Here is a 40,862-nt window from a genome sequence, read left to right on the forward strand (position 1 = left end):
CGGTGTCACTTATCATTTGAATAAGAATACTGGCAATTATTCAAAGAGCGTGTTGACCGGAGGGAATTTAGTAGCCTATTATTACAATCAGGCACAGGCCACTGCACCCGATATCGCTTTGGTACTTATTGATGGACGCCAGCTACTTAATCGAAAAATTGGGAAACTAGGATATGATCTTGATAAATTCAACTGGGGCACGAGTGAATACTATTCCATAAGCTATCCGCATAATTATCCGCAGCGACTACAGGACGAATATGAAATAACGGTGAATGGGACGGATTTAGCCTGGGTGCTCACATCATTGCCTTTTGCAGCCGCTCCTGGAAGTTCGGGTGCTCCGTTAATCAAACGACCAGGTTCCCCTTCCGAACCATGGTACATGCGCGGCGTAATGAGTACAGCAAATTATGTTGCTGGCGAAGTCGTATATGATCGTTTTCTTAATGATAATTTTGAATTTAGTTATGAGCAGGGCTTTACCAAAATCGGTGTAATCGCAGAAGAGATAAAACGCCATTGCTGGAAAAACAGGGATTCGTCGTACATCATTGCAAATGGCCTCAACAAAAAGCCGACATTGGTTGATAACAGTATTAATCTGGCACAATTCACAACGAAGCGGTCCATAACGAGCGCATCCGGAATCCCTGGAGTTGCGTCCTTCTCTGGCCCGCTTAAGAAGCGCATAATGGCGTCTTACATTCCCGGAGGAGAGGTAGAATTAAGTGGATTTACTATGCCTTCCATTTATCCTGGCGACGCTGCTGATTGGTTGCTGGTTTTAGCGGGTAAGGAAATTAACGTACTGCCGGAATTTAGTTATACCGCAACCGGTTTATCTGAGTTGACATTAGGAACCGTGGTCGGTGGCGTCGGATCGTTAGCAGGTTCCGCACGAATATCTGATAGTATTGAGACTCCACAACCGGCAGCCTTTAACGGTAAAGAAATAAATCGCCAATTCAGTATATATCCAAATCCAAGTCCAGAAGGAGCATTTCATATTTCACTTCCTTTGGAAGGGCACTATCGGGTTGAAGTGATTGGCATGGACGGGAAGACAGTCTTCCATTCCGGATGCGATACAAATCCGTTTGTGGTCAAAATGCCAGCTATATCTAAAGGAACTTTTCTATTAAATGTTTACGCCACAGGTGAACATACCCCCGTTTACAGCCAGTTAGTGATTTACTAAAAGATAACAGTTTCCCGCAAAGACACATAAGGAACAAAGACGCAACCCTCGCGACGGTGCTAAGTCCAAATTTAAAAACAAGCATTATAAATTATACCCTTGCGTCGCCGTGAGCGTTGCGAGAAAAACTTACGCGTCTTTGCGTGAAACTCTCGCGCGCGAAAAGAACCTGTCCGGCTGAGACAGATCAAAATAACGATTGTACATCCTGCCGGTGATAATACCGATACATGTTCCCAGAATGGCACCTACTGTGACATCCAGCGGAAAATGCACACCGACGTATACCTGCGAATAAGAAACAACAAACGCCCATAACAATGCTATCCACCAAACCCATTTGCGCAGCTTTCCTAATGTAATAGCGCCAAAAACACCCAATGAAAAGTGATTGGATGCGTGCGACGAAGGAAAACTATACCCGCTGCCGCAAGGCACAATGATATGCACCACTTGCTGCAAATATGGATTGTTACAAGGTCGTAAACGATGAAAATATGGCTTGATCATTCCAGCGCTGATATGATCGGCGAGACCAAATGTGAGCAGAAAACCAAGGCACCAGATCACGCCTCTCCAGCCAAAATTGCGGATGGTAAAAATCAGCAGGAACAGATACAAAGGCGCCCATGTATATTGATTCCGGAAATAGGGTACAATCGCATCCAGCACATTATTGTGCCATACGGTATTGACATAATACCATATTTCATAATCGAGGTACACAATATTATCACGGAGTTCCTGCAGCATGGTTATTTTTTGAAAATCATGATCATTCTTGGCGATTCTTTGGCATCGTAAGCGTTAAGCTTGTAGTCGCCGAATGTCTGTTCCAGCGTCATCCCGGCTGTCTCAAACATTCGTACAAAATCCTCTAATGAAAATGCAGCAACGCTTTCCGAAAAATGCTTCGGCACATTGTCTGCGTCTGTAAAGTAAATATCTTTAATAATATGGTTGTTTTCTAGTCTTTTCCGGAGATCAAACTGATAACTGCCGCGATTTACAGTTTCCGCCGGCTTCAGTCGATCCAGCACATAACCTTTATTCAGGTAATCAATTACCAGCGTGCCTCCTTTTTTCAGGCCAGCGGCAAATGATTTCGCGGCAAGCAAATGATCGCGGTTATGCGCAAAATATCCGAAGCTTGTAAAAAAGTTAAAGGCGTAATCGAAATAGTTGATATAAAATGGCATACGCATATCCTGCACATAAAATTGCAGATGATCATTCTCAAAAGCTTTTGCTTTTTCGATGCTGTGGTGCGACAGATCAACACCAATTACATTATATCCATGCTCCGCCAGCTGCACTGCAAAGCGACCTTCCCCACAAGCAATGTCTACCATTCGGCTGCCGCCGGGAGGATTCAGGTGAGCTATGAGATTTTCCACAAATTCCTGTGCCTCCATATGATCTCTGTTTTGATACAAAATTTGATAATATGGAGACCCGAACCAACTTTCAAACCAATCTGTCTGTTGCATAATGCCTTATTGTGCGCAACAAAAGTAAACTGAAATGTCTGATTTCTAAGAAAGTCAGAATTCAAAAGTCAAAATTCAAAAAAGCTTAAAGCGTTGGAGTACGATTATATGTTTTGATAAATTAAATACCAGCACTTAAATACAAGCGTTATCAACTGTCGATTATCTATTGTCAACTGAATAAGAATCAATCTTCAATCACAAATTGAAAATCACAAATCTTAAATCTATCTTTGCAGCCAATTTTTAAAAGCATGAATTTTCGCCGCATACTCGTTTTCTACCGTATTCCCATTGCAGTAGCATTGATGGCCCTCGGATTTTGGCTCGGTTTCTCTGTTACCTGGTGGGTCGCCTGGATTCCGATGCTTATTTCGCTGCTGATGATTTTCGCCCATTTCTTTATTGGTCCGATGTCCCTTATCCAGGGCTATATTGAATCTGGCGATATGGAAGGCGCTCAAAAACTGCTGGATAAAGTAAAATATCCGAACCTGCTCTACAAGCCGATCCGTTCTTCTTACTATATGCTCCGTGCCAACATGTCTACGATGACTGATGACCTTGACAAAGCAGAAGCTGATCTGCGCAAAGGCCTGGAAGCTGGCTTGCCGGAAAAAGAATACGAAGGAACTGCTTATCTGCAGCTGGGTTCAATTGCTTATAAAAAAGGCAACACTAAAGAAGCTTACGAACATCTGCGCAAAGCCATTAAAATTGGTCTGCCGGACAGAGACAACGAAGCAACTGCTTACCTTCAGCTTTCAGCTATTGCAATGAACCGTCGCGATTTCCGTGGTGCAAAAATGTATTTTGCGAAAGCAAAATCCTGCAAACCTACCAACAAACAAGTGGTAGATCAGATCAACGAAATGAGTAAATACATTTCCCGCATTCCAGGTTAATGCATTTTGACGAATAATAAATAAAGAAGCCTTCCAACATTCATGTCGGAAGGCTTTTGTTATTTCAGCCAGTTGAGGATATTAAATATGACAATTACAATCCCACAAACCTTGGTCGTAAGCGATCGTCGCGATTTGATATCTTGAAGGTAAATACCCAATACTATCAGCAAATCCAGTTGGTCATCTGAAGGTTCGTTTATTTCAATTGTATTGCTCCTTTTGAACAAGCCTTCCGGCTTGCCTGAGTTCATCATGATCCGCTCAGTCAGTTGCCATTGCCATTCATGAGCTAAGATTCCGCCCGCACTCCATCGATAACAAGTGCCATTGCTTAGCGCCAGCGTACACATTGGCGTTATATTAAACACGTTTCCTGTTTCAATCGTGGCAATTTGGTTGGCATTTTCATCGAAAATCAGAATACGATTCCTAAAAAAAACTTTGTTGACGAAGGTGAATTGGTGATTGTTTAAACTGGCGGTAATTGTGTTTCCAAACCATGTTTCTTTCCCAAGTTTCCCAATTTTCAGATTATCACAAAAGATCGAATAGGAGTCTTCCAGCGGACCGGTTTTGTAGCATATAGTCGGATACATAAAACTAGATGTTGAGATAGTTCTATGATATCAATTATTATGCCGTTTCTAACAAAACGCGAATCGGGTAGGTATGACTGCATCGGCCATCGATTATAGGGGAAATGTACAATAGCAGCACTACAGATGAACGAAATGCGACGCAACACAGTTTAACCGGAGTGGAATGGCTCGTATCAAAACAAGATACAGCCGAGATATTTGGGTCTTCTTCGCATGGATGTTTATGGATTTGTGCTGTATATAATATTCATAATGCTGTCGCCGACCATTGGCCTGTAGTGGCTGTTTTCATAATAGTGGCGGATATCGGCCGTAAAATAATTCGCACCGGAGAAATCATATAACCGGTTTCCGAAGACCGATTGTAGAAATTCGATATCCTTTGGATTAAATTTTACCTGTTCATACAAAGGACTTAAAACGACCTTATACTCAGTATGATTCTTCTCAAATATTCTGGCGATTTCACGAAGCATAAAAGCATTCTGTCCCTCGATTTGTACTTCAGGCGATGTTGTTTCGCCGTTTCGCTTATAAAATATCGCCTCGTGCTTTTTATAATAAGCATCGGGATTGTCGCGCAATTCCTTTTCCTGGGCAAGACTGTATTGATCGTTCGTAATCGTATCGTAAGTTGTTGGTCGCGGCATAAGGATACTGCCCATCCATGACTGATAGCCGTTTAATTGGGCGCTGTAAAATGCAGTGATGAAACGGAAATTTGCGTAAGCTTTGAAAAACGTTAACTGATAATCCCAATTGCTTCCTCCGGAAATAACAGGATCTTTTTTATGAATAAACTGATCAAAGTCTCTTGCCGGACCGAACGACGCATTGCGGCACAATATAACCAGTGCATATTTTAACGGCGCCTGAATTGAATCCAGATATCGAACTTTCCGATAGATTCCATAGGTTGTTTCACAAGAAGCATCAAATAAAAACGGCTTAGCGTCAGATGGCAGATGTTTCTTCCATGATGCTGCTCTATAAGCCTTTGTCCGGGAACTCCCGAAAATAAAAGCATTATATCCATAGCGGTCTTTATTGCGCAAATAAGTTTGAGTGGAAACACGTTCGCGATTGAGGCCAACAATAGATCCGGAATAATCAGAATAATGAAATACTACCTTAAACGGATCAAAATAGAGATAACTGCCCACCAGCAACACTACAATTACCAGTGGAAAAGCTAAAAACAAAAATGTCCGTTTAAGAAACCTCTTCATTTCAAAATTGAAAATAGATGAACTGTTGTGGTTTGCCAGAATAGAGGTACATCAGAAACAAGAGCAGATAATAGAAGCTCCATCGCCCGGTTGTTCGCCAGTTTTGCCCCAGTTTAGCGATGGCATAAGGTTCTTCACGCCCCAGCCATTCAATCGCCATAAACACTGTCAATAACAGAAATTCTGTTTTGAAAAGTGGTTGCGGAATTGTGAAAAATGATCTGGAAAAAATGATACCTATATAGTGAAACGCATCAGGAAGACTCGGTGCACGGAAAACGGTAAGCGCCAGAGTAGTCAACAAAAAAGTAAAAATGATGCTGAAAAATTCGCGCAGCGACGGAAGCAGCTTGCCTTTAGCGGCAATATCAAGATATTGGCGGTTTGTATTAAGCAATACAGACGGCATAATGAACACTGCATGCATAAATCCCCAGGTGACACGCGTCCAGCTGGCGCCATGCCAAAAACCGCTTACAATAAAAATGATAAACACATTACGCGCTCTTTTCCATTTACTGCCTTTGCTGCCACCGAGCGGGATGTATAGATAATCTCTAAACCACGAGGAAAGTGAAATATGCCATCGACGCCAAAATTCGGCGACGTTTCTCGAAAAGAAAGGGTAGGAGAAATTGCGCAACAACTCTACGCCTAAAAGGCGCGCCAGGCCTAAAGCGATATCTGAATAACCGGAAAAATCACCATAGACCTGAAATGAAAACATGATAGCGCCCAGCAGCAACGTACTCCCTGAATAATGCGTATAGTTACCCCAAAGCTGATCTACAAATCCTGCACAAGTGTCGGCGATCACTATTTTTTTAAATAAACCCCAGAGTATTTGCCGGAGGCCGTCTATCGCTTTTGCCTTATCAAAATGTCTCGGTTTTTCAATCTGTGGCAGTAAATGTGTAGCCCGCTCAATAGGGCCTGCAACTAATAAAGGAAAGAAACTAACGAATACTGAATAATCTACCCAGTTGGTAGTTGGTTCTATCTTCCGGTTATAAATATCAAATACATAAGACAGTCCATGAAAGGTATAAAACGATATGCCAACCGGAAGTATGATGCTCAGCGAGTAGGGATTAGCCTTTAGCCCGAATAGAAGCAAAAAGTCGGCGGCCGAATGAGCAAAGAAATTGTAGTACTTGAAAAATCCAAGGAACCCGAGATTTACCAAAACGCTGATCAGCAACCACGATTTCCGTTTCCCTTGCGTCTCCGATCTGAAAATCATCAGGCCGGAAAAATAATCGAGGAAAGTAGAAAACACCAACAGGAAAAGAAATCGCCAGTCCCAACAACTGTAAAAGAAATAACTGGAAATCAGTAACAGTAGGTTTTGTTTCCTCAGTGACTTATTGAGAACAAACCAATACAGAAAAAAAACTATGACGAAAAAAAGTAAAAATTGTAGGGAATTAAACAGCATCTCTGCTGCAATATTGCAATTTTTTCAGTGTATAATCTAGGATTTTGCATGAAATTATTTCCTTCTAAAGCTTGCATACCAGAGCGAATTGAAGAAATTAGGCATTTCCGATTATGCAATTAATGTGTATATCCCGAAGTATCATTCGCGTCTGCAAAATCTATTCCGATTGCACCGGAACGTTGCGAAAGTTTTTATTTTCCCACACATTCCAGCGAATACCGCACCAATGCGCCCATGGTTTTACATTGCAGAAACTGATCGTCTTTATAAAATTCAGCTAGTTCTGATTTTAGCTGCAATACTTTTTCTGGTTTCGAAATGGTGTCGGCCTCCATCGATTCCAACAAAGCGTTCAACTGTTTTCCTGCAGCTTTCATACGCCTTACAATCAGGGAGCGTTCTTCCTGCTGATATTGTTCGATATTTTCAGCGGAAAGCAATTCCTGAACCAACAGCACCAATGCATAGTTTTCTTTAAAGAACTGCGGTAAATAAAGATTTTTCCGGCCTTCATAACTTTGCTGATCAAAATCAATTGCACGAATACGAAACTGCACCTCTTCAAAATCAGGTGTGATGTCAAAAACATAGTTGTAAGAACGCATATCGCCCAAAAGCCTTACAAAACAACGCTCATTAAACTTCACCAGTTCTTTGGCAATACGTACTTTATTAAACTCTGGATTGTTCAGGTAAAACTGAATAAACTGGTCGCCGGGAATGCCTGCAATATGTTCTTCCACCAGCGTAGCCTCGTTTACAAAATAGTTGATTCGCGAAGGCGAAAGAATATGTTCCAGCTCTAGTCCATAAATGCGGCTGGCATCGGCCCGTTTGATATAGAAATAGTCATAGTTATCATTAAAATTGTTCACGATTTTGATGCGGAATGGGTGCGAATTACCAAACGTACAATAGTCCACACGCTCCACATGCAGATGTTTGTGCACGCTGCTGTCACCCTCTGTTTTCAAAATGGAATAGATTTGCTTCAGACCTTCATGCAGCAGATGTTGGTCGTTGGTATTATACAAAGCCATCTCCCAAAGCGTATCCTTGCCATTTTTATCGTAGATCGGAATAGCGCTATCAAAACGAAGCAGATCGTCGTATTGAACCGGCAGCATAATTTCACGACCATAATAAATAAGGTATTCCCGCAAAATATCATTCACCGGAAAACTGGGCTTCTTCTTCGAGATAGACTGCGTCATCGGGTGTTTATGTTGATACGTCGACATGTTTGTACGTTGATATGTTGACACGTTGATGCGTCACAACATTTCTAAAGTTACAGGTTTCATACAAGGTAAAGTCAATGGCAGCTTTAATCCATTAACGAACCACCGTTTTAACCTTTTCACCTATCAACGTACCAACATATCAACGTATAACGTATCTTGACGTCCTCAAAAGCATTTGCACATGAACGACGTGGCGCAGCCAAAGTCTTATACATCCGCACTCGTTGCCATTATTTCGGTATTCTTCTTCTGGGGATTCGTAGCCGCTTCCAACGGTGTACTGATTCCAATGTTCCGAAAACATTTTGATCTCACGCAATTCCAGTCGCAGCTAGTAGATTTCGCCTTTTACATTGCCTATTTCGTAGGCTCGCTGATTTATTTCCTATGGTCGCTATTTCTTGGTGATCCGTTAAATAAGATCGGTTATAAAAAAGGTCTGATCATCGGTCTGCTGGTTTCTGCCTGTGGCGCTTTATTATTTATACCTGCGGTAAATGCGGTTTCGTATGGCATTTTCCTTACCGGTCTCTTTGTAATTGGAATTGGTTTTGCATTGCTGCAAATTGTGGCCAATCCATTTGTGATTAATCTTGGCGACCCGGCAAAAGGCGCATCCAGATTGAATCTTGCGGGTGGCATCAACTCACTGGGTACTACCATCGGACCAATTATTCTGGCCTTTGCGCTTTATGGAAAAATCATTCCCGGCAAAGAAGCTTCCATTGGTTTAGATAACCTGAAAATACCTTACGTAACGCTTGCGGTGGTTTTGACAGCACTGGCGTTGCTGATTGCGGCCGTAAAAATGCCCGTGATCAAAAACGAAAGTGTTATCGAACGTAAAGTGGAAGCGTTTCAATATCCGCAGCTCACACTCGGCATGATCGCCATCTTTGTGTATGTGGGCGTGGAGGTAACCATTCAAAGTAATCTTGGCGCGTTACTGAAACTGCCGGACATCAAAGGCATCGATCATACAATGGTCGATAAATATATCGCACTTTATTGGGGAAGTCTGATGATCGGCCGTATGAGCAGTGCTTTGAAAACATTTAATCTAAGTAAAGGTGTTTACAATGTACTTTCTATTGTTGTTCCGTTTGTCGTGTTCGGCATTGTGATGTACTTCAGTTCGCTGCGTGGCTTTGAGGTAAATGACCTCTGGAATTATGCCGCCTGGATTGTAGTATTTATCCTGGTGAAATATGCAGGACAGGAAAAGCCTTCCAAAACCCTCATGTTATTCGGCATTTCGGCCATCGTGATGATGCTTATCGGTTTGTTTACTACCGGAGACGTTGCGCTGTTTTCATTTATCAGCGGCGGACTTTTCTGCAGTGTAATGTGGCCTTGTATCTTCAATCTGGCAATTGCCGGTCTGGGAAAATATACCAATCAGGGTTCTTCACTCCTTATTATGATGATTCTCGGTGGGGCAATAATTCCACCGCTGCAGGGCGCCATTTCTGATAATCCGTCTATCGGAATACATAATTCATACTGGGTACCGGTTCTGGGATTTGCCTACCTCGCGTGGTACGGTTTTGCTTCCCGTCGTATTTTGCAAAAACAAGGAATAGACTATGACACAAACACTGGCGCTGGGCATTGATATCGGCGGCACCAATACATCTTTCGGCATCGTAAACCGCCGTGGTGAAATTGTAGCAAAAGGCGGCATGCGTACCAAAGATTATCCGGTACTGTCCACGTTTTTGCAGGCTTTAAAAAAAGAAATCAGTCCATTATTAGAACAAGTAGGCCATGAAAATATCGCAGGGTGTGGGGTAGGAGCGCCCAATGGCAATTTTTACACCGGCGAAATTGCATTTGCACCAAACCTCCCGTGGGAAGGCGTTATTCCGTTAGCTAAACTGATCGGTGATACCTTTCAGATGAAGGTGACGCTTACCAACGATGCTAATGCGGCGGCGCTGGGAGAAATGATGTACGGTGCAGCGAAAGGGATGAAAGATTTCATCCTCGTAACATTAGGCACGGGTGTTGGCAGCGGTTTTGTATCTAACGGGCAAATGATCTATGGTGCGGACGGTTTTGCCGGTGAACTCGGTCACGTGATCTCGGTTCGCGACGGTCGCTTGTGTGGCTGCGGACGTCATGGTTGTCTGGAACAGTACACATCTGCTTCCGGGATTATTAAAACTGCCGAATTATGGCTCGAAGAACGCGATGATGAAACAGTGCTGCGCCCACTAAAAGGAAAAGTCGGAGGCCGCGATATTCATCATGCAGCAGAAAATGGCGATGCGTTTGCCTTGGAGATCTTCAACTATACAGCAAAAATTTTGGGTCAGACATTAGCTGACGCCGTGGCAATTACTTCGCCTGAAGCTATTATTTTTTTTGGTGGATTAGCAAAAAGCGGAGACCTGCTTTTGGCCCCCGCTCATTTGTATATGGAGATGAATTTACTCCGCGTTTATAAAAATAAAGTTCAGTTTATTCAGTCAGCGTTACCAGATTCTGACGCAGCGATATTAGGCGCCAGTGCGCTGGTTTGGTAGGATAATATTTCAAGGTTGAACGATTCTGCAGCAGGCATTTCTTCTTTAGTAAGTGCCTGCTTATTTCTTTTATGGGCGATGCGCTGATGTACTGTCGATTTGTAAAACAGATGATTGCAAACTACTGCAGCAACTACTGCCGAAAGTATGTAGAATACACCGGTATCATGCAGAAAGAAGACGCTGCCGTCATGGCGCGCAGTTTCTGTCGGAGCGATAACTACATGGAATACATACATGCAAAGACCTTGGATCACAATGCCCGGAGTAATGCTTTTGCTCAATATTCTGAAATACGTAATCACAAAGCTTAGCGAAACCATTAAAATCGTAAACATGGGTAAGCTAAACCATAGTGGTGTATCGGAATACATAAACCGGGTATGAATAATCAACGGGTATTGGCATACCGCAGAGATCAAACCAATGTACAAGCTCGTTTTGCGGAAGCCATATAACTTTAGAAAATTGCTGAGGAGAAAACCACGCCACATCATTTCCTGCAATGCAGCAAATGTCAATGTCAGGGGCAAACCAATCACAACCAATGCCGGATTGATTGCTATGTTTCCACTGATAATCGTTGTTTCGGCGAGCAGATTCAACCCATAAGGTACCCAGCAAATCAAGACGGCAACCATCAATGCTTGGCTGAGGTATCTGTTTTTCGCCCGCTTAAACGCAAAGCTTTTAAAATCTTTCCCATAAATAAATGCTGAGACAAATGCACTTAAACCAATAATCCCAGCATAAATGCCATTTGCTCTGAGACTGTCGTGTGCAGGCCCAACGTGCAGATAGCTACTGGCCAGGAGCATCCCAGCCATTACAAGCACCAAACTTAGTAACACGGCGAAGCCAATTTTTTTCGTAGGTAGATTTGTAAACATCTTTCGGGGAATTTGGGTAATCAATGTGCTTTATTTCAATCTGGGAGCTAAATAAATAAATAAATCACTAATAGGTTGTAACTCGATTGTTAATGTCATCTAATTCACGTTCGAATAACAAAATAACCCCGCTCAAAAATCGCGCCAGATGAGCCACTGATTTCAAAAAAAATCTGCATTTCCCCTTTGGCATTCGGTAAAAATCTTATTTAGACTGAACTCTAACGAACAAATAAATATCCCTGAAAATACATTAAAAATTATTCACATCCCACCACATAATATAATGAACAATACAAAAAAAGGTTGTCCCGTAAAGCAGGGACAACCTTTAAATTATCTATCAGTTCAACTGAGGACTATCGTCTTGGTTCAGACCTTGGTGCTGACGGTTGCATTGGCTGAGATCTTGGCTGCTCCATATGCGGTTGTTGCTGTGGCATTGGTTGCGGTGCTCTCTGCGGCTGTTGTACCGGTTGTGCCTGAGGACGATTCCATTCCTGGCGCTGTGGTTGTTGCGCCGGTTGAGCTGGCTGTCTGCTCCAGTCCTGACGCTGCGGCTGTTGAACTGGCTGTGGTTGATTCCACTGCTGACGTTGAGGTTGCTGCTGCGCAGGCTGTGGTTGATTCCATTGTTGCTGTCTTACCGGCTGCTGCGTCGGTTGTTGCTGATTCCATTGCTGTTGTCTTACCGGTTCTTGTGTCGGTTGCTGACGGGCCGGTTGTGTTTGCAAACTCTGGTTTGGCTGTACCTGTACTGGTCTTGCTGCCTGCGTTGCCTGTGAACCCGGATTCTGCTGTTGCGTATACTGCGGACGTGTATTGGTCACCGGACGCGCGTTCAGTACCGTTTCCCGACCTTGAGGACGATTATTACTTATTGCCGCAGGTGAACCAATTGCCTGTTGCGGACGTACGATCTGCCTCGGTGCACTGCTATTATTCTGTCCTCTGTTGATAGTAGGACGATAAATATTCACAGTATTATTATTCACAGTTGTTGTGCCCGGACGGCCTGAATTTGAAATATTGTAGACATTCACCCTTTGATGTGTTACATTTTGAATGTCCGTTGGACGTGGACCTGTAACATACGTAGTGTGGTGGCTATTGTTGATATACGTGTTATTGATGATCGTGGTATTATTAATAATGGTCGTGTTATAACGTGGACCACGGTAATAACTCTGGAAGCGCGGATAGTAGATATAGCGGTTAGGAATAAATACCCACCAGTCCATCGGGTAGCTCCATCCAAAAGAAACAGAGATACTCACGCCAGGCCCCATTGGCGCCCAGCCGTAATAGTCGTTGTTAGAACGCCAGCAAACCCATGCCGGTCCCCATTCATTTCCTGGAATCCAGATCCAGCCATAGTAGCCGTCGAAAGTCCAGCGACCGTAGTGAAACGGTGCCCAGCCCCACGGATAATCAGAAACCCAGGTATTCCCATATTGGGTCATTACCCAGTGACCACTGCTATAGTAGGGACGGAAATCCGGTCCCACATTCGGCAACCATACATAACCATACTTCGGATCCTGTATCCATTGTCCGTAAGGTGATAATGCGTCGTAGAAATTCTGGTAAGAAGCGGCATAACCGTTATTGTCATTATAATTTACATAATCCCCATTGCCATTGTCATTATAATTCTCATCATTATAAATCTGTGCAACTGATTTTGTGGCGGGCGTCATAAAAAATAAAGATAATGCCAGTGCGAGTCCTGTTTTTTTCAATAAAGTGCTCATAAAATGGTTTGGTTAAAAAGTCAAAATGAAACTTGCTCTTACCTAATTAAACACAAATTACTGGCCAAAATCTCACAAGACAATGTTAAAGAGTTTAAATCATTTTATAAATTCACGGATGCATATTCTATTACTTCATGGTGCCATTGGCGCTGCGGATCAATTGAAGCCGCTGGCTGACAAGCTCAGCAAGGATTTTACAGTACATATACTAAATTTCTCAGGACATGGTGGTGAGCCATTTTCGGAGCAGCCATTTTCCATTCCGCTTTTTGCAGAAGAGGTATTGGCATATCTCGACCAGAACGGTATTGAGCAGGTAAACATCTTTGGCTTCAGCATGGGCGGTTTCGTTGGCATGTATCTCGCCAAACATTATCCAAAACATGTTTTGAAATTAATGACACTGGCAACCAAATTTGACTGGAACAAAGAAATTGCAGAAAAAGAAAAGCAAATGATTAATCCGGAAAAGATTACCGCAAAGGTTCCGGCATTCGCAGAAAGTCTTGAAAAACGCCACACGCCAAACAACTGGAAAGAAGTACTAGCGCGAATGGCTGATATGATTACCGCTTTGGGCGAGAAAAACGCAATGACAACAGAAGATTACGCAGCCATTGAAATTCCCGTATTAATGTTGCTTGGAGATCGTGATAAGATGGTGACTTTAGACGAAACACTTCGGGTTTATAAAACCCTGCCAAATGCACAAATGGGTATGCTGCCGGCTACCGGTCATCCGATTGAACAGGCAGACCTGGACCTGGTTGGCTTCTATATCAACCGTTTCTTTAATCACGAGGGTGCTTAAAGCATGAAAAATTTCTGATAATATTCACAAAAACAGGCAGATCTTTCCTGATTCCATTTTAGTGCCTGTTTATTTTCTATTACCTTTGGCAACAACATTTTGGTTAAAATCTATGAAGAAAAATATAGCATTGCTGGCAGGGGGATATTCCGGTGAATATGTAATTTCTATCAAGTCTGCACAGACCATAGAAAACAATCTCGACAGCAGCAAATACAGCACGTACAAAATCGTTGTGACTCGCGATGGCTGGTGGCATGAGGCAGCAGACGGTGCTAAATATTCTGTAGATAAAAATGATTTTTCACTGCAGATCGGCGGCGAACACATCCGCTTCGACGCAGTTTTTATAGCCATTCACGGCACACCAGGCGAAGATGGCCGCATCCAGGGTTATCTTGATATGTTGCAGATTCCGTACACAACCTGTAATGCAATCGTTTCCGCGCTTACGTTCAATAAAAGCTATTGCAACAAAGTGGTAAAAGCATTTAACATTGTAGGTATTGCGAATTCAGTGCATCTGATCAAAGGCGAACCTTATTCAATGGGCAATATTCTAGAACATTTGCGTCTGCCGGTTTTCGTAAAACCAAATGAAAGCGGTTCCAGCCTCGGCGTAAGCAAAGTGAAATTGGTAGAAGAATTGCTGCCGGCGATCGAAAAAGCTTTTAAAGAAGACGATCAGGTACTGATCGAGGAATTTATCGAAGGTCGTGAATTGACAATTGGTGTATATAAAGTAAACGGACAGCTACATGTATTGCCGCCTACTGAAATCATGAGTCAGAACGAGTTTTTTGACTATGAAGCAAAATATACGCCAGGCGTCACCAATGAGATAACGCCTGCTGTTATTTCAAATGACGTATTGGAACAGCTTCAAAATAAAGCTGCTTACATTTATCGCCATTTGAATTGCCGTGGCGTTGTACGGATGGATTTTATTCTCCAAAATGGTACTAATAAATTGTATTTCCTGGAAGTAAATACCATGCCGGGACAAAGCGAAAACAGTCTGATTCCGCAACAAGTCCGTGCAGCAGGCCTCAACCTGACCGATTTTTACGGCGCATTGCTGGAAGAATCGCTAAGCGCGCCTAAAAATGTAGTGGCGACCGAGATCTAATTGCAGACAGATTTTCGTATTTTTTGATTTCCATTAAAACACAATATGGAAGGCGGATTAAAAAAGTCTTTTTTATTTAACCTCATTATTGTCCTCGTGCTTTGCGCGGGGCTTTATGCTTTATTCTTCCTGAGCCTTGGCTTATTAACTCACCACGGCGAAGAGGTAAAGGTCCCAAAGATTATTGGACAGGACCTCAAAGTGGCATTGGCACAACTCACCAAAGAAGGATTTGATGTACAGATCGATTCCGCATACGAACCGGATCAAAAACCGTTTGTGGTTTTGGGTCAGCAACCGGAAGTAGGCGCTGTAGTCAAACATGGCCGTACGCTGTTTCTTACTGTCAACAAAGCTGAGCCGCTGAAAACGGCCATGCCAAACCTGATTGGCCTTTCTTACCGTAGTGCCGTCCTGATTCTGAAAAGCAACCGTCTGGTGCTGGGTGATACTTCTTACAAACCAGATATTGCCAAAGGTGCGATTTTAGAACAGTCGATGAATGGACAGGTCATCCGCCCCGGACAAATTATTTCGCAGGGCAGCGTTATCAGTCTGGTAATCGGTGATGGTCTGGGCGAGACAGAAATGAATGTGCCCGACCTGATCGGCATTTCTTATGATGAAGCGATGGCAACGCTGAGCGCTTCCGGATTAAAAGGAGAAGCCGTTTGGCAAGGCGAAATCACAGACTCAGGCAGCGCGGTGATTTACGATCAGCAACCACACGCGACTAATGATATGATGGCGCCAAACCGTATTCGCGAAGGCGATGCAATTGGTATTTATATCAAACAATCGCCAACGGATGACGAGATCCAGAACAATAGAAGAGGCGGTTCCGCAGTTAGTAATAGTACAAACAGTACCGATACTGCTAAAAAAACTCCATAGCACGTGATTTGGAAAAAAATATCAATACTGGCGCAGATAGTCGCTTTGCTGACTTTCGGCTTTTCGCTGAAAGCACAAGAGCACGTTGCGCCCGTTAATTATAATCCATTCGTGAAAACAGCGAAGAAGGAACTGAAACCGTTGCAGCGAACCACTGCCGCAAGTCTGCCTTTCTTCGATGATTTCACCACTTACAGCGCTCTTCCGGACAAAAATAACTGGATGGAAAATGAGGTGTACATCAATAATACAATGGGTGTGGCACCGATCACCAGAGGTGTGGCCACGTTTGATGCGCTCAACGCAAATGGTGTACCGTATGATTCGCTTAACCGAAACGCGGTTGGCTATGCAGATAGTCTTACTTCTGTTCCGATAGATCTCAGCGGACACACGCCAGGTGATAGTCTTTATCTCAGTTTTTTTTATCAGCCGGCGGGAATGGGTTTCGCACCAGATGCCGGAGATTCTCTGGAACTGTACATGTTACAGCGGAATGGCGAATGGCGCCAGGTTTGGTCTGTAGACGGAGATACCTCAGTCCCGTTTGCTCAAGTTATGATTCCGGTGACTGATACAGAATTTTTCTACAGTCAATTCCAGTTTCGCTTCGTAAATATCGCATCAATAAATATTAACGATGACATCTGGAACCTGGATTATGTGCGTTTCGACGCTAATCGAAATATCAATGATACTGCGGTAAATGATGTGGCATTTTCCGAGAATCCCGGTTTTATGCTGAATGACCTTACGTACATGCCGTATCGTCATTTCCTCGTTAATCCAAATTCTTTCCGGGCAAACACGCAAAATGTTTATGTGCGGAACAATTATTCGACGCCGAAATCACTTGTATTTTCACTGGATGCCAATGAAACCACAACAGGCGCCCATCTGTCTTCCTCTTCCAACAATCCGCTGGCAATAGGAAACTACACAGATCTGCAGACTTCGGTAAATGTATATACCAATACAATTGCGTCACCGGGTACCTACAACAAAGTAATTTTTGAAAATAAATTCGCGCTAAGTGGCACTGCCGCGACGGAGCCCAAAGCAAACGACACAATTATCCAGCAGCAGATTTTTGATAATTATCTGGCCTATGATGATGGAACAGCCGAAAAAAGCTATTTCCTGAATTTATTCTCGACGCTGCCGGGTAAAATTGCAATCGAATATAATCTTGCACAACCCGATACAATCTGGGGGATTTCTATCTATTTCGGACGTCAGGTTCCAATGGGTACGAACAAATTTTTCTCGGCAATTGTATACGCCAGCATCACGCCAAACAGTCCGGCAGAAAGCGTCGTTTATGAGGAGGATTTGCTGCAGCCAAGCTATGATTCGGTCAATCATTTCTGGAATTACCGCTTTACCACACCAGTACTTATGCCTGCAGGGCAGTTTTATATTGGCACCTTACAACCGGCACTGAGCGGTTCCGACAGTTTATATATCGGTTTGGACTTGAATAGAGTAGGGGGCAACCATGCCTATTATAACGTTCTGGACAATTGGGTTTCTTCAAGTGTCAGTGGTGCGTTGATGATTCGTCCGATATTGGGCGAAAACTTTACACCTACTGCAGTAGCTGACGTACATACGCCAAAAGCGACGGTCGTTTACCCAAATCCGGCAAACGATGTTATTTATCTGTCACAGCTGAATAGCACAAAACCATTTAACTTTGAGATTGCTGATATACAGGGCAGGATAGTGCTGAAGGGGCAGACATCCAATGATAAACCGATTGGAATCAGTAATTTTTCACCGGGCGTTTATACTGTGAGATCAATGCAAAACGATCAATGGACGCAGCCGGAAAAAATCGTGAAATTATAATTTACCAACACATGCAAGAAATAACAGTAGACGAATTGAAAAGCCGTCTGGACGCAGGCGAGCACTTAAACGTAATTGATGTTCGCGAGCCGAATGAATATGCGGAATACAATATTGATGCAAAACTCATTCCGCTTGGAAACATTATGAGTATGCAAATCGATGATCTGGAACCGCTGAAAAATGAAGAACTGATCATTCATTGCCGTTCCGGAAAACGAAGCATGCAGGCTTGCATGATGCTCGAAACAATGGGTTTCACAAATGTGAAAAACGTGGTAGGCGGCATCCTAGCGTGGCAGGAAAAATTCGGAAAATAAGATAACTTTAAAGAAATAGTCCGGTCGTAACGCCGGGCTATTTTTACAATAAAAACAGGGAGCGCATTGCACGATATAGAACCATATTTCAACTGGAGACATCTGTACGCAGCGGAAGAAGATGAAAATTCACCTTTCTTCGGCCGCGAGTACAGCGAATTTGAATTCAGCAACACTGTTTATAATTACTATATACATCCGCAGTGGGACGATTTCGGATCCCGCACTTTATATCTGAAAATCCTTTACGCTGATTACGATTTCAACTTTGTTATCATAGAAATGATAGGAGAGTGGAACGACGCTGTAGAAAATGATATCATGCAACTGAAACGTTCTATTATAGATCCATTGGTGGCAAAAGGCATTTACAAGTTTGTTCTCGTTACTGAAAACGTAATGAATTTCCACAGCAGTGACCGTGATTATTACGAAGAATGGAGTGATGATATAAAAGACGATGGCGGGTGGATTGTGGCTATTAATATGCCGGAACAAACCAAATACGACGTACAGCGATCACATATTGACTGGTATGTAAAACTGATGGACGTACCGGCCTGGCGAACTTTCCAGCCATTACATTTCTTCCAGCTGGTAGATAATAATATCATGAAAATGCTCGACTAGGCATTTTTGTTTTTCTTTGCGCTCTTATTGCTTCTAGAATGTTTTCAATTTCCGACATCCGACTCGATATGCTGGCTACCCATTACGTGGGTAATAAAGCCAACGGAGAAGATATTTATATTTCAAAAGAGCTCGTGGAGCTGGAATCGCACGAACTCAAAAGTGTTTTGCTGCAGTATTTCCTGACGCCGTTCCAGGAAGCGGCATCTTTTCATTTCTGGCATGCTTCCGATTTGAAATTGCACGAAATCATGCATTTTGCCTCTGCGATCTTCGATAATCCGGATGAATTTGCGTTACAATCGGCAAATATTGCGCGTCATCTACATGAAGCCACCAATTTGCCCAACATCAAAAGCGGCGAAGTTCACATCGCATATTTCAAAGGTTGCCCGGTAGATGGTAAGATGGTAGACGCGATCGGGATATATAAAACCGAATCGAAGGAAAAATTTCTAAAAATCAACCAAACCCGCGGCGGTTATTTGTTTGAACCAGATGAAGGTGTTAATCCGAACAAGATGGACAAAGGCTGCCTGATTTTCAATATTGAGCGAGAAGAAGGTTACCGCGTACATGTAGTAGACAAAACCAACAAAGGCAACGAAGCTCAGTTCTGGAAAGACATTTTTCTAAAAGTGCGCGCTTCAGCCGATGAATATCATACGACGCACGATTACCTGAAGCTCTGCAAGGAATTTATCGTTGATCAGATTCCAGGCGAATATGAAGTTACCAAAGTAGAGCAGATTGATTATTTGAACAAATCCGTTGATTATTTCAAGAAAAAAGAAGAATTCAATAAAGAAGAGTTTGAGCAGGAAGTGTTTAAAATACCAGAACTAATCGATTCCTTCCGCAAGTATGAAAAGCAATTTGAGGAAAACTATGAGGTGGAATTTGCTAATAATTTCGACATTTCCAGTCAGGCGGTAAAAAAACAATCGCGTGTTTTCAAAAGCGTTCTTAAACTCGATAAGAACTTTCACGTGTATATCCACGGCAATAGCGACATGATCGAGAAAGGTTACGACCCGCAAGTGGGTATGAACTACTATAAAATTTATTTCGAAGAAGAAAATTAAACGCCTTCGTGCATTGAAATAACAAAGCCTCCGCAAAAATGCGGAGGCTTTTATCTGGAGTATTGTCGGTTATTTTATTTGTCATTCACACCGGTCCAAACCCTCAATTTTTTTCATGGCTTTAAAGCTTATCTGTTATGGTCGGTATAAAGTTACGGAAAAGCAGATCTTGCTTAACATAATACAGAACATTTAAGACAATTTTATGGATTTGAAGATTTACAGCATTGTCGGCTTATTGAAGCTGAGCAAGTGTTGGCACGATAATTGTTTATAAACAAACAATAGGGTTTATAGGGGCTGGTGTATTCTTACACTGGCTTTTTTTTGTAAAAATTTGGCATGCAATTTGATATACAGTCAACAAAAAACGTTTTTAAATGAAAAAACTACTCGTGTTGCCATTAGCCCTGGTTTTATCTACAACCTTCGGACAGACTAAAAATGAACAGAGTAATAAGCCTACAGCTAATAAAGAGGCAAAGCCATTTGTAAAACATGCTGCTGCAAGTGCTTATCGCGATGGTGGCCTTTATATTTTTACTGACTGCAAACCACAAGTTTCATATACGGTGATGGGTTCGATAAATGGTGATCCATCAACAAATTATGAAACAACGAAGAAAAATTTTGTTACGCAGGCGAAGCAAAAGTATTACAAAGCTGATGGTCTTATTTTGTTTTTCTCCAACGATGGCTCAAGCAGAGCTGACGTGATAAAATTCAAGTAACATGATGGCTGTTTATTGCTTTGAAAAAGAGCATCAAACAGCCAATTCTTTTCATATTCTCAGTAAAAACTCTTACATACTTAACATAATGTAAATTATAGAACAAAATTGTACGGTGAAAAAGGAGCGTACTGGCTTAATTTATTGCCTTCTGGGACAAAGAAATAATTGGTTAAATGGCTAGTTCGCCGCTTTTTTATAACCGTAACTTATTTAACCTGTTGCTCGTTTTAAGCATTTGACGTCAACTGACTTATTTCAGCAATTAACGAATTGCCTCAATTAACTGACGTAATTTTACAGCATGATAAACACAGCAGTTCATCGAACGGTGATTAAAAAAATCAATGCTGCCAGTGTGGTCGAAATGGAAGATCTGCTGGCGGCGGAAGAGCCAATGGAATTACGATTGCTGATGGGACCTCCGGATGACCGAACACAGAAAAGTCTGTCGGTAACGATGAGAACACCCGGCAACGACGCCGAGCTGGCCATGGGCTTCCTTTTTACAGAAGGCATTATCCAATCCGCAGACGATGTGGTAGATATCCGGCATATTTCCGACGACGAAAATATAATCGTTGCAACACTGAGCGAAGGCGTAACACCTGATACACAGCAAATGGAACGTCATTTCTATACAACATCCAGCTGCGGCGTTTGTGGTAAATCTTCCATTGATGCCGTTAAAGTGGTTCGAAACAAACTTTTCCAATCTCATCATTTTACAGTTCCGGCGGCTACGCTCTACAGTCTCCCCGATCAATTAGCCCAAATTCAGGAGGTATTCGAAAGTACGGGCGGTTTACATGCATCCGCACTTTTTGATCTTTCCGGGAACAACCTGATTGTGCGCGAAGATGTGGGTCGCCATAATGCTTTGGATAAAGTGATTGGTGCGATGCTCAATGAAGCCAGGGTGCCACTACAGGATCATATCTTGCTGCTGAGCGGCCGGGCGAGCTTTGAATTAATACAAAAAGCAGCAATGGCTGGCATTCGTCTGGTGGCTGCGGTTGGCGCACCATCCAGTCTCGCTGTACAGTTGGCCAAGGACCAGGAAATCACGCTTGTTGGTTTTCTGCGCGGCGAACGTTTCAATATATATTCCGGCGAACAAAGAATTGTATTTTAGCGAAGCAATTTCCAAAACATATTTAGATGGCAACCAATATCCCACTGATTCCGAATCCCGAGAATCCGGAACATTTTACGGGCATCAGGATTTCGAAACCAAAAACCGTTGCTGCCGGTATTCCTGCCGTTATCTCCAGTTTTAAGCATATCAAGGCCGAAATGAGCATCTTTCGCGGCATGAAAGCTTTACTGGCGCTGAATCAGAAAGGAGGTTTTGATTGTCCGAGTTGCGCCTGGCCTGATCCGGATGACGAACGCTCGGGTATTGCGGAATATTGCGAAAATGGCGCCAAAGCGGTAGCAGAGGAAGCTACAGAGAAAAGATTAAGAGCTGATTTCTTCCGGGACAATTCCGTGTATGATCTGGCACAGCTCACGGATTACGAAATCGGGAAGAAAGGCCGGATTGCAGAACCTATGTATCTGCCGGAAGGCGCTACGCATTATCAGCCGATCAGCTGGAACAACGCATTTCAGAAAATCGCCGCTCATCTCAACCATTTAAGTCATCCCAACGAAGCTATATTTTATACTTCTGGCCGTGCCAGCAACGAAGCCGCTTTTTTATATCAGCTTTTCGTTCGCGAATATGGTACTAATAATCTGCCTGATTGCTCCAATATGTGCCATGAAAGCAGCGGTGTTGCGTTGAATGAATCGGTGGGCATTGGTAAAGGTTCGGTTACGCTGGAGGATTTTTACGAGGCAGAAGTAATTATGATTCTCGGACAAAATCCGGGGACGAATCACCCGCGGATGCTGTCGGCCTTGCAAAAAGCAAAACGGAACGGCGCAATGATTATCTCGGTCAATCCCCTGCCGGAAACTGGTCTCATGGGTTTTGACAATCCACAGCAAGTAAAAGGAATCCTCGGCATTGAAAGTGTGCTCACGGATATTTTCTTGCATGTAAGAATCAACGGCGATATGGCGTTGCTAAAGGCTGTTGAACTGCTATTGCTGGAAGAAGAACAGAAAAATCCGGGGAGTATTTTTGATCATGAATTTATTGAAAATCAAACTGCTGGATATTCGGAATTCATCAATCACCTAAAGCAGTATAATGTGCAGGAATTAGCGGATCAATGCGGCATTCACATTGATCAGATCCGCGAAACTGCAGCGGCTTTAAAAGATAAAAAGAAAATCATCGCCTGCTGGGCGATGGGTTTGACCCAACATAAAAACGCAGTAGCGACCATCCGTGAACTGGTAAATCTGCTGCTACTGAAAGGAAGTATCGGTAAACCAGGCGCCGGTACTTGTCCGGTTCGCGGGCATAGTAATGTACAGGGCGACCGGACAATGGGCATTTACGAAAAACCTTCCAAGGCGTTTCTCAACAGCATTGAGCAAAACTTCGGTTTTCATCCGCCGCAGGAACATGGTTTCGATACGGTTGAAGCCATTCATGCCATGCATGATGAAAAAGGAAAAGTATTTTTTGCCCTGGGCGGGAACTTTCTTTCGGCTACGCCGGATACGCTTTACACCGCGGAAGCGCTGCGGAATTGCGCATTGACAGTGCATGTTTCTACAAAACTGAACCGCTCTCACCTCGTTCACGGAAAAGAAGCGATCATACTACCCTGCTATGGCCGCAGCGATATGGATATGACCGGCGGAAGGGAGCCGCAGTTCGTAAGTTGCGAAAACTCAATGGGTGTGGTGCAGATGTCGAAAGGAATACTTAAACCGGTTTCGGATGACTTAATGAGCGAACCTGCGATTATCTGTCATCTGGCAAAGGCGACACTTAACGGCAGATCTGTCGTTAACTGGGATCAGTACCTCAATCATTATGACCATATCCGCACCGATATTGAACGGACAATTCCCGGATTTGATGACTATAATAAAAGAGTGCGCGAACCAGGCGGTTTTTATCTGCCTAATAACTCACGCGTTGGCAAATTTGATACGACAACTCAAAAGGCAAATTTCCACGTAGCAGATGTAACGGTACAAAAACTAGAAAAGGATGAACTGATGATGATGACAATCCGTAGTCATGATCAGTTTAATACAACGATTTATGGCCTGGATGATCGCTATCGGGGTATTCATAACGAACGGCGCATTATTTTCATGAACCAGGCTGATATCTATGATTTCGGGTTCAAAAACGGCGATGTCGTAGATCTCCATAATTACGATGACGGTGTGGAACGCATTGCCCGGAAGTTTATTATCGTGCCTTTTGCCATCCCCCGCCAGTGTACTGCTACGTATTTTCCTGAAACAAATGTGTTGGTTCCTATCAAAAGTACAGCCGAAAAAAGCAATACTCCGGTGAGTAAGCTGATTGTAATAAAACTAAAAAAATGTACATCTTAAAGTAAAATAGACGTCCTTTGCAATGATTTTTGATTAAAACTGAACACCTTAATGCTATGAAACCAACCACCAGTTTTAAACAACAAGCATGACAAAACATTACACCAAACACCTTTTACCTTTATTATTACTATTGATCGCCTACCCATTCAGCCGCACCAACGCACAAAACTGCGTCGGGCAGCCGCTATTTCCGGCAGGTACTTACACGATCAACAACACACAGCCGACTGCAGGCACCAATTTTCATTCTTTCGGAGACGCCGTTAATGCCATTTCCTGTGGTATTGCAGGTCCGGTGGTTTTTAATTGTGCGCCGGGTACCGGACCGTATAATGAACAGGTGATCATTCCGGCGATTGCGAATACTTCTCAGACGAATTATGTGCTTTTTAACGGAAACAACGACACTGTTTCTTTTAATGCTACTGTCTCCACACAACCAGCGACTATTAAACTGCTGGGAGCACATAATATCATTCTTAATAACCTGGTAGTAGTAGCAGGATCTCAAAACCTCGCTTATGGGATTCACCTTATGAGTGATGCCGATTCCAATAAAATTATTAACTGTACTGTCATTTCAGATCGCGTAGGTGTCAGTTCTTCTGGCTCTGCCGGCATTTTGATAAATGGTATAACCAATAACACTTATTCGGCTTCGACATCAAATTGTGATTATAACATAATCTCAAACAATACAGTCATTGGTGGATATGTTGGCATTTGTTATGCTTCAAATACTGCAGGTAAAACAAAAGGTACGCGTATTACCAATAACGTTATTCAGGATTTTGCATCTTATGGTATCTATACTAATTATGCGGACAGTGTACTTATAGAAAGTAATAGTATTAGCCGTCCAATGCGAACTAATTCCACGGCTGCTACTTACGGCATCTATTTGTCGAATGCATCAACACGTATTAAAATTTCAAAGAACAGAATATTTAACCTTTACGGTAACATTGATTCCAGTAACGGAACTCAATTTATTAGTTTAAATAATCCGGGAGCTACTTTGGGTAATGAAAACGAGATATCCAATAACCTGATTTATTCAACAAAGGGTAAGTCTAGTTTTTGGGGAATTTATTGCGCTCAGGTTACCTATACTAAGATTTTTCAAAACACAATAGCGTTAGACGATACCGCCGCACTTTATTATAGCGGCAGTCTCGCTGGTGTTCGAGGTTTTATGTATGCACCCAGTGGAACTCCGACGAATGTATTTTTTGAAAACAACATTATTTCTATTGGATATGGTGGTACCTCAACTAAATATTGTGTTTATGCACAAGGTACTACAGGACTTACGCTCAACAACAATGTCTACTTCATGCATGCCACTTCAGGCAGTACTGTAGCGACGGGTTATTGGACTGCCAACAGAACGACACTCTCCGACTGGCAAAATGCTTCCGGTCAGGATAACTACTCCGTTGCCGTAGACCCGATGTATCAAAACCCGGCGAACGGAATTTTTAAACCGACGAACCTTGCCATCAATAATATTGGTGCAGTGCTGGGTGTCGGTACGGATATTGTTGGTGCGGCGAGAGATCCGCAAACGCCAGATCCGGGCGCTTACGAATTCGGAAATCTCTGCGATACTTCTTTTCATATTTATCCGGGTACGGCAACAACAACTTCTGTTACTTTCAGCTGGGATCATGTTGCTGTTTCTACCGGTTATGAATATCTGATAGATCAGAATGCTAATGGTCCGCTTACGGGAGGTGGCATTGCTACAACTGATACTTTTGCTACTGTCTCCTCCGGATTAATTACCGGTGGTAGCTATTATTTCCACGTAAGAACGAACTGCGGTGCCGGCAATTTCTCCGACTGGAAAACGTTTGCATTCACTATGCCTTGCGATAATATTTCAGTTGGTACTACTACAGCAACGGGCGGTATCAACTTCTGCCCCGGCGATAGTCTGAAAGTAAGCACCATTATTACAGGCGCCACTGGTAGCTTGACGTTTCAATGGTCGCTATGGGGAAATAATTCAATTCCGGGAGCTACAGACTCAGTTTACTACGCACACAATTCCGGATTTTATTTTGTAAAAGTTTCAAGCAGTCCTTATTGCTATGTAAACGGCGGCATTATGCTTGTGGCTTTTTATCCGATAAATGCTGCTATAACGCCTGCATCGATTAATATCTGTGATGGTCAGTCAGCAGTTTTAGAAGCAAACAATACAACAGGCATTACCTACCAATGGAAGAAAGATGGTCAGGATATTGTTGGCGCAACTTCCTTTAGTCATACCGATTCTGTGGCGGGTAATTATGTTGTCATTGAAACAGACGCGCACAATTGTCGTGATAGTTCAAATATTGTTCCGTTTACCGTAATGCCAACGCCAACTGCAACCATTACCGCGTCTTCGCTTAATTTTTGTACCAACGACAGTACCCTGCTTACTGCACCAATCGCCAATTCTTATTCCTACACCTGGCTCAATAACGGCAACACATTTGCCAGCGGATTGCAAAATACCCAGATAGTTTACATCGGTGGCGAATATAGAGTAGCGGTAACACAAGGATTGTGTACGGATACTTCTGATGTTATTGCCGTTACTACAAAACCATTACCGGTTCCGATTATTAGTCAAACTGGCACAACACTCGCTACTGGCCTGTTCAATAGTTACCAATGGTATAAAGACGGTACAGTCATTACTGGCGCGACTGATCAGCTGTATGAAGTAACTGAAGATGGCGCTTATACAGTGATGGTGTCTGATACCAGCGGCTGTAGTGGCAGTGCTGCTGCAGCAATTACTATGACTAATGTTGGGGTAAATGAAGTAAATGCACACAACGGGATTACTGTTTATCCAAACCCGGTTTCCGATATCCTGATGATCAATGCGCCAAATGCGGTGAATGCTCAGGTGACGGGGCTTGATGGTAAAGTGGTGTTGCAACAACAAAATGCGCATCAGTTGGATATGAGTACATTAGCCAACGGGACTTATATTTTACGTATCTCCGACAACAGCGGGCAATTATTGTACAGCACCAGCGTTGTTAAGAAATCGCATTAGATTTAATCAATGAAGCAATTATTAGGCGTCGTTTTAGGTATCACTATTTGTGCCGTAGCCTGTAAAAAGAAGGACAGTGGTGGAGATACACTGCCTGAAAATTCATGGCGGTTTAACGATACACTTTATCATATCACCAAGACGGCCTACAGCAAGACTTCTGATACCGCGAACTATTTCAACGTTGAATCAAGTTCACCTGGGTTTCGTTACGGGAAACTGACGTTTTCTTTTCGTTCGTACCCGACCGCAGGTTCTTATAAAATTGCAAGTTCAATGCCAACAGACGACCAATCGGTATTGATAAATATTCAGATTGGCAGCGCCTATTATACAGCAACGAGCGATGGCGCACAATTAGGGGTTAATATTTCCGGTGGTTATGTTCAGTTGGTTGGTAACGGTATTGTGGTTCAGAATAACAACAACGCCAGTGATCAGACCTATATAGCGGTCAATGCTTTCTTTTAACAAGCCGAAGGCTAAACTTAACGCGGAAAAAACCGATAACTCTTATTCGAAGACATTTACCATCGCTTTTAACGAATTATAATCGGGCTATTCGTAGCCCGATTATTTTTGCACCCTACTTCAAACCTTTGTCTTTTTGGATTTTTTTTACGCCTTTATAGATTGTTTAAAGACCATTTTTCTACTGAATTTTGCTTTAAGAATTCAAACAAAAGGGGTTTTGTCTCACTCATAGGTTGGATGAGTGTGAATTCTGATCTTTCGTTAAAGTTCATACCAAATGAACAAAAGGCATCCTGTAAGGTGCCTTTATTTTTTGGCACAATAGTTGATCTATATAAAACGGTTCTCGTGATTGTATCACGCATAGGGTGTGTTTTTTTAGCCAGTCTATTTTTAGGCTGGCTTTTTTAGTTTGCAAAAAACGGCATGATAATTGCACTTAAAAAAGTACTTCAAATTTGATTTGAGTCATAAAAAAAGTTTACGCCGCGCTAGTCTTGGCGCGGCCTTTATCCGGGCTTCGTATTTCTGTTCATTCATAGGTTTTTTAGTTAAACTACGGTCGCACCATTCCTGGTGTGACCTTTTTTAAATCGGCACGATATTGGTCACCCTGAGCGGAGTCGAAGGGCTACCTAAAAAATACAAACCCCGCGATTTACTCGCGGGATTTTCTTTTATACAGGTAAGAAATACTGATATGAATAATCGGTTTAAATTGAACGACAATAGAGTTCCTGAATATTTATCTTTTCATTCTTCAGGGCAAACATTGTATGTCATTGTTAATCAATCCCCTTAATAATGCTCAAAATCGTCCTTACGATTTACCAAAATTGTCCTTACGAGTTGAGCAAATCGTAAGGACGATTTTGGCAAGTTCCGTACAGGAGTTCGACAAATGATACGGTACAAAAACAAGAATCCTTCGAACTAGTCGCGGGATTTCTCATAATCTATTATTTATAACTTATAAGCTCAAACGCAGAAGACGCGGGCAGATTTTTTCGTTCCCTCAGCATAAACAAAAAAAGCCCCGCGAATTACTCGCGGGGCTTCCTATAATCTATTACTTAAAACTTAAAACTTATAACGTAGAACTTAAGCCACCGTCTCACCGTACATTTCAGCTTTCAGCGTTTTTACACGAGCATCATTCAGGTAGTCATCGAAGCTTGTTTCACGATCAATCAAACCACTTGGTGTCAGCTCCAGAACGCGATCTGCAACCGTCTGTGCCAGTTCATGGTCACGCGTGGTAAACAGGATCGTTCCTTTGAAATCTTTCAAACCGTTGTTGAGTGCGGTGATTGATTCCAGATCAAGGTGGTTCGTTGGTTCATCCATACACAGCACGTTACCTTTCAGCATCATCATACGACTCATCATACAACGCATTTTTTCACCACCGGAAAGAACGGTACATTTTTTCAGTGTTTCTTCGCCAGAGAATAACATACGACCGAGGAAACCACGGATGAAAGTTTCGTCTTTTTCTTCAGAATACTGACGCAGCCAATCGATCAGGTTAAGATCTTTACCCGCGAAATACTCAGTATTATCATTCGGCAGGTAAGTTGGTGTGATCGTTACACCCCATTTGAAAGAACCTTCAAAATCAGTGTCTTCACCCATCAGAATTTTATAGAAAGCTGTTGTGGCCAGGCTGTTTTCAGAAACGATGGCAATTTTCTGACCACGTTTCAGATCGAAGCTGATGTTTTTGAACATCTGTTCGCCATTCAGCGTTTTACTCAGACCTTTTACTTCCAGAATCTGATCACCCGCTTCACGCACCTGATTATTAAACAGGATTGCAGGATATTTACGAGTACTTGCTACCATGTCTTCCAGCTTGATTTTGTCCAAAGCTTTCTTACGGCTGGTTGCCTGTTTAGATTTAGAAGCGTTCGCAGAGAATCGCGCGATGAACTCTTTCAGTTCGGCGATTTTATCTTCTGCTTTTTTATTCGAATCAGTACGTTGTTTCAGCAACAATTGGCTGGATTCGTACCAGAACGAGTAGTTACCCGAGAAAATAGTGATTTTACCGAAATCGATATCAGCAACGTTCGTACAAACCGCATCGAGAAAGTGACGATCGTGCGATACAACGAGAACGATCTTGTCATAATCTGCCAGGAAGTTTTCCAACCAGGCGATTGTCTGAAGATCCAGGTCATTGGTAGGTTCATCGAGCAGCAGGATATCCGGATTACCGAACAGTGCCTGTGCCAGGAGTACGCGTACTTTTTGATTACCGTCGAGTTCTTTCAGCAAACGGTAGTGTTGGTCTTCCTTGATGCCAAGGCTGCTCAGCAAAGTAGCCGCATCGCTTTCGGCGTTCCAGCCGTCCATTTCCGCAAACAAACCTTCCAGTTCACCAGCTTTGATACCGTCTTCTTCTGTAAAATCTTCTTTTGCATACAATGCATCTTTCTGACGCATTACATCAAACAATGTAGTATTGCCACGCAGCACTGTTTCCAAAACCGTTACTTCATCAAATTCATAGTGGTTTTGTTTCAAAACGCTCATGCGCTGACCCTTGCCTATTTCTACTCTGCCGGTAGTAGGATCGATCTCGCCGGAAAGGATTTTCAAAAATGTAGATTTACCTGCACCGTTAGCACCAATGATACCGTAGCAATTGCCTTCGGTAAAACGGATGTTCACATCTTCAAACAGCACGCGCTTACCATAACGAAGCGATAAATTAGAAACTGATAACATAATATTCTGAGTACGCTTAAAAACTGAATTAATATTCGGCGGGAAGACTCACAATCAATGTGTTCGGAATACGAAGTTCCTGTTTATTCTACCCTTCCCTTTCGGGCTTGCCAAAGGAGGTGCAAAGTTACTTAATAATACTGGTTAATTGCGGGTTAAAAGGTTAAAAAGTTAAGATGTTAATTCATCGGCGTTAGTGATTGTTGTTACTCGCGTCTTCGCGAGGCACGAAGCGACCTGCACAATAAATTAGTCCAGAAATGCGCGCAAATTGCTTCCTTCGTCGCAAAGAAGCGAGCGAGAACACTTTGCGTAATCTATAAAAAAACAAAAGCGTCTGTTTCCAGACGCTTTTCGCAATATTTATTGATTAGTAACGAATTAACCCTTTGACTTTTTAACGAATTAACTAAATCCCGTAATAAGCGATTTCTTCACGGCCTTCGCTGTTACGCATGGCACGATACATGCCTGCAGAATTGAAGCAGAACTGATAATTACCCAGTGCATCAACCGCAATCACTCCACCTTCGCCGCCGAGTTTTACCAGTTTGTCTTTGATAACAACATTACAAGCTTCCTGGAGGGAAAGACCTTTGTATTCCATCAGGCAGGAAATATCGTGAGAAACGACCGCACGCAGAAAATATTCGCCGTGACCGGTACAAGAAACCGCACAGGTTTTATTGTTTGCATAAGTACCTGCACCAATTACCGGGCTGTCACCGATACGGGCAAAACGCTTGTTGGTCATACCGCCGGTAGAAGTACCTGCCGCAAGATTGCCATTAATATCACAGGCAACTGCACCAACTGTACCGAATTTATGATCTGTATTTGGAATCGGACCTTTCAGATTATCTCCTTTATGATCAAGCTGCGTGAAATTGCTGTCGCGGATTTCCACCCATTGATCGTAACGATCTTTATTGAAGAAATATTCATCCGGTTCGAAAGTAATACCCTGACTCATGGCAAATTCGCCAGCACCTTTACCGCTGAGGAATACGTGACCGGAATGCAACATTACTTCGCGTGCCAGTACAATTGGGTTCTTGATATTGCGCACACCGGCTACGGCTCCGGCTTCCAGCGTAAGACCGTTCATCAGTGCCGCATCCATTTCATGCAATCCTTTCTTAGTAAATACAGAACCGCGACCGGCATTAAAAAGGACGTTGTCTTCTAATGAAGTAATGGCTGCAACAACTGCATCCTGTGCGCTGCCGCCACCGTTCAGTACTGCATAACCCTGATCCAGGGCATATCTCAGACCTGCTGTATATTGTTGTTCCTGAGATTCGGTCATCATTCCGGGATGAATATTTCCCGCACCACCGTGTATTACTAATGTAACTGGCATTTATATTAATTCAACTTTGAAAATTCGAAAAGATACAGTGACGGATTCGACGGTTAAAACTACATGAGATAAGCCTGCATGCTACCATCAGCGTTGCATTCCACCTCGATATGCTCTTGTAACGTTGTTGCAACGGTATGACCAACAATATCCGGAGAAACAGGGAATGATTTATGCTGACGATCTACGAGCACGGCTACCATCAGGCTGGATGGTTCGTAAGCAAGCAATGGTTTCAGTGCATAAGTCAGCGTTTTACCAGAATTGGTAACATCATCGACTACCACAACCGCACGGCCCGTAAGCGATGTACTCATTTTCACATCGTCATTCTGTAATACTTGCTTTTTATTGATCTTAAGGGAAATCAATTCTACCGAGAGCGGAGATATTTTACGCAAACGTTCTGCGAGGCTTTCTGCTACAGCTTTGCCGCCATTTTCAATACCAATCAGGATAATGCTTTGTTCATTGCTGTTCCGTTCCCATATCTGGTAAGCCATACGTTGCAGCTTCCAGTCTATATTTTTCTCGTCAAGTATAAGAATGCGTTCTTTTTGCATAGTATTATGTTGTACGGATTGCATCAACCGGATTGAGTCTTGATGCAGCCCATGCCGGAATAATGCCCGAAAGTACACCAACAATTACGGAGATAAATAATCCGAGAAAGAAGTTTTTAAATGATAATGTGACTGCAAAATCAGCGCCGTACGTCAATAAAAGACTTAGCAGCAGCACAATCACAATACCGATCATACCGCCGATAATACATAATGTAATGGCTTCGATCAGGAATTCTGTAAGAATAGTAGCCCGTTTGGCGCCAATCGCCTTTTTGAGACCGATGATTTTAGTACGTTCTTTTACCGTTACAAACATGATATTGGCAATGCCGAAACCGCCTACCAATAAAGAAAAGAAACCAATCACACCACCAATCATATCGATCAATCCAAATACGGATTGCAATCTTTCGGAGATCTGACTCAGCTGATTAATAGAGAAATTACTTTGCCTGCCCGGGCGAACTTTACGTTCTTGCCGCAATGCCCCTTCTACTTCATCTTTTACATCGCTTACATTATGCCCCGCCGCTGCTTTGACCATAAGCACCGGATCTACATCAAGTGATCGTACATCAGTAACATTTGCCGCAGCATAATAAGAGAAGATCAAACCGTTATCGAAATCAAATCCCGCCATGTTCTGCCCTACTTTCTTCATCACTCCGACGACTGTATATTTTCTTCCGAGAAAACTCACCGATTTACCGATGGCATTTACAGTGCCGAAAAGATCAGCATACACCTGACTACCGAGCACCACAGCATCATTACCTCCTTCGAGCTCGGCTGAACTGAGATAACGTCCCGACGAGATTTCTATATTCTGAATACGGTCAAAATCAGACGTCACCGCGTATCCGCCGATACTGCTGAGTTCTACGTCAAGATATTTTACCCGCAGATTAGATTTTACACAGAGCGTCGCATACTGCACGCCGTTCACTTTGTTCTCTACCGTGCGAAGTTCGTCGACGGTCATACTCGGTCTTCTCCAGTATTCCCACCATTTATATTCGCCGCTGTTATCTGCAGTCCACGGCCAGCGACTGATGTACAGCACATCGCTACCCAATGACGACATACGGGTCTGAATATTGTTTTCCATGCTTTCCAGCACAGTCAGCACGGCGATAATACAAAAGATACCGATGGTAATGCCCAATAACGAAAGGAAAGTGCGCAGTTTATTGACCCTCAGTTCGTGAAGGGCCTGTATAAAACTGGTACTGATGGTCTGCGCAGTTTGATTCATGGATGGGGCAAATTTATAAATTCAAAAGTCAAAAGTCAAAAGTTATAACCGTAGTTTCATTCAAACAGACCTAAAGACCAAAAGTTAAGGCGCTAATTTACTTAGCGCCTTAATTTCTTATTCTTCTTTGCGTGAAACAATCCGTTGTGAGCAACGAACTCCAAATCAGATGCCCGCATTCCTAGAGCCTTGTCCATGAGATGACCTTGTTGTCATATACCACCGCGTCGTTGTGTCTTCGCGTGAAATACACCCCACACTATTTTCTTCCAAACCGGAATTGCAGTCCCACCGAAAGTTGCAGATTGGAAACAGATTGCCTGTAAGTAGTGTTGGTTGTTTTGCTGTTGCCTTCCAGATCGGTAGTGATTGTCTGCAGCTGTGCTTCATAAGATCCGCTAGCAAAAGCGAGACCCGCATTGAGATAGAGCCAGCTTACCAATTCCTTTTGCACTCTCGTGCCAATGGTTGGATAGAAGAATTCGAAAGTACTGGCATCATTCGTATAAGAGAAATCAGTTTGTTGATAATAATTATCATTTTTATACTTACTGTGGAAATGCGCATTTGGTAAGCCTTCTACGCCACCAATCGCAAGTATGATATAAGGTTCCAGTTCTATTTTGCGGAAGCGGAAGTTTTTAGCGCATTCTATTCCTATATATTTAATGGAATATTTATCGCCATCGAGCGTAGCAGTATTGTAAGCATCAGGAATACTCAACACTTGCTGCATATGCTGCACAACCGCATCTGAATTCAGTTTCGCAGACATAGATCCAAAGGAAAGACCCAGATAAATATCCGCACCGAAATATTTTCCGATTCCCATATTGGCGGCGAAACCATATTTCGCAGGGCCTGTAAGAAGATTTTCTGTGCTGTTATGAAACGCTCCGACAGGAAGCGCGAATGCGCCGTTTATATAAATCCGGAAACGGTGATCATGGTCTGTGAGTGATTGCGCAGAAGCCGAACAGCCGATGAGCATTACTAATATGGTAAGCAGTTTTTTCATTTTAATAGTTTTACAGGTGAGGTAGATTGGCTCATGACTTTGCCATTGGTAAAATGCATGGTAACCGTAAATACATGCGTGCCGGTGTCGGAGGGCGCCTGACGCATATAATAAGTGTACAAACCTTGCTGATGGTCTGCAGGATTGCCTGTATAAACTTTGACAGGACTACTGCTGTAGAAAATATCCTGAAGATCAGTGCCGGCCGGATGCTGCGCGTCAAAATCGTGATTACTTGTGATGCGGAAAGTATCCAGCAGGTCGCGGGGACCTGTTGCATCATCACAGTTTTTTTTATAAATGGCTGTTGCGGTTGTAATAAACGGGCTGCGCATGGCAATGTGCGGACAGAGCCAAAGGCTATCGGTAGAGAGCCCGTCGGTAACAGTGATTTGCATCGTCAATGCTTTTGCGTAAAGCTCATTATTAACTATATCGTGCGGGACGCTGTCGCCGTTGTCCATAATCTTTACATCGAGCGAACTAACATAAGTACAGTATCTCGAATGACAATTATCTGGATTGCAACTGTTCAATAACGCGGAGAGCGGCCAGATAGCTGCAAACAATATTGATAAGGATAATAGTTTTTTTCGCATAGGATTCTCAAACGGCTAGGATGAATGATAATGTAAATATATCATCCTTATATAAATGGCACTATACCGTTGGGTAGTTTTCCCGACCGAACGTAAACTATTGCTGATTTTCTGATTACTGAGGGTTGATTTTAGCGCATTATCAAATTGCAAAACTGCCGATTGTTGATTTAACCGTAGTTTTGCATTGCTACCAAATTTTTTCCGTTGCGACTGACCATCCGATTTCTGCTGAAGAATAAATCACTCCGCTTTCCCCTTTTTCGAAACTACCTTACCATGCGTTTGTGTCTGATCCTGGCACTTAATATGCAGTTTACCATTATCAATTTCTGGGTATATCAGCTCACGCATGATGTTTGGGCCTTGGGTAAACTCGGGCTTTGGGAGGCAGTTCCCGCAGTTGGCTGTTCTTTGTTCTCCGGACATTTCGTAGATCAGCGGGAAAAAAAAGGACTTTTGCTGCAGTGTATTATCGGTTATCTGTTCCTTTCTGCATTTTTTGCTTTTACCAGTATGCAGAACGCGAATGGACATTTCACAACATCACTCACCGAAAATCTTATTTATCTCGGCGTATTTATCGGTGGTGTGCTTCGCGCCTTTCTGAGCCCTTCGGCATTTGCGCTGATGGGGATGCTGGTGCCGCGTACCGAATATCCGAATGCAACGACCTGGAGCAGTACAGCCTGGCAAACAGGCGCAGTAGCTGGTCCTTTGATTGCAGGTTTATTGATTGCATTTACCCATCTCGACGTAAATCTTCATTATCTGGATGTAAGCCTTTGGTCCGTATTTGTAATACAGATTATTGCGGCTGTGGCAGTAATGCGCATTCCAAAGCAACCGATTTTGCAGAAGCAAAAAGAACCGATTCTAAAGAGTCTGAAAGAAGGTTTAAACTTTGTGTTTAAGACACAGATCGTATTAGCAGCTTTGTCGCTCGATATGTTTGCCGTATTGTTCGGTGGTGCGATTGCGCTTTTGCCTGCATACAAAGAGATCCTCAATGCTAACGGCTTTCAATATGGTATGATGCAGGCCGCACCAGGCATTGGTTCGATTATTACCTTATTTACATTGTCCGTATTGCCGATCAAGAATAATCCGGGCAGAAAACTGCTGATTTGTATTGCTGGTTTTGGCGTCAGTACCATCATATTCGGTTTGTCTACGGGCTTTCCGTTGGCATTTGCGATGTTACTGCTTACCGGAATGTTTGATGGCGTGAGCGTAGTAATCCGTGGTACCATTCTACAATTATTTACTCCCGATGAAATGCGTGGCCGTGTATCTGCGGTGAATACCATGTTCATTAGTTCTTCCAATGAGATTGGTCGTGCGGAAAGTGGCCTGACCGCTAAATGGATGGGCACAGTTCCTGCGGTTATCTTCGGTGGTATTATGACTATTGTAGTGGTGATCGTAACTTATTTCGCGGCACCGGCTATTAGAACGCTTAACCTTTCCGCTAGCGAGAAGCCGGAAGGAACATAAAATAAACGGCACCGATTATAAAGACAAACGCAACGATATAGTTCCAGCGAATGGATTCGCCGAGGAAAAATACTGCGAACAGGCAGAAGATGCTCAGTGAAATGATTTCCTGAATGGTCTTTAGCTGAAATGGTGTGAACCCTTCTTTCTTACCGAAAATATTATTGGCGGGTACCATGAACAGGTACTCGAAAAAGGCCACGGCCCAGCTCATCACCACGAGTTTGAGCAAAGGCATATCGCTGGTATCTTTCTTTAAGTGCCCATACCAGGCATAAGTCATAAAACAATTGGAGGCGATGAGGCAGAGAATGGTGCGCATGGGTCAAATATACGGCCTCCTCTAACTCATCCAAAGGAGGAGGACTTTCCGCACGAGCATACCGGCTGGTCTCTTATTGTCGTATAACGACACAATGTGTATACAACAACACAATCATTATACAAATTTGGAACAATCTGAGATCAAAGATGGTAACGGGAAAATCTGTCAGGAAGAGAAAATGTTTAAAAAGACTTAGTTAACATTTTCAGGCCGCCATAATGAAAGCGCCACCAGCTCCTGATTAATTTCATTCGATGCTCAAGCATCACTTTCAAATGGTTCTCCCAAACTCAATTTGACAATTTGCTTCTCCGATCCTCTAATACCAAATTGCGAATCGAATGCAACACAGTAAAAGAGGACGATTACATTTCAACATTTTTACCTTTTCCTTTTTAAACAACATCTTTCGCAAGACAAATTGGCAATTTGTTTCTATGATTTTTTTGACTTTCAACAAAACTTATTTCGACATTTTTATCATTCTGTCTTATCCGTTCGATCGATGCTTCTTTGGAGGACTTTAGAGAAATGAAGCATAGCAAAACACTAACAAACGGTTAGTAATGAATTACATAGAACAAGTTTTGCTTTGGTAAAACTCATACTTTTGAAGCCGATTAAAACATCTATAGCAAACAAACAATGTAATATTTCATGAAGACATTCTAAAAACCACAATCCAACCTATAGCATCCCCCCGAATAGGAATCGGCTTCCACCGGACTAACTGATAGGCAAAACCTGACCGTCAGATTAGTTCATTGATTACACAACGAATCAAACAAATCCGATGTCAAAAATAAAGCAACAGAATTCCACGGGTACTTATCAAACACTATTCGGCAGATGTCCTTCCCTTCAGATTTAACCAATTCGCAATGGAAAGCCATATCAGCCTTTTTACCTGTTAAAACCAAAGGGATCCATAATTTAAGATCAATCATAAATGCATTATTCTATATAGTAAAAACCGGTTGTCCATGGCGTTATTTGCCTCGCTGCTTTCCACTGTGGCAATCTGTTTATTACCATTTTCGCCGCCTTCAAAGTATCGGTGTGCTTAATCGTTTGATGTCGAAATTCAGAACACTTTTACGTGTCAATGCAGGTAAAAGTCCGCAGCCATCGGTCGCATTAATCGATTCTCAAAGCATTCGCACTGCCGCCGGGGTCAGTAAATCGAAAGGTTGGGATGGTGCAAAGAGGTTGGTTGGCAGAAAACGTCATCTTGTTACAGATACACTTGGACTTCCCCTTGCCCTATGTGTTACCAGTGCCAGCGCTTCTGACCGTGAAGGTATGGCGGCAATGACTCCGTATTTAAACCGGATATATAATCTGAAAACGTTGTTTGCGGATAGCGGCTATATGGGTATACATATTACAGACGCACGACTTATAATTACCTCCAGAAAAGCTATCGCCGACAAATGCAACAGTTTGTCGGGTGTTCTGACAGAGACTTCCGGAACAAAACCTAAGCGATGGGTTGTAGAAAGAAGCTTCGCATGGATCGGACACTACAGGCGACTGGCTAAAGATTTCGAACGACACACAGCATCTTCCGAAGCGATGATCAAAATTGTATTCATTAGCATTATGCTCAGAAGACTCAATGTGGTATGACCATACATTTTTCACCGATTTGGGTGTTTTTTAATTTTTTTTTGCCTTTTTCTTCCAGGTTGATGATTCTTTAAGTTCTGGCCACCTGAGCAGGCTTTAACGAAATACCAAACCATAAATAATTGATAAACAAAAACAAAACAAATACAACTAAGACATTTTGTGTCGTTTTAGCGTTTATTTTTGTTGAGTCGGTTAACGAATAAAGCATCAGATCTTCCCCCCAATCAATAAGTTGCTCGCCGTTTTCTCATAATAATCATGCTCCGCTTTATCAGCGAAGTTTTACCGATTAAAAAATCAAAATTCATCTTTTAAAAGACAAATCATGTCAAAAGCAAAAAGGCAGCTAAGCGAATCCAGCATGTTGGTGGTTGGAAAGGAATATTTTAAAGACGAGCTGAATAAACGAATTCAGTTGGGAGAAGAAATTTACGGAAGGCAAATTCAAACGACCAGGCAGCTTGAGCAAGCGAAGGAGGATTACTACAATTGGGATAATTTTAATTCAGAGCTCATTAAACAGTCGTTTAATAATCCGGAAAATGAATATCTGAGAGAATATGACAATGTCAACAGTATTTACATTTTTACTAGAAAATCACCGGCAGAAGAACTGAAAGAATTTGTAGAAGATGTAAATAATAAAGTAAATAAATTAAGACAGCTTGTAGCAAAACTGTCTTTAATAAAAACTGAAATAAAAGAACCAGTTCTCGACCTAGTATCCCCAGAAGCGAGCAACAAGGTTTTTATTGTACACGGCCATAACAACGAAATTAAAGTCAATGTGGCGAGGTTCATCGAGAAGCTTGGCCTGGAGGCAATCATACTGCACGAGCAGGCAAATGCAGGAAAAACCGTTATCGAAAAATTTGAAGAGCATACCGATGTAGCTTTTGCAATAGTTCTTTTGACAAACGATGATTTTGGGAAAGCCAAGAAAGCCGAAAATCTAAATGAAAGGGCTCGACAAAATGTGATACTTGAGCTTGGATACTTCATTGGAAAATTGACCCGAAAAAGAGTTTGCCCACTTTATACATCTGGAGTTGAGCTGCCGAGCGATTTATTGGGATTGCTTTATATAGAACTTGATTCGCAAGAAAGCTGGAAATTCCAACTGATGAAAGAATTAAAAGCCGCGGGGCTGAACATCGACGCTAATAAAATGCTATAGAACTATGCTGAATTATCTTTTCGACCAGCTCACCAGATTTGCTGATTCTTTCAAAAGTCTGCCTCAGGAGCAGAAGAAAGAAAATGCTCTCAGATCAATTAGCCATGCATTAAACGAGACTTGCCTTTATTATAGAGACGGGGAGAATGGGTATCTGCCCGATCGCGACCGAGAAAAAATGCTAGTTAAATATTGGTCAGCTGCGGCAATAGCAATCCAGCGGTACGATCCCGATCTAGCAGTAACATGTGATCTTAAATCTGAATTTTGGGTAAATCCTGACAATTTCAATTACGACGACATTGAATCTTTAGGAATTGGGTTGAATACCGTGCGGGAAACATATTGGAGACTCTTGAACCCCAGGGGCCATAATAAATTGAGAAACGTTCGTAGGCGACAATGACTAATTATGCAAAAATATGAAACCCGCGAGTCTCTCCCCTTGCGGGTTTCTAAGCATTTAGCTCGTTACCATTTTAGATTATTTCACATTTCTCTACTCCATTCTAATTTCTTGCGATCTCTTTTTGAAGGAAGTCTGTTGTTTTTTGACAATTTGGCCCATGAGTTTTCAAACTTGTACGGCCGAGTTTGTGAAATCGTCCGTATGAGTTCAGCAAATCGTAAGGACGATTTTTAGAGCGTGTGTAAGACTGGCTGTAGTGATGGACTGTGGCAGGTTATTTTTCGGCACGAAAAACTGCTCTAAACGATGTGGTTTACCAACGCGAAATCAGGTTGCGACGTTGTCGTACCTCCTCCTCGCAATGATTGCTATGACTTAACGAAATACTTTTTATGCTGCTTTTTGATAGTTATTCACATATTTTCTTTGATTCTTGATGACAGCAACGACCCTTAGCACCATTTTATTCCTGATTGCATTAATTATAGTCAGATCGTGTTTGCCTTCGGCTTTTTTGCGTTCGTAATAGTTACGGAAT

Annotated in this window: 34 protein-coding genes (1 of these 34 running past the window's edge); 19 read left to right on the plus strand and 15 right to left on the minus strand. The window is 42.6% G+C overall.

The window, feature by feature from the left end; translation table 11 throughout:
• On the plus strand, positions 1-1,201 hold the 3' portion of the coding sequence (locus DN068_RS20575) for a hypothetical protein (RefSeq protein ID WP_123985434.1). 389 nt of this gene lie to the left of the window's left edge; 1,201 of the gene's 1,590 nt are visible here — the last part of the coding sequence; the start codon falls outside the window, past its left edge; the stop codon is at positions 1,199-1,201.
• Positions 1,202-1,330: 129 nt separating this feature from the next.
• Here the strand turns inward: DN068_RS20575 and DN068_RS20580 are convergent, their stop codons facing one another.
• On the minus strand, positions 1,331-1,954 hold the full coding sequence (locus DN068_RS20580) for a phosphatase PAP2 family protein (protein ID WP_111000829.1): 624 nt from the start codon (positions 1,952-1,954) through the stop codon (positions 1,331-1,333).
• A gap of 2 nt (positions 1,955-1,956) precedes the next feature.
• The gene (locus DN068_RS20585) at positions 1,957-2,691 is read right to left on the minus strand and encodes a class I SAM-dependent methyltransferase (RefSeq protein ID WP_243630355.1); all 735 of its coding nucleotides are present in this window, start codon (positions 2,689-2,691) and stop codon (positions 1,957-1,959) included.
• A 254-nt stretch (positions 2,692-2,945) separates the two neighbouring features.
• On the opposite strand from DN068_RS20585, the gene DN068_RS20590 reads away from it, so the two are divergent.
• Positions 2,946-3,596 (plus strand): tetratricopeptide repeat protein, encoded by a 651-nt coding sequence (locus DN068_RS20590; RefSeq protein WP_111000831.1) that lies wholly within the window; start codon positions 2,946-2,948, stop codon positions 3,594-3,596.
• Positions 3,597-3,655: 59 nt separating this feature from the next.
• Here DN068_RS20590 and DN068_RS20595 read toward each other — a convergent pair whose 3' ends face one another.
• The 4 genes from DN068_RS20595 to DN068_RS20610 all read right to left on the minus strand — a co-directional run bounded on the left by DN068_RS20595 (position 3,656) and on the right by DN068_RS20610 (position 8,109).
• Positions 3,656-4,195 carry a hypothetical protein gene (locus DN068_RS20595; RefSeq protein ID WP_111000832.1) on the minus strand — a complete coding sequence of 180 codons (540 nt, stop codon included), beginning with the start codon at positions 4,193-4,195 and terminating at the stop codon, positions 3,656-3,658.
• 224 nt (positions 4,196-4,419) lie between these two features.
• Entirely contained in the window at positions 4,420-5,400 is a 981-nt protein-coding gene (locus tag DN068_RS20600; protein WP_123985435.1) for a hypothetical protein, read from the minus strand.
• Between the two features lie 28 nt (positions 5,401-5,428).
• Positions 5,429-6,670: an MBOAT family O-acyltransferase gene (locus tag DN068_RS20605; protein ID WP_243630357.1), complete on the minus strand. Its 1,242-nt coding sequence runs from the start codon at positions 6,668-6,670 to the stop codon at positions 5,429-5,431.
• Between the two features lie 389 nt (positions 6,671-7,059).
• Positions 7,060-8,109 carry a hypothetical protein gene (locus tag DN068_RS20610; RefSeq protein WP_243630359.1) on the minus strand — a complete coding sequence of 350 codons (1,050 nt, stop codon included), beginning with the start codon at positions 8,107-8,109 and terminating at the stop codon, positions 7,060-7,062.
• 184 nt (positions 8,110-8,293) lie between these two features.
• Between DN068_RS20610 and DN068_RS20615 the strand changes: the two genes are divergently transcribed.
• Both DN068_RS20615 and DN068_RS20620 read left to right on the plus strand, forming a co-directional pair.
• Positions 8,294-9,727, plus strand: a complete 1,434-nt coding sequence (locus tag DN068_RS20615) for an MFS transporter (protein WP_111000836.1) — start codon at positions 8,294-8,296, stop codon at positions 9,725-9,727.
• On the plus strand, positions 9,699-10,640 hold the full coding sequence (locus DN068_RS20620; RefSeq protein ID WP_111000837.1) for an ROK family protein: 942 nt from the start codon (positions 9,699-9,701) through the stop codon (positions 10,638-10,640). Before DN068_RS20615 ends, DN068_RS20620 begins: the two co-directional genes overlap by 29 nt.
• On the opposite strand, the gene DN068_RS20625 is transcribed toward DN068_RS20620, so the two are convergent.
• Together DN068_RS20625 and DN068_RS20630 are read right to left on the minus strand one after the other, a co-directional pair.
• Complete coding sequence (locus tag DN068_RS20625) at positions 10,580-11,530, minus strand: CPBP family glutamic-type intramembrane protease (protein WP_111000838.1); 951 nt, start codon at positions 11,528-11,530, stop codon at positions 10,580-10,582. The genes DN068_RS20620 and DN068_RS20625 overlap by 61 nt on opposite strands.
• Positions 11,531-11,889: 359 nt before the next feature.
• Entirely contained in the window at positions 11,890-13,284 is a 1,395-nt protein-coding gene (locus DN068_RS20630) for a DUF6600 domain-containing protein (protein WP_111000839.1), read from the minus strand.
• A 118-nt stretch (positions 13,285-13,402) separates the two neighbouring features.
• On the opposite strand from DN068_RS20630, the gene DN068_RS20635 reads away from it, so the two are divergent.
• The 12 genes from DN068_RS20635 (at position 13,403) to DN068_RS20690 (ending at position 27,747) form a co-directional block, all read left to right on the plus strand.
• Complete coding sequence (locus DN068_RS20635) at positions 13,403-14,098, plus strand: alpha/beta fold hydrolase (RefSeq protein WP_111000840.1); 696 nt, start codon at positions 13,403-13,405, stop codon at positions 14,096-14,098.
• A gap of 112 nt (positions 14,099-14,210) precedes the next feature.
• Positions 14,211-15,227, plus strand: coding sequence for a D-alanine--D-alanine ligase (locus tag DN068_RS20640; RefSeq protein ID WP_111000841.1), 1,017 nt, complete (start codon positions 14,211-14,213; stop codon positions 15,225-15,227).
• 45 nt (positions 15,228-15,272) lie between these two features.
• Complete coding sequence (locus DN068_RS20645; RefSeq protein ID WP_111000842.1) at positions 15,273-16,121, plus strand: PASTA domain-containing protein; 849 nt, start codon at positions 15,273-15,275, stop codon at positions 16,119-16,121.
• A 3-nt stretch (positions 16,122-16,124) separates the two neighbouring features.
• Positions 16,125-17,972: a T9SS type A sorting domain-containing protein gene (locus tag DN068_RS20650; protein ID WP_123985436.1), complete on the plus strand. Its 1,848-nt coding sequence runs from the start codon at positions 16,125-16,127 to the stop codon at positions 17,970-17,972.
• Between the two features lie 11 nt (positions 17,973-17,983).
• Positions 17,984-18,292 carry a rhodanese-like domain-containing protein gene (locus DN068_RS20655; RefSeq protein ID WP_111000873.1) on the plus strand — a complete coding sequence of 103 codons (309 nt, stop codon included), beginning with the start codon at positions 17,984-17,986 and terminating at the stop codon, positions 18,290-18,292.
• Positions 18,293-18,358: 66 nt separating this feature from the next.
• Positions 18,359-18,922, plus strand: coding sequence for a hypothetical protein (locus DN068_RS20660; RefSeq protein WP_111000844.1), 564 nt, complete (start codon positions 18,359-18,361; stop codon positions 18,920-18,922).
• Positions 18,923-18,960: 38 nt separating this feature from the next.
• Positions 18,961-20,007 carry a nucleoid-associated protein gene (locus DN068_RS20665; protein WP_111000845.1) on the plus strand — a complete coding sequence of 349 codons (1,047 nt, stop codon included), beginning with the start codon at positions 18,961-18,963 and terminating at the stop codon, positions 20,005-20,007.
• Between the two features lie 380 nt (positions 20,008-20,387).
• Complete coding sequence (locus DN068_RS20670; RefSeq protein ID WP_111000846.1) at positions 20,388-20,738, plus strand: hypothetical protein; 351 nt, start codon at positions 20,388-20,390, stop codon at positions 20,736-20,738.
• Between the two features lie 304 nt (positions 20,739-21,042).
• Entirely contained in the window at positions 21,043-21,873 is an 831-nt protein-coding gene (gene fdhD, locus DN068_RS20675) for a formate dehydrogenase accessory sulfurtransferase FdhD (protein ID WP_111000847.1), read from the plus strand.
• 26 nt (positions 21,874-21,899) lie between these two features.
• A complete protein-coding gene (locus DN068_RS20680; protein WP_111000848.1) occupies positions 21,900-24,212 on the plus strand; it encodes an FdhF/YdeP family oxidoreductase in 2,313 nt (770 codons plus the stop codon).
• Positions 24,213-24,300: 88 nt separating this feature from the next.
• Complete coding sequence (locus DN068_RS20685; RefSeq protein WP_111000849.1) at positions 24,301-27,276, plus strand: T9SS type A sorting domain-containing protein; 2,976 nt, start codon at positions 24,301-24,303, stop codon at positions 27,274-27,276.
• A 9-nt stretch (positions 27,277-27,285) separates the two neighbouring features.
• Positions 27,286-27,747, plus strand: a complete 462-nt coding sequence (locus tag DN068_RS20690) for a hypothetical protein (RefSeq protein WP_111000850.1) — start codon at positions 27,286-27,288, stop codon at positions 27,745-27,747.
• Positions 27,748-28,851: 1,104 nt separating this feature from the next.
• Here DN068_RS20690 and DN068_RS20695 read toward each other — a convergent pair.
• The 6 genes from DN068_RS20695 to DN068_RS20720 all read right to left on the minus strand — a co-directional run bounded on the left by DN068_RS20695 (position 28,852) and on the right by DN068_RS20720 (position 35,284).
• Positions 28,852-30,483: an ABC-F family ATP-binding cassette domain-containing protein gene (locus DN068_RS20695; RefSeq protein WP_111000851.1), complete on the minus strand. Its 1,632-nt coding sequence runs from the start codon at positions 30,481-30,483 to the stop codon at positions 28,852-28,854.
• A 409-nt stretch (positions 30,484-30,892) separates the two neighbouring features.
• Complete coding sequence (locus DN068_RS20700) at positions 30,893-31,846, minus strand: isoaspartyl peptidase/L-asparaginase family protein (RefSeq protein WP_111000852.1); 954 nt, start codon at positions 31,844-31,846, stop codon at positions 30,893-30,895.
• A gap of 59 nt (positions 31,847-31,905) precedes the next feature.
• The gene (locus tag DN068_RS20705) at positions 31,906-32,409 is read right to left on the minus strand and encodes a phosphoribosyltransferase family protein (RefSeq protein ID WP_165836475.1); all 504 of its coding nucleotides are present in this window, start codon (positions 32,407-32,409) and stop codon (positions 31,906-31,908) included.
• Positions 32,410-32,413: 4 nt separating this feature from the next.
• Positions 32,414-33,667: an ABC transporter permease gene (locus tag DN068_RS20710; RefSeq protein ID WP_111000854.1), complete on the minus strand. Its 1,254-nt coding sequence runs from the start codon at positions 33,665-33,667 to the stop codon at positions 32,414-32,416.
• A gap of 259 nt (positions 33,668-33,926) precedes the next feature.
• Complete coding sequence (locus DN068_RS20715; RefSeq protein ID WP_111000855.1) at positions 33,927-34,685, minus strand: hypothetical protein; 759 nt, start codon at positions 34,683-34,685, stop codon at positions 33,927-33,929.
• Positions 34,682-35,284, minus strand: a complete 603-nt coding sequence (locus DN068_RS20720) for a DUF5034 domain-containing protein (RefSeq protein ID WP_111000856.1) — start codon at positions 35,282-35,284, stop codon at positions 34,682-34,684. Before DN068_RS20720 ends, DN068_RS20715 begins: the two co-directional genes overlap by 4 nt.
• 279 nt (positions 35,285-35,563) lie before the next feature.
• Here DN068_RS20720 and DN068_RS20725 point away from each other — a divergent pair, with 279 nt between their 5' ends.
• Positions 35,564-36,781 (plus strand): MFS transporter, encoded by a 1,218-nt coding sequence (locus DN068_RS20725; RefSeq protein WP_111000857.1) that lies wholly within the window; start codon positions 35,564-35,566, stop codon positions 36,779-36,781.
• On the opposite strand, the gene DN068_RS20730 is transcribed toward DN068_RS20725, so the two are convergent.
• Positions 36,756-37,103, minus strand: coding sequence for a DMT family protein (locus DN068_RS20730; protein WP_111000858.1), 348 nt, complete (start codon positions 37,101-37,103; stop codon positions 36,756-36,758). The two genes, DN068_RS20725 and DN068_RS20730, sit on opposite strands and share 26 nt — an antisense overlap.
• Positions 37,104-37,955: 852 nt before the next feature.
• Between DN068_RS20730 and DN068_RS20735 the strand changes: the two genes are divergently transcribed.
• Positions 37,956-38,735 (plus strand): IS5 family transposase, encoded by a 780-nt coding sequence (locus DN068_RS20735; protein WP_111000859.1) that lies wholly within the window; start codon positions 37,956-37,958, stop codon positions 38,733-38,735.
• Between the two features lie 328 nt (positions 38,736-39,063).
• On the plus strand, positions 39,064-39,915 hold the full coding sequence (locus tag DN068_RS20740; protein ID WP_111000860.1) for a TIR domain-containing protein: 852 nt from the start codon (positions 39,064-39,066) through the stop codon (positions 39,913-39,915).
• Positions 39,916-40,862 lie beyond the last annotated feature (947 nt).

The organism is Taibaiella soli (assembly GCF_003236175.1).
In the GTDB taxonomy this organism is placed as follows: Bacteria; Bacteroidota; Bacteroidia; order Chitinophagales; family Chitinophagaceae; genus QKTW01.

Coding starts and splice junctions, on each gene's coding strand:
- DN068_RS20605 (WP_243630357.1), bottom strand. CDS start 6,670: ATGATTTTCAGATCGGAGACGCAAGGGAAACGGAAATCGTGGTTGCTG.
- DN068_RS20680 (WP_111000848.1), top strand. CDS start 21,900: ATGGCAACCAATATCCCACTGATTCCGAATCCCGAGAATCCGGAACAT.
- DN068_RS20715 (WP_111000855.1), bottom strand. CDS start 34,685: ATGAAAAAACTGCTTACCATATTAGTAATGCTCATCGGCTGTTCGGCT.
- DN068_RS20595 (WP_111000832.1), bottom strand. CDS start 4,195: ATGTATCCGACTATATGCTACAAAACCGGTCCGCTGGAAGACTCCTAT.
- DN068_RS20645 (WP_111000842.1), top strand. CDS start 15,273: ATGGAAGGCGGATTAAAAAAGTCTTTTTTATTTAACCTCATTATTGTC.
- DN068_RS20740 (WP_111000860.1), top strand. CDS start 39,064: ATGTCAAAAGCAAAAAGGCAGCTAAGCGAATCCAGCATGTTGGTGGTT.
- fdhD (WP_111000847.1), top strand. CDS start 21,043: ATGATAAACACAGCAGTTCATCGAACGGTGATTAAAAAAATCAATGCT.
- DN068_RS20735 (WP_111000859.1), top strand. CDS start 37,956: ATGTCCTTCCCTTCAGATTTAACCAATTCGCAATGGAAAGCCATATCA.
- DN068_RS20625 (WP_111000838.1), bottom strand. CDS start 11,530: ATGTTTACAAATCTACCTACGAAAAAAATTGGCTTCGCCGTGTTACTA.
- DN068_RS20580 (WP_111000829.1), bottom strand. CDS start 1,954: ATGCTGCAGGAACTCCGTGATAATATTGTGTACCTCGATTATGAAATA.
- DN068_RS20590 (WP_111000831.1), top strand. CDS start 2,946: ATGAATTTTCGCCGCATACTCGTTTTCTACCGTATTCCCATTGCAGTA.
- DN068_RS20670 (WP_111000846.1), top strand. CDS start 20,388: ATGAAAAAACTACTCGTGTTGCCATTAGCCCTGGTTTTATCTACAACC.
- DN068_RS20630 (WP_111000839.1), bottom strand. CDS start 13,284: ATGAGCACTTTATTGAAAAAAACAGGACTCGCACTGGCATTATCTTTA.
- DN068_RS20620 (WP_111000837.1), top strand. CDS start 9,699: ATGACACAAACACTGGCGCTGGGCATTGATATCGGCGGCACCAATACA.
- DN068_RS20635 (WP_111000840.1), top strand. CDS start 13,403: ATGCATATTCTATTACTTCATGGTGCCATTGGCGCTGCGGATCAATTG.
- DN068_RS20705 (WP_165836475.1), bottom strand. CDS start 32,409: ATGCAAAAAGAACGCATTCTTATACTTGACGAGAAAAATATAGACTGG.
- DN068_RS20690 (WP_111000850.1), top strand. CDS start 27,286: ATGAAGCAATTATTAGGCGTCGTTTTAGGTATCACTATTTGTGCCGTA.
- DN068_RS20700 (WP_111000852.1), bottom strand. CDS start 31,846: ATGCCAGTTACATTAGTAATACACGGTGGTGCGGGAAATATTCATCCC.
- DN068_RS20585 (WP_243630355.1), bottom strand. CDS start 2,691: ATGCAACAGACAGATTGGTTTGAAAGTTGGTTCGGGTCTCCATATTAT.
- DN068_RS20665 (WP_111000845.1), top strand. CDS start 18,961: ATGTTTTCAATTTCCGACATCCGACTCGATATGCTGGCTACCCATTAC.
- DN068_RS20615 (WP_111000836.1), top strand. CDS start 8,294: ATGAACGACGTGGCGCAGCCAAAGTCTTATACATCCGCACTCGTTGCC.
- DN068_RS20720 (WP_111000856.1), bottom strand. CDS start 35,284: ATGCGAAAAAAACTATTATCCTTATCAATATTGTTTGCAGCTATCTGG.
- DN068_RS20725 (WP_111000857.1), top strand. CDS start 35,564: ATGCGTTTGTGTCTGATCCTGGCACTTAATATGCAGTTTACCATTATC.
- DN068_RS20655 (WP_111000873.1), top strand. CDS start 17,984: ATGCAAGAAATAACAGTAGACGAATTGAAAAGCCGTCTGGACGCAGGC.
- DN068_RS20730 (WP_111000858.1), bottom strand. CDS start 37,103: ATGCGCACCATTCTCTGCCTCATCGCCTCCAATTGTTTTATGACTTAT.
- DN068_RS20640 (WP_111000841.1), top strand. CDS start 14,211: ATGAAGAAAAATATAGCATTGCTGGCAGGGGGATATTCCGGTGAATAT.
- DN068_RS20685 (WP_111000849.1), top strand. CDS start 24,301: ATGACAAAACATTACACCAAACACCTTTTACCTTTATTATTACTATTG.
- DN068_RS20695 (WP_111000851.1), bottom strand. CDS start 30,483: ATGTTATCAGTTTCTAATTTATCGCTTCGTTATGGTAAGCGCGTGCTG.
- DN068_RS20710 (WP_111000854.1), bottom strand. CDS start 33,667: ATGAATCAAACTGCGCAGACCATCAGTACCAGTTTTATACAGGCCCTT.
- DN068_RS20610 (WP_243630359.1), bottom strand. CDS start 8,109: ATGTCGACGTATCAACATAAACACCCGATGACGCAGTCTATCTCGAAG.